At 67.6% G+C, this 55,419-nt stretch carries 59 protein-coding genes (2 of these 59 running past the window's edge); 42 read left to right on the forward strand and 17 right to left on the reverse strand.

Annotated elements, in window-relative coordinates; translation table 11 throughout:
• From ihfB to cysE, 22 genes are all read left to right on the forward strand, one after another.
• Positions 1-224: the 3' portion of an integration host factor subunit beta gene (gene ihfB, locus LZ686_RS09275; RefSeq protein WP_045999360.1), read on the forward strand. The gene continues 61 nt to the left of window position 1, outside the view; only the last 224 of its 285 coding nucleotides appear in the window; its start codon lies off the left edge, out of view; it ends in the stop codon at positions 222-224.
• A 50-nt stretch (positions 225-274) separates the two neighbouring features.
• On the forward strand, positions 275-658 hold the full coding sequence (locus LZ686_RS09280) for a LapA family protein (protein ID WP_127898331.1): 384 nt from the start codon (positions 275-277) through the stop codon (positions 656-658).
• Between the two features lie 3 nt (positions 659-661).
• On the forward strand, positions 662-1,297 hold the full coding sequence (locus LZ686_RS09285; RefSeq protein ID WP_349547588.1) for a phosphoribosylanthranilate isomerase: 636 nt from the start codon (positions 662-664) through the stop codon (positions 1,295-1,297).
• Positions 1,298-1,532: 235 nt separating this feature from the next.
• A complete protein-coding gene (locus LZ686_RS09290) occupies positions 1,533-1,940 on the forward strand; it encodes a hypothetical protein (protein ID WP_045999357.1) in 408 nt (135 codons plus the stop codon).
• A gap of 34 nt (positions 1,941-1,974) precedes the next feature.
• Complete coding sequence (locus LZ686_RS09295; protein WP_349547657.1) at positions 1,975-3,234, forward strand: DNA-packaging protein; 1,260 nt, start codon at positions 1,975-1,977, stop codon at positions 3,232-3,234.
• A gap of 80 nt (positions 3,235-3,314) precedes the next feature.
• Positions 3,315-4,499 (forward strand): phage portal protein, encoded by a 1,185-nt coding sequence (locus tag LZ686_RS09300; RefSeq protein WP_127898334.1) that lies wholly within the window; start codon positions 3,315-3,317, stop codon positions 4,497-4,499.
• A 3-nt stretch (positions 4,500-4,502) separates the two neighbouring features.
• Positions 4,503-4,733: a GTA head formation protein, RCAP_rcc01685 family gene (locus tag LZ686_RS09305; protein ID WP_045999356.1), complete on the forward strand. Its 231-nt coding sequence runs from the start codon at positions 4,503-4,505 to the stop codon at positions 4,731-4,733.
• Between the two features lie 3 nt (positions 4,734-4,736).
• Complete coding sequence (locus LZ686_RS09310) at positions 4,737-5,267, forward strand: HK97 family phage prohead protease (protein WP_240542390.1); 531 nt, start codon at positions 4,737-4,739, stop codon at positions 5,265-5,267.
• A gap of 108 nt (positions 5,268-5,375) precedes the next feature.
• Positions 5,376-6,539 (forward strand): phage major capsid protein, encoded by a 1,164-nt coding sequence (locus tag LZ686_RS09315; RefSeq protein ID WP_045999354.1) that lies wholly within the window; start codon positions 5,376-5,378, stop codon positions 6,537-6,539.
• A gap of 190 nt (positions 6,540-6,729) precedes the next feature.
• Positions 6,730-7,344, forward strand: a complete 615-nt coding sequence (locus LZ686_RS09320; RefSeq protein ID WP_045999353.1) for a head-tail connector protein — start codon at positions 6,730-6,732, stop codon at positions 7,342-7,344.
• A complete protein-coding gene (locus LZ686_RS09325; protein ID WP_127898337.1) occupies positions 7,344-7,682 on the forward strand; it encodes a head-tail adaptor protein in 339 nt (112 codons plus the stop codon). Before LZ686_RS09320 ends, LZ686_RS09325 begins: the two co-directional genes overlap by 1 nt.
• Positions 7,679-8,098: a DUF3168 domain-containing protein gene (locus tag LZ686_RS09330; protein ID WP_148911742.1), complete on the forward strand. Its 420-nt coding sequence runs from the start codon at positions 7,679-7,681 to the stop codon at positions 8,096-8,098. Before LZ686_RS09325 ends, LZ686_RS09330 begins: the two co-directional genes overlap by 4 nt.
• A 12-nt stretch (positions 8,099-8,110) precedes the next feature.
• Entirely contained in the window at positions 8,111-8,524 is a 414-nt protein-coding gene (locus LZ686_RS09335; protein WP_045999351.1) for a phage major tail protein, TP901-1 family, read from the forward strand.
• Positions 8,524-8,838, forward strand: a complete 315-nt coding sequence (locus LZ686_RS09340; protein WP_148911741.1) for a gene transfer agent family protein — start codon at positions 8,524-8,526, stop codon at positions 8,836-8,838. The genes LZ686_RS09335 and LZ686_RS09340 overlap by 1 nt, the downstream gene beginning before the upstream one ends.
• Entirely contained in the window at positions 8,835-9,089 is a 255-nt protein-coding gene (locus LZ686_RS09345; RefSeq protein ID WP_127898340.1) for a rcc01693 family protein, read from the forward strand. Before LZ686_RS09340 ends, LZ686_RS09345 begins: the two co-directional genes overlap by 4 nt.
• The gene (locus LZ686_RS09350) at positions 9,076-9,720 is read left to right on the forward strand and encodes an RcGTA-type gene transfer agent tail tape measure protein (protein ID WP_127898341.1); all 645 of its coding nucleotides are present in this window, start codon (positions 9,076-9,078) and stop codon (positions 9,718-9,720) included. The genes LZ686_RS09345 and LZ686_RS09350 overlap by 14 nt, the downstream gene beginning before the upstream one ends.
• Before the next feature lie 13 nt (positions 9,721-9,733).
• Positions 9,734-10,366, forward strand: coding sequence for a phage distal tail protein, Rcc01695 family (locus LZ686_RS09355; RefSeq protein WP_349547589.1), 633 nt, complete (start codon positions 9,734-9,736; stop codon positions 10,364-10,366).
• Positions 10,363-11,196 carry a phage/gene transfer agent baseplate hub protein gene (locus LZ686_RS09360; protein ID WP_349547590.1) on the forward strand — a complete coding sequence of 278 codons (834 nt, stop codon included), beginning with the start codon at positions 10,363-10,365 and terminating at the stop codon, positions 11,194-11,196. The genes LZ686_RS09355 and LZ686_RS09360 overlap by 4 nt, the downstream gene beginning before the upstream one ends.
• Entirely contained in the window at positions 11,189-11,614 is a 426-nt protein-coding gene (locus LZ686_RS09365) for an NlpC/P60 family protein (protein ID WP_349547591.1), read from the forward strand. Before LZ686_RS09360 ends, LZ686_RS09365 begins: the two co-directional genes overlap by 8 nt.
• Positions 11,615-11,638: 24 nt before the next feature.
• A complete protein-coding gene (locus LZ686_RS09370; RefSeq protein ID WP_349547592.1) occupies positions 11,639-15,520 on the forward strand; it encodes a baseplate multidomain protein megatron in 3,882 nt (1,293 codons plus the stop codon).
• Complete coding sequence (locus tag LZ686_RS09375; RefSeq protein WP_349547593.1) at positions 15,510-16,220, forward strand: DUF2793 domain-containing protein; 711 nt, start codon at positions 15,510-15,512, stop codon at positions 16,218-16,220. The genes LZ686_RS09370 and LZ686_RS09375 overlap by 11 nt, the downstream gene beginning before the upstream one ends.
• Before the next feature lie 77 nt (positions 16,221-16,297).
• Positions 16,298-17,125 (forward strand): serine O-acetyltransferase, encoded by an 828-nt coding sequence (gene cysE / locus LZ686_RS09380; protein WP_045999342.1) that lies wholly within the window; start codon positions 16,298-16,300, stop codon positions 17,123-17,125.
• Positions 17,126-17,127: 2 nt separating this feature from the next.
• On the opposite strand, the gene LZ686_RS09385 is transcribed toward cysE, so the two are convergent.
• The gene (locus LZ686_RS09385; protein ID WP_349547594.1) at positions 17,128-18,180 is read right to left on the reverse strand and encodes a quinone-dependent dihydroorotate dehydrogenase; all 1,053 of its coding nucleotides are present in this window, start codon (positions 18,178-18,180) and stop codon (positions 17,128-17,130) included.
• Entirely contained in the window at positions 18,177-18,512 is a 336-nt protein-coding gene (locus LZ686_RS09390; RefSeq protein WP_139597533.1) for a DUF952 domain-containing protein, read from the reverse strand. The genes LZ686_RS09385 and LZ686_RS09390 overlap by 4 nt, the downstream gene beginning before the upstream one ends.
• 141 nt (positions 18,513-18,653) lie before the next feature.
• On the opposite strand from LZ686_RS09390, the gene LZ686_RS09395 reads away from it, so the two are divergent.
• The 3 genes from LZ686_RS09395 (at position 18,654) to LZ686_RS09405 (ending at position 22,320) form a co-directional block, all read left to right on the forward strand.
• The gene (locus LZ686_RS09395) at positions 18,654-20,255 is read left to right on the forward strand and encodes a bifunctional metallophosphatase/5'-nucleotidase (protein WP_349547595.1); all 1,602 of its coding nucleotides are present in this window, start codon (positions 18,654-18,656) and stop codon (positions 20,253-20,255) included.
• Between the two features lie 89 nt (positions 20,256-20,344).
• On the forward strand, positions 20,345-20,938 hold the full coding sequence (locus LZ686_RS09400) for a nicotinate-nucleotide adenylyltransferase (RefSeq protein WP_349547596.1): 594 nt from the start codon (positions 20,345-20,347) through the stop codon (positions 20,936-20,938).
• The gene (locus tag LZ686_RS09405) at positions 20,935-22,320 is read left to right on the forward strand and encodes a D-alanyl-D-alanine carboxypeptidase (protein WP_349547597.1); all 1,386 of its coding nucleotides are present in this window, start codon (positions 20,935-20,937) and stop codon (positions 22,318-22,320) included. The genes LZ686_RS09400 and LZ686_RS09405 overlap by 4 nt, the downstream gene beginning before the upstream one ends.
• Here the strand turns inward: LZ686_RS09405 and LZ686_RS09410 are convergent.
• Positions 22,317-22,739, reverse strand: a complete 423-nt coding sequence (locus LZ686_RS09410; RefSeq protein WP_045999336.1) for a tellurite resistance TerB family protein — start codon at positions 22,737-22,739, stop codon at positions 22,317-22,319. The genes LZ686_RS09405 and LZ686_RS09410 overlap by 4 nt on opposite strands.
• 87 nt (positions 22,740-22,826) lie before the next feature.
• Here LZ686_RS09410 and LZ686_RS09415 point away from each other — a divergent pair, with 87 nt between their 5' ends.
• From LZ686_RS09415 to LZ686_RS09460, 10 genes are all read left to right on the forward strand, one after another.
• Positions 22,827-24,413, forward strand: a complete 1,587-nt coding sequence (locus LZ686_RS09415) for a lysine--tRNA ligase (RefSeq protein ID WP_349547598.1) — start codon at positions 22,827-22,829, stop codon at positions 24,411-24,413.
• A gap of 129 nt (positions 24,414-24,542) precedes the next feature.
• Positions 24,543-26,837: a glycosyl hydrolase family 28-related protein gene (locus LZ686_RS09420; protein WP_349547599.1), complete on the forward strand. Its 2,295-nt coding sequence runs from the start codon at positions 24,543-24,545 to the stop codon at positions 26,835-26,837.
• 70 nt (positions 26,838-26,907) lie between these two features.
• Positions 26,908-28,443, forward strand: a complete 1,536-nt coding sequence (locus LZ686_RS09425) for a SulP family inorganic anion transporter (RefSeq protein ID WP_349547600.1) — start codon at positions 26,908-26,910, stop codon at positions 28,441-28,443.
• Positions 28,444-28,622: 179 nt separating this feature from the next.
• The gene (gene acs, locus LZ686_RS09430; RefSeq protein ID WP_295166607.1) at positions 28,623-30,578 is read left to right on the forward strand and encodes an acetate--CoA ligase; all 1,956 of its coding nucleotides are present in this window, start codon (positions 28,623-28,625) and stop codon (positions 30,576-30,578) included.
• A 119-nt stretch (positions 30,579-30,697) separates the two neighbouring features.
• Positions 30,698-30,955 (forward strand): DUF4212 domain-containing protein, encoded by a 258-nt coding sequence (locus LZ686_RS09435; protein WP_148911726.1) that lies wholly within the window; start codon positions 30,698-30,700, stop codon positions 30,953-30,955.
• A 10-nt stretch (positions 30,956-30,965) separates the two neighbouring features.
• Complete coding sequence (locus tag LZ686_RS09440) at positions 30,966-32,873, forward strand: sodium:solute symporter family protein (RefSeq protein ID WP_045999331.1); 1,908 nt, start codon at positions 30,966-30,968, stop codon at positions 32,871-32,873.
• 60 nt (positions 32,874-32,933) lie between these two features.
• Positions 32,934-34,748, forward strand: coding sequence for a DUF294 nucleotidyltransferase-like domain-containing protein (locus tag LZ686_RS09445; RefSeq protein ID WP_349547601.1), 1,815 nt, complete (start codon positions 32,934-32,936; stop codon positions 34,746-34,748).
• Entirely contained in the window at positions 34,745-35,248 is a 504-nt protein-coding gene (locus LZ686_RS09450) for a hypothetical protein (RefSeq protein ID WP_127898357.1), read from the forward strand. The genes LZ686_RS09445 and LZ686_RS09450 overlap by 4 nt, the downstream gene beginning before the upstream one ends.
• A complete protein-coding gene (locus LZ686_RS09455; protein WP_349547602.1) occupies positions 35,241-35,603 on the forward strand; it encodes a response regulator transcription factor in 363 nt (120 codons plus the stop codon). Before LZ686_RS09450 ends, LZ686_RS09455 begins: the two co-directional genes overlap by 8 nt.
• Positions 35,603-37,477 (forward strand): 3'-5' exonuclease, encoded by a 1,875-nt coding sequence (locus LZ686_RS09460; protein WP_349547603.1) that lies wholly within the window; start codon positions 35,603-35,605, stop codon positions 37,475-37,477. The genes LZ686_RS09455 and LZ686_RS09460 overlap by 1 nt, the downstream gene beginning before the upstream one ends.
• On the opposite strand, the gene LZ686_RS09465 is transcribed toward LZ686_RS09460, so the two are convergent.
• The 5 genes from LZ686_RS09465 to trpA all read right to left on the reverse strand — a co-directional run bounded on the left by LZ686_RS09465 (position 37,474) and on the right by trpA (position 40,545).
• Positions 37,474-37,854 (reverse strand): AAA+ family ATPase, encoded by a 381-nt coding sequence (locus LZ686_RS09465; RefSeq protein WP_349547604.1) that lies wholly within the window; start codon positions 37,852-37,854, stop codon positions 37,474-37,476. The two genes, LZ686_RS09460 and LZ686_RS09465, sit on opposite strands and share 4 nt — an antisense overlap.
• A 39-nt stretch (positions 37,855-37,893) precedes the next feature.
• The gene (locus LZ686_RS09470) at positions 37,894-38,559 is read right to left on the reverse strand and encodes a molecular chaperone DjiA (RefSeq protein ID WP_045999326.1); all 666 of its coding nucleotides are present in this window, start codon (positions 38,557-38,559) and stop codon (positions 37,894-37,896) included.
• Positions 38,560-38,699: 140 nt separating this feature from the next.
• Complete coding sequence (locus tag LZ686_RS09475) at positions 38,700-39,194, reverse strand: GNAT family N-acetyltransferase (RefSeq protein WP_273743130.1); 495 nt, start codon at positions 39,192-39,194, stop codon at positions 38,700-38,702.
• Positions 39,191-39,751: a VOC family protein gene (locus LZ686_RS09480; RefSeq protein ID WP_349547605.1), complete on the reverse strand. Its 561-nt coding sequence runs from the start codon at positions 39,749-39,751 to the stop codon at positions 39,191-39,193. Before LZ686_RS09480 ends, LZ686_RS09475 begins: the two co-directional genes overlap by 4 nt.
• Positions 39,748-40,545: a tryptophan synthase subunit alpha gene (trpA, locus tag LZ686_RS09485; RefSeq protein WP_045983790.1), complete on the reverse strand. Its 798-nt coding sequence runs from the start codon at positions 40,543-40,545 to the stop codon at positions 39,748-39,750. The genes LZ686_RS09480 and trpA overlap by 4 nt, the downstream gene beginning before the upstream one ends.
• 154 nt (positions 40,546-40,699) lie before the next feature.
• On the opposite strand from trpA, the gene ychF reads away from it, so the two are divergent.
• On the forward strand, positions 40,700-41,797 hold the full coding sequence (gene ychF, locus LZ686_RS09490; protein WP_349547606.1) for a redox-regulated ATPase YchF: 1,098 nt from the start codon (positions 40,700-40,702) through the stop codon (positions 41,795-41,797).
• Positions 41,798-41,833: 36 nt separating this feature from the next.
• Here the strand turns inward: ychF and LZ686_RS09495 are convergent, their stop codons facing one another.
• The 4 genes from LZ686_RS09495 to LZ686_RS09510 form a co-directional block, all read right to left on the reverse strand.
• Entirely contained in the window at positions 41,834-42,844 is a 1,011-nt protein-coding gene (locus LZ686_RS09495; protein WP_349547607.1) for a cytochrome d ubiquinol oxidase subunit II, read from the reverse strand.
• A gap of 3 nt (positions 42,845-42,847) precedes the next feature.
• Positions 42,848-44,233 carry a cytochrome ubiquinol oxidase subunit I gene (locus LZ686_RS09500; protein ID WP_349547608.1) on the reverse strand — a complete coding sequence of 462 codons (1,386 nt, stop codon included), beginning with the start codon at positions 44,231-44,233 and terminating at the stop codon, positions 42,848-42,850.
• A 5-nt stretch (positions 44,234-44,238) separates the two neighbouring features.
• Positions 44,239-44,805, reverse strand: coding sequence for a GbsR/MarR family transcriptional regulator (locus LZ686_RS09505; RefSeq protein ID WP_045983786.1), 567 nt, complete (start codon positions 44,803-44,805; stop codon positions 44,239-44,241).
• 143 nt (positions 44,806-44,948) lie between these two features.
• Positions 44,949-46,631 (reverse strand): D-alanyl-D-alanine carboxypeptidase family protein, encoded by a 1,683-nt coding sequence (locus LZ686_RS09510; RefSeq protein WP_246071182.1) that lies wholly within the window; start codon positions 46,629-46,631, stop codon positions 44,949-44,951.
• Positions 46,632-46,902: 271 nt separating this feature from the next.
• Here LZ686_RS09510 and clpS point away from each other — a divergent pair, with 271 nt between their 5' ends.
• The 3 genes from clpS to LZ686_RS09525 are packed head-to-tail and all read left to right on the forward strand — an operon-like array spanning position 46,903 to position 49,041.
• Positions 46,903-47,220, forward strand: a complete 318-nt coding sequence (clpS, locus tag LZ686_RS09515; RefSeq protein WP_045980873.1) for an ATP-dependent Clp protease adapter ClpS — start codon at positions 46,903-46,905, stop codon at positions 47,218-47,220.
• A 4-nt stretch (positions 47,221-47,224) separates the two neighbouring features.
• A complete protein-coding gene (locus LZ686_RS09520; protein ID WP_349547609.1) occupies positions 47,225-48,238 on the forward strand; it encodes a class I SAM-dependent methyltransferase in 1,014 nt (337 codons plus the stop codon).
• Positions 48,235-49,041, forward strand: coding sequence for an SDR family NAD(P)-dependent oxidoreductase (locus tag LZ686_RS09525; RefSeq protein WP_252930523.1), 807 nt, complete (start codon positions 48,235-48,237; stop codon positions 49,039-49,041). Before LZ686_RS09520 ends, LZ686_RS09525 begins: the two co-directional genes overlap by 4 nt.
• Here the strand turns inward: LZ686_RS09525 and LZ686_RS09530 are convergent.
• Positions 49,038-49,454, reverse strand: coding sequence for a hypothetical protein (locus tag LZ686_RS09530; RefSeq protein ID WP_349547610.1), 417 nt, complete (start codon positions 49,452-49,454; stop codon positions 49,038-49,040). The genes LZ686_RS09525 and LZ686_RS09530 overlap by 4 nt on opposite strands.
• Positions 49,455-49,516: 62 nt before the next feature.
• On the opposite strand from LZ686_RS09530, the gene hemF reads away from it, so the two are divergent.
• Complete coding sequence (gene hemF, locus LZ686_RS09535) at positions 49,517-50,383, forward strand: oxygen-dependent coproporphyrinogen oxidase (protein WP_148911714.1); 867 nt, start codon at positions 49,517-49,519, stop codon at positions 50,381-50,383.
• 10 nt (positions 50,384-50,393) lie between these two features.
• Here hemF and LZ686_RS09540 read toward each other — a convergent pair whose 3' ends face one another.
• The 4 genes from LZ686_RS09540 to LZ686_RS09555 form a co-directional block, all read right to left on the reverse strand.
• On the reverse strand, positions 50,394-50,720 hold the full coding sequence (locus tag LZ686_RS09540; protein ID WP_502921993.1) for a YnfA family protein: 327 nt from the start codon (positions 50,718-50,720) through the stop codon (positions 50,394-50,396).
• A complete protein-coding gene (gene parE, locus LZ686_RS09545) occupies positions 50,717-52,678 on the reverse strand; it encodes a DNA topoisomerase IV subunit B (protein WP_127898368.1) in 1,962 nt (653 codons plus the stop codon). The genes LZ686_RS09540 and parE overlap by 4 nt, the downstream gene beginning before the upstream one ends.
• A 100-nt stretch (positions 52,679-52,778) precedes the next feature.
• Complete coding sequence (locus LZ686_RS09550) at positions 52,779-53,438, reverse strand: glutathione S-transferase family protein (RefSeq protein ID WP_349547611.1); 660 nt, start codon at positions 53,436-53,438, stop codon at positions 52,779-52,781.
• A gap of 63 nt (positions 53,439-53,501) precedes the next feature.
• On the reverse strand, positions 53,502-54,461 hold the full coding sequence (locus LZ686_RS09555; protein ID WP_349547612.1) for an alpha/beta fold hydrolase: 960 nt from the start codon (positions 54,459-54,461) through the stop codon (positions 53,502-53,504).
• 154 nt (positions 54,462-54,615) lie between these two features.
• Between LZ686_RS09555 and LZ686_RS09560 the strand changes: the two genes are divergently transcribed.
• Together LZ686_RS09560 and LZ686_RS09565 are read left to right on the forward strand one after the other, a co-directional pair.
• Entirely contained in the window at positions 54,616-55,281 is a 666-nt protein-coding gene (locus LZ686_RS09560) for a DUF1007 family protein (protein WP_349547613.1), read from the forward strand.
• On the forward strand, positions 55,278-55,419 hold the start of the coding sequence (locus LZ686_RS09565) for a nickel/cobalt transporter (protein ID WP_349547614.1). The gene runs 767 nt beyond the window's last position; 142 of the gene's 909 nt are visible here — the first part of the coding sequence; it begins with the start codon at positions 55,278-55,280; the stop codon falls past the right edge of the window. Before LZ686_RS09560 ends, LZ686_RS09565 begins: the two co-directional genes overlap by 4 nt.

Consider the following 55,419-nt stretch of genomic DNA (forward strand, 5'->3'; position numbering starts at 1 on the left):
ACGTCGAGAGGATCGTGAACACGATCTTCGAGGAGGTCATCGACGCGATGGCGCGGGGCGACCGGGTCGAGCTGCGCGGCTTTGGCGCCTTTTCTGTCAAGAAGCGCGATTCCCGGACGGGGCGCAATCCGCGCACAGGGGAATCGGTCGAGGTTGACGAAAAGCACGTTCCGTTCTTCAAGACCGGCAAGCTGCTGCGCGACCGCCTGAACGGCGACGCCTGAGGCCCCTGTTTACCGGGCATCCCGCCCGTCTGCGATATCGAGGAAATTCAATGCGCTTCATCCGTCTGATCTTTGTCGCAGCACTGGCGCTTGTGCTGGTGGCGGTCGCCTTGGCCAACCGTGACATGGTCACCCTGTCAGCGTTCCCGGCCAATTTCGGACAGTACTTGGGCGGCACGTGGTCGCTGACGGTGCCACTGTTCCTGGTGATCTTCGTGGCCTTTGCCTTGGGCATGCTGGCCGGTCTGGTCTGGGAGTGGCTGCGCGAGGCGCATTTCCGCCGCGAGGCGCGTCAGCGCAACGCTGAGGTCGTGCGTCTTGAGAGCGAGGTCGGGCATCTGCGCGACCGCCACGCCGCGCCGCGCGACGAGGTTCTGGCGATCTTGGACGAGCCTGCCCCCGCCAAAGGCGCGGCCCTGCCTGCGGTTCGCTGAGGCGTGGCCGAGGTCAAGATCTGCGGGCTGTCCGAGGAACGCCATGTCGCGGCGGCCGTCGATGCCGGTGCGCGCTTTCTGGGGTTCGTATTCTTTCCCAAGTCGCCGCGTGCAGTGACCCCGACCCAAGCCGCAGCGCTGACGGCGGAGGTTCCCGTTGGGGTCGCCCGCGTGGGTCTGTTCGTCGATCCATCGGACGATCTGCTGCGAGAGGTGCTGGACTACGCGGCGCTGGACGTTATCCAGCTGCACGGCCATGAGAGCGCCGCGCGGGTGGCCGAGGTCAAGGCGTTGACGGGGCTGCCGGTGATGAAGGCGGTCGGGCTGTCGGGTCCGGCGGACCTGCCACAGCTGATGGATTACGGCGTGGCGGCGGACATGCTGCTGGTGGATGCCAAGCCGCCGGCGGGGGCCGATCTGCCGGGCGGGAACGGGCTGGCCTTCGATTGGCGGCTGCTGGTCGGGCGGCATTGGTTGCGGCCCTGGATGCTGGCCGGGGGACTGACACCGGACAACGTCGCCGAGGCCGTGCGGCTGACGGGCGCGCCTGTCGTGGACGTCAGTTCGGGCGTGGAACGTGCACCGGGCGTCAAGGATGTTGCGCTGATCCGCGCCTTTGTAGAGGCCGCGCGGAGTTGATTCCGGGGCGTGTTGCGCGGCGTACGCCGGGGGTGTTGCATAGTGTATCACATTGTAATCGCAGGGTTTATGCGCCACATTCTGCACGTATTGGTTTATCCATTGACTTGGCGAACGCCCTAAGGTAGAACTTTTACATGCTGGAAGAGGTGGGCAAGCGGCCGGGGGAAACCCTTGGGCCGCTTTTTTCGTCTCTTGGCTCGTGCGGACAGGAACACGAGGCGGGGCAGAGTGCATGAACGATATGGAATGGGGCGGGGCCGGGAAAACCGACGGACCTTTCGTGACTGGAACCCAGCCTGAGAAGGCCGGGTTCGCGATGCCCGAGATCGCCGAGGGCGAGGACGAGATCGACGTTCTTCGCTGGCTGTTCTGGGATTACGTCAAGGACTTGCGGGGGCACCAGGCCGAGCTTGAAGCGCTCAAGTCCGGGGAGCTTGACCCGGCCAAGCTGAAAAAGGCCATGGAGACGGCGAAGACGGTCCGCGAGGCTGTCCAGCTGCTGATGGCGGAAAGGATCAAGGTTGACAAACTTCGCAAGGACATCGCGGGCGGCGTCGGAGGGGGCAGCCTTGACCTCGGCGCCGCACGAGACGAGATCGGGCGCCGCCTGGCTTGCCTCCGCCGGGCCGGAGGAGGTTGAGGAATTCCTGGGCGGGCTGTCGCAGAACGCGCTGATGAGCCTGCCCTGGCTGTTCGAGTTCTGGGCTTTGCCGCACCAGTTGCCCCCGGAGGGCGACTGGAAATCCTGGGTGATCATGGGCGGGCGCGGGGCGGGCAAGACCCGCGCCGGGTCGGAATGGGTGCGCAGCCTGGTCGAGGGGACCACGGCTGCTGCACCCGGGAAATGCCATCGCGTGGCCCTGGTCGGCGAGACCTTCGACCAAGTGCGCGAGGTGATGGTGTTCGGCGAGAGCGGCATCCTGGCCTGTTCGCCCCCCGACCGGCGTCCGGTCTGGGAGGCGGGGCGCAGGCGGCTGGTCTGGGCGAACGGCGCCACGGCCACGGTCTATTCCGCGCATGAGCCGGAGGCTTTGCGCGGGCCGCAATTTGATGCGGCCTGGGTCGATGAGCTGGCCAAGTGGAAGAAGGCCGAGGATGTCTGGGACATGCTGCAGTTCGCGCTGCGGCTTGGCGAGCATCCCCAGCAGGTCGTCACCACGACGCCGCGCAATGTGGGCGTGCTGAAGCGCATCCTGGGCAATGCCAGCACTGTGGTGACCCATGCGCCGACGGATGCAAACCGCGCCTATCTGGCGGAGAGTTTCCTGGCGGAGGTCGAGAGCCGCTATGGCGGGACGCGGTTGGGGCGCCAGGAGCTGGATGGCGTGTTGCTGGACGATGTCGAGGGGGCGCTGTGGACGACCGCGATGCTGGAAGGAGCGCGGGTGGCCGCGGCGCCCAAGCTGGACCGGATCGTCGTCGCGGTCGACCCGTCGGTCACCGGCGGGCGGGCCAGCGACGAATGCGGTATCGTGGTGGCGGGTGTCGTCATGCAGGGCGAGCCAAAGGATTGGCGCGCCTATGTGCTGGAGGATGCCAGCGTCCGGGGCGGGCCCACGGATTGGGCCCGCGCCGCGATTGCCGCGATGGACCGCCACGGTGCCGAGAAGCTGGTGGCCGAGGTGAACCAGGGCGGCGATCTGGTCGAGAGCGTTGTGCGTCAGATCGACCCGCTGGTCCCGTTCAAGGCCCTGCGGGCGTCGCGGGGCAAGGGGTTGCGGGCAGAGCCCGTCGCCGCGCTGTACGAGCAGGGGCGCGTCATGCATCTGAAGGGCGCCCTGGGCACGCTGGAGGATCAGATGTGCCAGATGACGGTGCGCGGGTTCGAGGGGCGGGGCAGTCCCGACCGGCTGGATGCCCTGGTCTGGGCGGTCCATGAGCTGATGATCGAGCCCGCCGCAGGCTGGCGCAGGCCGCAGATGCGGCGATTGTAACCGGGTCCGAGAGGTCGGACCGACGAAGGGCCGTCCCGCAGGGGGCGGCCCTTTCGCATGGCTGAGGCATGGAGGCGAGCATGGCGTTTCGATTGTTTTCGCGGGAGGAGAAATCATCCCCCCCGCCAGAGAGGAAGGCCAGTGCGACGGGCCGGGTCGTGGCATTCGCCAGCGGGTCCGGGCGCCCTGTCTGGTCGGCCAGGGATACGGGCACGCTGACGCGCGGCGGGTTCATGGGGAACCCGGTGGGCTTTCGCAGCGTGCGCCTGATCGCCGAGGCCGCGGCGGCCGTGCCGATGATCTGCGCGGATCGCGACCACCGCTATGAGGTGCATCCGGTTCTGGATCTGCTGCGCAGGCCCAATCCGGGCCAGGGTCGGGCCGAGCTGTTCGAGGCGCTGTTCGGGCAGATCCTGCTGTCGGGCAACGGCTATCTGGAGGCTGTGGGCGCGGACGCCACGGGCATCCCGGAGGAGCTGCACGTACTGCGGTCCGACCGCATGAGCGTGGTGCCCGGTGCGGATGGCTGGCCCGTCGCCTATGAATATGCGGTGGGCGGGCGCAAGCACCGGTTCGACATGACCGGCAGCCCCGATCCGATCTGCCACGTCAAGGCGTTCCACCCGCAGGACGACCATTACGGTCTGTCGCCGATGCAGGCGGCCGCCGTCGCGCTGGACGTGCACAACAGCGCCAGTGCCTGGTCCAAGGCGCTGCTGGACAATGCGGCGCGGCCCAGTGGGGCGATCATCTACAAGGGAGTCGACGGGCAGGGGGTGCTGAGCCCCGAGCAGTATGACCGCCTGGTGGGCGAGATCGAGATGAACCATCAGGGCGCGCGCAATGCGGGCCGTCCGATGCTGCTGGAAGGCGGGCTGGACTGGCGTCCGATGGGTTTCAGCCCGTCCGACATGGAGTTCCACGAGACCAAGCTGTCGGCGGCGCGCGAGATCGCGTTGGCTTTTGGCGTGCCGCCCATGCTGCTGGGAATTCCGGGGGACGCGACCTATGCGAATTATGCCGAGGCGCACCGGGCGTTCTTCCGCCTGACGGTGCTGCCGCTGGCGACGCGGGTGTCGGCGGCGGTCGCCTGGTGGCTGTCCGAGCATCTGGGCGCCGAGATCGAGCTGCGGCCCGATCTGGACCAGATCCCGGCCCTGGCCGAGGAGCGCAACCAGCAATGGGCCCGCATCAGCGGTGCGAGCTTTCTGACGGATGCGGAAAAGCGCGCCCTGCTGGGCCTGCCGCCCCTGGACGGGGCGTGAGCCATGGAAGGGTCGCGTTTCGTCAAGGACGGGCTGTGGCACGACACGCGTCTTGAGGCGCAGGAACGGATCATGGCGCTGCAGTTCGGCCAGGTCGAGAAGCGCCTGGAGCGGATCGAGGCGATGATCGAAGGGCTGGAGCGGCGGCTGTGGATGACGGTCTACGGCGTGGTCGCCGTGATCCTGACGCAGGCCGTCCAGGGTATTCTAGATTATGCGCCGAAAGGAGGCTGAGGGATGGTTCCGGGTCTGGAGATGAAGTTCGCGGGCGGTCCGCCCGTGCTGACCGACGGTCAGGTGATCGAAGGTTATGCCAGCCTGTTCGGTTTGACCGATCAGGGCGGCGATGCGGTGCTGCCCGGCGCGTTTGCCGCGTCGCTGGCTCGGATCGCGGCGCGGGGCGACAAGGTGCGAATGCTGTGGCAGCACGACCCGACCCGCCCCATCGGGGTCTGGGACGAGGTCCGGGAGGACGGCAAGGGCCTGTGGGTCAAGGGCCGCCTGCTGCCCGACGTGGCGCAGGCCCGCGAGGCGGCGGCGCTGATCCAGGCGGGTGCTATCGACGGGCTGTCCATTGGCTATCGCACCCTGCGGGCCGAACGCGACAAGGCCGGGCGGCGGGTGCTGGCCGAGGTCGAGCTGTGGGAGGTGTCGCTGGTGACCTTCCCAATGCTGGCCGAGGCCAAGGTGGACCGCAAGGACAGCGACGAGATGCGCGACGTCGCGGCGCTGTTCGTGCAGGCGGCACAGGCCCTGCGCGGCGCATGAGATTTCGGACCGGGTGCATCCCGGTCCGTCAACCAGGTTCGGACCGGTCCCGTGCGGGAGGTCCGACGACAGGGGCGCGGCCCCGATCACCGTGACGAGGAGAAGACCATGACCGAGGTGAAGGCCGCGGGCGGCGGCGACATGCCCGCCGACCTGAAGGGGGCCATGATGGGGTTCGTCAGCGAACTCAAAGGCTTTCGTGAAGATATTCAATCCAAGCTCAACGCACAGGAACAGCGTATGACCATGATCGACCGTAAGACCGCCCTGCGGGGCCGCGCGCCCCTGTCCGCCACCGCAGAGGTCGAGGTGCCCCACCAGAAGGCGTTCAACGCCTATCTGCGCAGCGGCGACGATGACGGCCTGCGCGGTCTGGCCATTGAGGAGAAGGCACTGTCGGTGGCCAGCGACGGCGGGTTTCTGGCCGCACCCAAGGTTGCCGAGACCGTGCAGAACACGCTGCATTCCACCTCGTCGCTGCGCCGTCTGGCCAACGTGGTGACCATCGAGGGCAGCGTCTATGAGGCGCTGGTCGAGCGTGGCGACATGGGCGCCGGTTGGGCCACCGAGGCCGCCACGGTCGAGACCGCGAACTCGGCCCTGGACCGCATTGCCATCCCGGTGCACGAACTGTCCGCAATGCCGCGTGCCAGCCAGCGCCTGCTGGACGATGCGGCCTTTGATGTCGAGGGCTGGCTGGCCGAGCGCATCGCCGAGAAGTTCGCCCGGTCCGAGGCCAACGCCTTTCTGCGCGGCGACGGAGTCGACAAGCCGCGCGGCCTGCTGAGCTATCCCACCGCGCCTGCGGCGACCGCGACCACGGCCCAGATCGGCTTCGTCGCCACCACCGCGGCTGGCGATTTCCCGGCCGCTGCGCCGATGGATTGCCTGATCGACCTGATCTACTCTCTGGGCGCGGAGTATCGCTCGAACGCCTCGTTCCTGATGAACTCGAAGACGGCGGCGCGGGTGCGCAAGATGAAGGATGCCGACGGCCGCTTCCTTTGGACCGATGCGCTGAGCGTGGGCCAGGTACCCCAGCTGCTGGGCTATCCGGTGATGATCAGCGAGGACATGCCCGACATGACGACGAGCTCGTTCTCGATCGCGTTCGGTGATTTCCGCGCGGCCTACACGATCGTCGAGCGTCCCGACCTGCGCGTGCTGCGCGACCCGTTCAGCGCCAAGCCGCACGTGCTGTTCTATGCCACCAAGCGTGTCGGCGGCGGGATCACCGATTTCCGCGCCGTCAGGCTGCTGCGCTTCATCTGATCCCCCGGGGGATCGGATGAGGGAGGGGCGCGCCTGGTGCCGGGCATTCCGGTTTAGCAACTGTCCGCGCGCGCTGATGGCCGGCGTGCGGCGCGCCCCGCTTCCCTTTTGCCTGCAAGACAGCCGGGGCCCCGTTCGGGGGCCCCGCCTTTGGTGGAACATGCGGACGGCACGACGGGAGGTTCGCAACATGATGCTGATAGAGGAAACGGCGCCCGCGGCGGAGGCGCTGCCGGTGGCCGCCCTGCGCGCGCATTTGCGTCTGGCCCAAGGTTTCGAAGGGCCCGACGACGCCGCCGAGACGGCGGCACTGGCGGGCTTTCTGCGTGCAGCGATCGCCACGATCGAGGGGCGCACCGGCAAGGTGCTGCTGAAGCGGCGGTTCCGCATGCAGCTGGACGATTGGCGCGACCGGCTTGGCCAGTCGCTGCCGCTGGCGCCCGTGCATTCGGTCGAGCGCATCGAGATCGACGACGGGAACGGCACGCTGACCCAACTGCCCCCCGAGGGGTGGCGGCTGGTCCCGGACGGACAGCGCCCCGTGATCCTGCCCACCGGGGTCGTGCTGCCGTCGATTCCACGGCGGGGGACGGTGACGATCACGTTCCTGGCGGGCTTCGGGGATGCCTGGTCCCAGGTTCCGGCGGATCTGGCGCAGGCGGTCATCCTGTTGGCCGCGCGGTATTACGACGATCGCAGCCAGGATGGTTTGCGTCATGCACTGCCCTTTGGTGTCAGCGCGCTGATCGAGCGCTGGCGCGCGGTCCGCACGCTGGCCGGGCGCGGCAGCCGGGAGTGGCGCTGATGGCCGCCCCGAACCTGTCGACGCGGCTGGCGCTGGAGACATCCGACCGGATCGCGGACGGCTTGGGCGGCTATGAGACGCGGTGGCGTCAACTGGGCTGGCTGTGGGCGCAGATGGAGGCGCGGTCGGGTCGCGAACAAGGGACCGGCGCGGGAATGATCAGCGTGGTCCAATGGCGCATCACGCTGCGCGCCGCGCCTGTGGGTGATGCGCGACGCCCGCGGCCCGGGCAGCGGCTGCGCCAGGGGACACGGTTGTTTCAGATCGAGGCGGTCGCGGAAAGCGATCCGTCCGGTCGGTATCTGGACTGCTTTGCGCGCGAGGAGGATCTGACATGAGCTATGGGGCAGGGGTCGCCTTGCAGGCGGCCGTCTATCAGAAGCTGCGCACGAACGAGGCGCTGGCGGATCTGGTGGGCGATGCGATCTTCGACGCGATGCCGGTGACGGCGCCGAGCGGGATCTATGTCTCGCTCGGTCCCGAGGAGGTGCGTGACGCCAGCGATTCCACGGCACGCGGATCGCGGCATGATTTCGTGATCTCGGTCATGGCGGGCAGCGACAGTGGGGCGGGCTTCGGCGCGGTCAAGGCCGCAGCGGTCGCTGTGGCCGATGCGCTGGAGGCGGGCGGACTGGTGTTGTCGCGCGGCCAGCTGGCGGGTTTGTGGTTCCTGCGCGCAACCGCGCGGCGGGTGAAAAGCGGTGCGGCTCGTCAGGTCGACCTGACCTTTCGCGCGCGCATCGATCTGAACTGAGGAGATGGGACAATGGCAGTGCAAAGCGGACGTGATCTGCTGATCAAGATGGACATGTCGGGCAACGGCACGTTCGAGACCGTGGCGGGCCTGCGTGCGACGCGCCTGTCCTTCAACGCCGACACCGTCGACGTGACCAGCATGGACAGCGCCGGTGGCTGGCGCGAGCTGTTGGGCGGTGCCGGCGTGCGCAGCGCGTCGATCGCCGGATCCGGCGTGTTCCGCGACGCGGCCACCGACGGGCGCGCCCGCCAGGCGTTCTTTGACAGCGAAATCCCGTTGTTCCAGGTCATCATCCCTGATTTCGGCACCGTGGAGGGCCGGTTCCAGATCACCGGCCTGGAGTACGCGGGCAGCCACGACGGAGAGGCGACCTATGAGATGTCGCTGGCTTCGGCAGGGGCGCTGACCTTCGTGGCGCTGTGATGGCCAACCCCATGCGCGGCGAGGTGTCGCTGATGCTGGATGGCCGGCCGCATGTCGCGCGCCTGACCCTGGGCGCCCTGGCCGAACTGGAGGCGCAGCTTGAGGCGGACGGGTTGACCGGGCTGGTCGCCCGTCTTGACGCCGGGCGTTTCTCCAGCCGCGAGATCCTGGCCGTGCTGGTGGCCGGGCTGCGCGGCGGCGGCTGGACGGGGCAGGCGGGTGATCTGACGGCGGTGCAGATCGACGGTGGTCCGCTGGAGGCCGCCCGCATCGCCGCCCGTCTGCTGGCCCTGGCCTTTCGGGCGCCTGCATGACCGGGCGCGCCGGGGGGCTGGACTGGGCGGGCCTGATGCGGGCGGGCCTGCAGGGGCTGCGTCTGCATCCCGATCAGTTCTGGGCACTGACCCCTGCCGAGTTGGGTCTGATGCTGGGAATGGGTCCGACGGCGCCCCGCATGACCCGTGACCGGCTGGCCGATCTGGCAGCCCGATATCCCGACGCGCCCGCACCGGCGGGCGTGGTCTTGGCTGAAACGACGGGGGATCATCAAGATGACCACACGTGACGGGACCGGCACCGCGCTGGACCAACTGGACGACGACCTGGGCCGCAATTCCCGCATGACGCAGGAGTTCCAGGCGGAACTGGGCAGATTGCGCCAGTCGATGATGTTCACCACGCGCGAGGTCGGTACCCTGTCCTCGGGGCTTGAGCGTGGCTTGGGCCGCGCCATCGACGGCCTGGTCCTGGACGGCGGCAAGCTGTCGGACGCGTTGAAATCCATCGGACAGTCGCTGGCAGATACCGTCTATGGCATCGCCATGAAGCCCGTCGAGAACGCTTTGGCAGGGTCGATCGCGGGCGGCATCGGCGGGATGCTGGGCGGGGTGATGCCCTTTGCCAAGGGCGGGGCATTCGCCAACGGCCGCACCATGGCCGGAGATGTCGTCTCCGGACCCACGGCATTTCCGATGCGCGGCGGTCAGGGGCTGATGGGCGAGGCCGGGCCCGAGGCGATCATGCCGCTGCGGCGCGGTCCCGACGGCAAGCTGGGCGTCGCCGCAGCCGGGGGAGGGGGATCGGTGAACGTGACGTTCAACATCCAGACCCCCGACGTGGCGGGGTTCCAGCGCAGCCAGTCGCAGATCGCGGCGCAGATGTCGCGCGTGCTGGCCCGCGGCGAGCGAAACAGCTGAGAGGAGGCAAAAGATGGCGTTTCACGACGTAAGATTTCCGACGAACCTGTCCTTTGGCGCCATCGGCGGTCCCGAGCGGCGCACCGAGATCGTGGCGCTGGCCAGCGGGTTCGAGGAGCGCAACACACCCTGGACGCATGCGCTTCGCCGCTTTGACGCGGGCATGGGCCTAAGATCGTTGGACGACCTGTCGGAGGTCATCGCCTTTTTCGAGGCGCGTGCGGGGCAGCTGCACGGGTTTCGGTGGAAGGATTGGTCCGACTACAAGAGTTGTCTGCCGTCAGCGGCCCCGGCATTCGGCGATCAGGTGATCGCGGTCGGGGACGGGCAAACGCGGGTCTTTCCGTTGTCGAAGGCCTATCGATCCGGGGCGACGGTCTATCGTCGGCCCGTGACCAAGCCGGTCCAGGGTTCCGTGCGCGCCGGGATCGGGGGGGCAGAGGTGTTCGTCGGCATCAACTATGCCGTGGACCATGTTGCCGGACGCATCATCTTTGACGAGGCCCCGGAGGCAGGCGCGGACATCTCTGCCGGGTTCGAATTCGACGTTCCGGTGCGCTTCGACACGGACCGGATCGTGGTATCCGTCGCGTCGTTCCAAGCCGGGCAGGTCCCCGACATTCCGGTCGTGGAGGTTCGGGTATGACGACGACGACAGTTGCACGGGCTTGGTCCGTGCGCCGAGCGGATGGTCTAACGCTTGGCTTTACCGATCATGACCAGCGGCTGGTCTTTGGCGGGGTGACCTTCCGCCCTGACCGCGGCCTGACCGCGCGGGCGCTGGTTCAGGGAACCGGACTGTCGGTCGACAACTCCGAGGCGGTCGGGGCGCTGAACGATGATGCGATCACCGAGCGCGACCTGATGGCCGGTCGGTGGGACCAGGCGGAACTGCGTATGTGGGAGGTCGACTGGGGCGATGTCGCCCGTCGCAAACTGGTGTTTCGCGGGTCTTTGGGCGAGGTCTCGCGTGCGAACGGGGCCTTCCGCGCCGAGCTTCGCGGCCTGTCAGACGCGCTGAACGCGCCGCAGGGGCGCGTCTATCATCCCCGGTGCAGCGCGCGCCTTGGCGATGGGGCGTGCAGGGTCGATCTGAGCGCGGAAAGTCTGAGCGTGCTGCGCCAGGTCCAGGGGATGGACGAGGGACGCGTCTTCACGTTCACCGCATTTCCGGCCTTTGACGCGGCCTGGTTCGATCATGGTCGGCTGGAGGTTCTGTCCGGAGCGGCGCAAGGTCTCCATGGTGCGGTCAAGAACGACACTGCACGCCCCGGTGGCCAGAGGATTATCGAGCTGTGGTCCAGTCTGGGCATCCTGCCCGCCACCGGCGACCAGATCCGGCTGACGGCAGGATGCGACAAGGCTGCGGACACGTGCCGGCTGAAGTTTCGCAATCAATTGAACTTTCGCGGGTTTCCGCATCTGCCGTCCGAGGATTGGCTGATGGCGCCTCAGGCAGGACGCCGGAATGGATAGCCCGGTCGTCGATGCCGCCCGGCTGTGGCTGGGCACGCCTTATGTGCATCAGGCCAGCGTCCGCGGCAGTGGCTCCGATTGCCTCGGGCTGATCCGCGGCGTCTGGCGCGACCTGTATGGGGCGGAGCCCGAGGCGCCCCCGGCCTATACCGCCGATTGGGCCGAATGCGGCAGCACCGAAGTGCTGCTGTCCGCGGCCATGCGGCACCTGGGTCCGGTCGATGATGCGCACTGGCAGCCAGGGCAGGTGCTGTTGTTTCGGATGCGGCAGGGCGCCATCGCCAAGCACTTGGGCATCCTGTCGGCCGCGGGCGATGCCCCGCGGTTTCTGCATGCCTATACCGGCCACGGTGTCATCGACAGTCCGCTGACCCCTCCGTGGCAATCCAGGATCGTGGCGCGGTTCCGCTTTCCCTGACCAATTCGAACGAAGGAGGCCCTTATGGCCACGATTGTCCTGTCTGCCGTGGGTGCGTCGCTTGGCGGAGGTTTCGGGGGGGCGGTCCTTGGGCTGTCGGGTGCCGTTCTGGGCCGTGCGGCAGGAGCCGTCCTGGGTCGTGCCATCGATCAGCGCCTGCTGGGCGGTGGGGCGAAGGCCGTCGAGACGGGCCGGATCGACCGCCTTCGCATCCAGACAGCCGGAGAGGGTATGGCCATCCCCCGGATCTGGGGACAGATGCGCCTGCCTGGGCATGTCATCTGGGCATCCGACCTTGAAGAGGTCACGCGGTCCGAAAGTGCGGGTGGTGGCAAGGGCGCACCCAGTACCCAGGTGACCCAGATCAGCTATCGCCTGTCTGTCGCATTGGCGTTGGCCGAAGGTCCGATCCTGTCGGTGGGCCGGGTCTGGGCCGATGGCGAGGAGATTGCACAGGCGGATCTGAACATGCGGATCTATCGTGGTGGCGAGGCGCAGATGCCGGACCCTGTGATCGCCGCCATCGAAGGCGACGCGGCCCCTGCCTATCGCGGGACAGCCTATGTCGTTTTGGAGAACCTGAGCCTTGAGCGGTGGGGCAACCGCATGCCGCAGCTGAGCTTTGAGGTGACATGCCCGGCACGTGACGGCAGCGGCCTGTCGCGCGACGTCCGGGCCGTCGCCCTGATCCCCGGCACGGGGGAGTATTCGCTGGCCACGACGCCTGTGACCGAAAGCGGTGACCTGGGCGAAAGCCGCAGCTTCAATACGAACACGCCGATGGGCGGGACCGACTTTCGCGCATCGCTGGATGTCCTGGGGCGCGAACTGCCGAATGTGGGTTCGGTGTCGTTGATCGTGTCCTGGTTCGGCAGCGATCTGCGCATCGGTCAGTGCCGCGTGCAGCCCAAGGTCGAATACCGTCAGGTCGACGGGGCGGAGATGCCGTGGCGCGCGGGTGGCATCGGCCGTGCGGACGCGGCCGAGGTCGCGCGCAAGGATGGACGTCCGATCTATGGCGGCACGCCGTCGGACCGCTCGGTGATCGAGGGGCTCAGGGCACTGTCGGCGTCGGGGCGCAAGGCGATCTTCTATCCGTTCATCCTGATGGAGCAACTGGGCGGCAACGGATTGACCGACCCTTACGGCGCGACCGAACAGCCTGCCATGCCCTGGCGGGGCCGCATCACGACCAGCGTCGCCCCCGGCCGGGCTGGCACCACCGACGGCACATCGGCCGCCGTCGATCAGGTGGCCGCGTTCTTCGGATCGGCTGCTCCGACCGATTTTGCGCGCATCGGTGAGACCGTCACCTATTCTGGCTCGGCCGAATGGTCGTACCGGCGGTTCATTCTGCACTATGCTCATGTCTGCGCGGCGGCGGGCGGTATCGATGCCTTTCTGATCGGGTCCGAGATGGTCGCGATGACCCAGATTCGCGGTCCGGGAAACACCTATCCCGCCGTGGCGGCCCTGCGCCGCCTGGCTGCAGATGTCCGCGGCATTCTTGGGCCGAACGTCAAGATCGGCTATGCCAGTGACTGGTCGGAATATTTTGGCCATCACCCCGGAAATGGAGAGCTGTTCTTTCATCTGGACCCGCTGTGGGCAGACCCGAACATCGATTTCATCGGCATCGACAACTATATGCCGCTGTCCGACTGGCGCGATGGCGACGACCATCTGGATGCGTCCTGGGGTCGGATCGACAATATCGACTATCTGCGCGCCAATGTCGCGGGAGGAGAGGGGTACGATTGGTTCTATGCCAGCGACGCCGACCGTCTGACACAGAACCGTACGCCCATCACGGACGGTGCTTATGACGAGGCGTGGGTCTGGCGTTACAAGGACCTGACGGGCTGGTGGCAGAACCTGCACTACAACCGCCCCGGTGGTGTGCGGCAGAGAGAAGCGACCGCATGGGTGCCCGGGTCGAAGCCGATCTGGTTCACCGAGTTCGGCTGCGCCGCCCTGGACAAGGCGACGAACCAGCCGAACAAGTTCCTGGACGCGATGTCGTCCGAGAGCATGCTGCCGCATTTCTCCGACGGTACGCGGAACGATGCGATCCAAGCTGCCTATGTCGAGGCGACGATGGCGCATTGGCGCGACCCCGCCAACAACCCGGTCAATGCCGATGGCATGCGGATGCTGGACGTGGACCGCGCGCATGCCTGGTGTTGGGACGCGCGGCCCTATCCGGCCTTTCCGGGGCGTGGTGATCTGTGGTCGGATGGTCCTGCATGGGATCGCGGACACTGGCTGAACGGGCGTGCGGGCGCCGTCACGCTGCGTGCGGTGGTCACGGACATCTGCAAGGGTGCGGGTGTAAGCGCCGTCGATGTGTCAGGAATATCCGGCGTCGTGCGGGGCTATGCCCTGCAGGGTTCCGAATCCGGGCGGGCAGCATTGCAGCCCCTGATGCTGGCACATGGGTTTGACGCGGTAGAGCGCGACGGCGTGCTGAAGTTCGTCTCGCGTGACGGACTGGCACGCGCGCAGATCGGACCCGATGACCTGGCCATCACCGGCGACGTGACCGGGTTCGAAACCGTCCGTCAGATGGAATCCGCGAACATCGGCCAACTGCGCCTCAGCCATGTCGCGGCAGGGGGCGACTATGCGGTCGCGACGGCCGAGGCCAGCCTGACGGATATCGACCGTCGCGCCGTGTCCGAAAGCGAACTGGCCATGGTGCTGACCCGCCCGGAAGGGCGCGCCATCACCGACCGCTGGATCGCCGAGGCCGAGGTGGCGCGCGATACCGCACGGTTCGCGCTGCCGCCGTCACGCGCGGATCTTGGCCCTGGCGACGTTGTCGTGACGCATATGCCGGGGCAGGAGAGCCGCCGCTGGCGGATCGATCGGGTCGAGCGGGCGGGCGCCATCACGGTCGATGCCGTCAGGGTCGATCCCGGCCTCTACACGCCGCGTCTGGCGCATCAGGATCAGGGCGGTATCGGCCGCTATCTGCCGCCGATGCCCGTGTTCCCGGTGTTCATGGACCTGCCCCTGCTGCGGGGCGACGAGGTTCCGCATGCCCCGTGGCTGGCGGTCGCGGCCCATCCCTGGCCGGGATCGGTCGCGGTCTATGGCTCCGCCGAGGCCGAGGGCGGGTTCGACCTGAACCTGATGCTGCAACGCCGCGCCCTGATCGGTCGGACGCTGACGCCATTGGGGCGTGCAAGCCCGGGTCTGATCGACCGGGGCGAACCGCTGCGTCTGCGGATGCTTCGCGATCCGTTGCGGTCCGTGAATGAACGCGCGTTGCTGTCGGGTGCGAACGCGATGGCGATCGGGGACGGCAGCCTGACCCGATGGGAGATCATCCAGTTCGCGAACGCAGAGCTGGTGGCCCCGGACACCTGGCAGATCAGCCGCCGCCTGCGTGGGCAGGCCGGCACGGATGCGATTATGCCGGATGTCTGGCCCGCTGGCAGTCTGGTCGTGCTGCTGGATGGCGGCCCGCGCCAGGTCGACCTGCCACCCTCCACTCGCGGCCAGGAGCGGTTCTGGCGGGTGGGTCCGGCCCTGCGGGCGCCGGACGATGCCAGCTACCGCAGCCGTACGACGGTCGCGCCGGGGATCGGGCTGCGGCCCTATGCGCCCTGCCACCTGCGCAAGCAGGGCAACGACATCACCTGGATCAGGCGTAGCCGGATCGAGGGTGATGGCTGGGACGGCGCCGACGTTCCGCTTGGCGAGGAATCGGAACGCTACCTGCTGCGCCTGATCCAGGCGGGGCAAATCGTCGCCGAGACGCAGACCCAGACCCCGTCATGGACCGTCCCCACGGCGGTCCGCGACCAGTTGCAGCCCGGACAGGTCACGATCGAGGTGGCTCAATTGTCGCAGACCTTCGGGCGCGGCCCCTTTGCAAGGAGAGACTTCAATGCCCAGTGAAACCGCGCGCCTTCAGATGGCCCTGTTGCAGCCCGCGCAGGCCCAGAAGCACGTCACCGTCAACGAGGCGCTGATGCGGCTGGACGGCATGGTAAACCTTGTATTGCAGAGCATGTCGACGCAGACGCCCCCGGCAACGGTTCTGGATGGCCAGTGCTGGGGCGTTCCCGCGGCGCCCACGGGGGCATGGGTGGGGCAGACGGGGCGCATCGCCGTCGGATCGAACGGCGGGTGGGTCTTTCTGCCGCCGTCCCGCGGCATGCGCGCGTTCGTCGCCGACAGGGGGGTGGAGGCCATTCATGACGGCACTGCCTGGATCGTCGGCGCGATGAGCATGGGAAGCCGCGGGTCGGGCCTGGTCACCGGGATGGCCGAGGGCGAGGTCATCCTGGGCACGGGCAGCAGCACGGTGACCGGGGTCTTCATCCCGGCGGGTGCGCTGGTGATCGGAGCTGTCGGGCGGGTTACGGCCACTCTGACCGGTTCGCTGACCGGCTGGCGTCTTGGTACGGCGGGGGCGTTGAACCGCTTCGGTCAGGGCCTTGGCAAGCAGCAGGATTCATGGGCAAGGGGGATGCTTGGTTCGCCCATGGCCTATTACCAGGCCGATCCGCTGATCGTCACGGCCGAGGGCGGCACGTTCACGGGCGGGCGCATCTCTCTGGCGGTGCATTGGCTGGAAATGCGGCTACCGAACTGATCGACCGGGCCCGCCCGTCTTTTCCCGGACCGCATTCTGTCCTATGTAGGAGGTTAGACAGACCGGGCGGGCCCAAGATGAACATGCTGCATACCGAAAAGACACCGCTGTCCCTGGACCGTGATGCGATCTGGGCGCAGCTGCGCGACGAGGGGCGGGCGGCAGCCGCCGCCGAGCCGCTGTTGGGTGCGCTGATCCATGCGGGGCTTTTGCATCACAAGAGCCTTGAGGCAGCACTGGCCTATCGGCTGTCGCTGAAGCTGGCATCGGGCGAGATGAGCGAACAGATTCTGCGCGAGATCGCCGATCATGCCTATGCCAATGCCCCCGAACTGGGGGACGCCGCGCGGGCCGACCTGATGGCGGTCTATGACCGCGATCCGGCGACACATCGGCTGATCCAGCCGCTGCTGTTCTTCAAGGGGTTCCAGGCGCTGCAGGCCTATCGGATGGCGCATTGGCTGTGGCAGCAGGATCGCAAGGATCTGTCGTACTTCGTCCAGATGCGGTGCTCGGAATGCTTTGGGGTGGACATCCATCCCGCAGCGCGCATCGGCACGGGCATCATGATGGATCACGCCCATTCCATCGTCATCGGTGAGACGGCGACCGTCGGCAACGACGTGTCGATGCTGCATTCCGTGACGCTTGGAGGGACCGGCAAGGAGGATGGCGACCGTCATCCCAAGATCGGCGACGGCGTGCTGATCGGCGCGGGCGCCAAGGTTCTGGGTAACATCCGCGTCGGGCACCATTCGCGGATTGCGGCCGGGTCGGTCGTGCTGCACGAGGTTCCGTCCTGTAAGACCGTCGCGGGCGTCCCCGCCCGCGTCATTGGCGACGCAGGTTGCCCCGAACCATCGCACAGCATGAACCAGCTGCTGGGCGCCGACGACTACGGCTAGGGTCAGTCGGCCCTGGCGCTGCCTCTCAACTCGTCGAGGGTGATGCGCTGGCGGGTCAGCCGGTCGTCCAGCGCCTCTGCCAGGCGGGGCGCAATCGACAGTCCCTGATAGATCATGGCCGAATAGATCTGCACCGCCGTGGCGCCGGCTCGCAGCTTCTCCCACACATCGTCCACGCTGGTAATACCGCCGACGCCGACAAGCGGCAAAGCGCCTTTCGTTTCCCGATACAGCAGGGAAAGGACGCGGGTGGACCGGGCGAACAAGGGGCGACCTGAAAGCCCACCTGCCTGTCCGGCATGCGGTCCGGTGATGCCGTCACGCGACAGCGTCGTGTTCGTGGCGATGATGCCGTCCAGCTTGGCATTCATGGCGACCGACGCGACCTGCGCGATTTCAGTGTCGGTCAGATCCGGGGCGATCTTGACGAAAACCGGCACGCGCTTCGCCAGGCGGTCCCGCGTTGTCAGAACCCGGTCCAGCAAGGCAGACAGTGCCTCTGCCCCCTGCAGGTCGCGCAGGCGTTCCGTGTTCGGCGACGAGACGTTTACGGTCACGAAATCCGCTGATTGTCCCGCGACGCGCAGGACTTGGGCAAAGTCCTCGGCCCGGTCCGTGCTGTCCTTGTTGGCGCCTAGGTTCAATCCGACCGGCACGCCCGCGGGACGCGCCGCCAGGCGCCGGCCGATCACGTCCGCACCTTCGTTGTTGAAGCCGAACCGGTTGATGATGGCTTGTTGTTCCGTCAGTCGGAACAGGCGCGGTTTGGGATTGCCCGGTTGCGGGCGCGGTGTGGCGGCCCCGACCTCCAGAAAGCCGAAGCCGGACCGCATCAGGGGGGCGATGACGCGCGCGTTCTTGTCGTATCCCGCGGCAAGGCCAATCGGGTTGGGCAGCGTCATTCCCGCCAGAGACACCTGCAACCTGTCGGATGTCACCGCTCGACCGTGCAGCGGCACCACACCGCGTGCCAGCGCCGCGATCGACAGGTCGTGCGCCCGTTCGGGGTCAATGCGGTGCAGCGCGGCAAGTCCCAGCTTTTCGACCACGCTCATGGCGCGATCCCCGTGTCGTGACCCGCGTCGGTCAGGCCAATGGGTCGCGACCATTGCACATCCGCCAGCGTCAATGCCCGGTACAGATGCGGGAACAGCGCCCCGCCGCGCGACGGCTCCCACCGCAGATCGGGCGCCAGGGCGTCCGGATCGCATGACAGCAGGATCAGCCCGTCCTCATTCGCAAAATGCTTGGACAATGTCACCGACAGCTGCTGGGCCGTCGAGAAGTGGATATAGCCGTCGGCCAGATCGACGGGCGCCCCGAGGGTGCGGCCGTCCTGCTGCATCTGGGCCCATTCGGCCGCGCGAAATACTTTGAAGATCTGCATGGCGGCATTTGCCTCCGCCCGGGGCTGCGGGTCAAGACGTCATCGGCCTCCATGCTGCCCAGGGACCTGAAGGTTTGACCCGCCCCGTCGGCTGCGCCAAGCTGCCGGGGCCAACCAACAGGGCCACATAGGGAATCAGGGATGACACGACGCCTTCTTGCCGCCGCATCCGCCATCGCGCTGTTCGCAGGAACCGCGCAGGCCGAAACCGTTCTGCACATTCTTCACACGAATGACGTCCACAGCCGGATCGAGCCGATCAGCGACCGCGACAGCACTTGCGATGCGGAACAGACCGCCGCGGGCGAATGCTTTGGCGGGATGGCCCGCATCGCCACCAAGATCAAGGAACTGCGCGACCGGATCACGGCCGAGGGCGGGAACGTCATCGTGCTGGATGCGGGCGATCAGTACCAGGGGTCGCTGTTCTACACGACCTACAAGGGCACCGAGGTGGTCGAATTCATGAACGCCATCGGATATGACGCGATGGCGGTCGGCAACCATGAGTTCGACGATGGCCCCGAGGGTCTGGCGGTACTGACCGATGGCGTCGACTTTCCGGTCCTGTCCAGCAACATCGACGTTTCCCAGTCGAACGTGCTGGCCGACAAGGTCGCCAAGCATACCATCCTGGAGGTCAGCGACCACAAGATCGGCATTGTCTCGGCCCTGGCCATGGACACACCTGAAACGGCGTCGCCCGGGCCCAATGTCATCTTTCAGGATGACGCCGACAGCCTTGCCGCGGCAGCGGCGGAACTGGCCGATCAGGGCGTCGACAAGGTCATCGCCCTGACCCATGTGGGCTATCTGCGCGATCTGGAGCTGGCGGCCGAGGTGCCGGGGATCGACGCGATCATCGGCGGTCATTCGCACACGCTCGTGGGCGACATGGAGGGCGCGACGGCGGCCTATCCGACGATGGTCGACGGGGCTGACGGCGCGCAGGTGCCGGTGGCGCAGGTCTATGCCTATGGCAAGTATCTTGGCCATCTCACGCTGACCTTCGATGATGCGGGCGTTTTGACGTCGGTCGAGGGCGAGCCCATTCTGCTGGACGCCTCGGTTCCCGAGGACGAGGCGATCGCTGCGCGCGTGGCCGAGATGGCCGAACCCATTGCCGCGCTGCGCGAGGAGGTGGTGGCCAGCACCTCGGCGCCGATCAACGGCGACCGGGACGTCTGTCGTGCGCAGGAATGCGAGATGGGCAACCTGGTGGCCGACGCCATGCTGGACCGCGTAGCGGATCAGGGCGTGACCATTGCCATCCAGAACGGTGGTGGACTGCGCGCGTCTATCGACGAAGGCGAGGTGACGATGGGCGAGGTCTATACCGTCCTGCCGTTCCAGAACGTCCTGTCGACCTTTCAGCTGACCGGTGCCGATGTCGTCGCCGCACTGGAGAACGGCGCCAGCCAGTACGAGGAGGCCGCAGGCCGTTTCGCGCAGGTGGCAGGACTGAAATATACCGTCGATCCTGCTGCTGAATCGGGCGCGCGCATCAGCGAGGTGATGGTGCAACAGGATGGCGAATGGGTGCCCATCGATCCTGCGGCGACCTATGGCGTTGCCACCAACAACTACATGCGCGGGGGCGGCGACGGGTACGAGGTCTTCGCGACGGGCGGCCAGAACGCCTATGATTTCGGACCCGACCTGGCCGAAGTCGTGGCGGATTATCTGGGCGCGCGTCAGGAGGGCTATGCCCCCTATGTCGATGGCCGCATCACCGTGAAATGACGCCAAGGGGTGCCGGGCCGTGGGTCCGGCACCCGCTTTTTGCGGTCCGCGCGCTTGGCGCGGGCGCCGCCTTGCGCTAATCGGGCCGGATGCGACAGGGCTTTCCCCTCGCGCGGCCAGGCCAGCGCATCGGCATTCTGGGCGGGTCCTTCGATCCGGCCCATCGGGGGCACCTGCTGATCAGCCAGGTCGCCCTGCGCAGGCTGGGACTTGACCGGGTCTGGTGGCTGGTCTCTCCCGGAAACCCGCTCAAGGCGCACGGCCCCGCGCCGTTGGCGACGCGCATGGCCGCCGCCCGTGCCACCGCCCGCGATCCCCGCATCCTTGTCACCGACATCGAGGCCAGGTTTGGCCTGCGCAAGACGGCGGATACCCTGCACGCGCTTGCGCGGCTTTATCCAGGGGTGCGGTTCGTCTGGCTGATGGGGTCCGACAACATGGTGCAGTTTCACCATTGGGACCGCTGGCGCGCGATCGCCGGCCAGGTGCCGATCGCCGTGATGGCCCGGCCCGGATCGCGGCTGGCGGCGCGTCATGCCGTTGCGGCCACCATCCTGCGCCGCGCGCGCCTGCCGGAAGCGCGGGCTGCTTTGCTGGCGCAGGCAAGGCCGCCGGCCTGGGTGCTTTTGAACCTGCCGATGTCGGGCCTGTCCTCCACCGAACTGCGGAAAGGGCTGCGATGACGCTGAACCGACGCCGGATGCTGACCATGATGGCGGCCGCGACCCTGGCCCCCGGTGCCCTATCCGCGCAGGGGCTGGACCTGCGCCCCCGGCCGCGACCGCTTCCGGAACCCGGCGATCTTGTCACGCGGTCCGGCCTGCCCGGGCGTGTGGCCTTTGCGCTGACCGACGGGACCGAACCGCTGGCCCTGCGCCAGGCGGGGGCGCTGCTGGCGCCGGCCAGCACGATGAAGGCGATCACCGCGCTTTATGCGCTGGACCGGCTTGGCCCGGCCCATCGGTTCCGCACGCGGGTGATCAGGGCAGGGGACACACTGATCCTGGCGGGCGGCGGCGACCCGGTGCTGACCACCGATGACCTGGCGCGTCTGGCCGACGATCTTGTCGGGCTGAAGACCCCAAGCCCTGCGCGCTTTGCTGTCTGGGGCGGCGCCTTGCCCGGCATCGCCGAAATCGCCCCCGAACAGGACGATCATCTGCCTTACAACCCCGCCATCTCGGGGCTGATGCTGAACTTCAACCGTGTCCATCTGGGCTGGACCCGCGTGGGCGTCGACCATCAGATCAGTGTCGAGGCGCGGGCGGCCGACAATTCCCCCCGCGCCTATACCGTCACCGCGATGCCGGGCGACCAGTCCGACCTGTTCTCCTATCGCCATGATCTGGAACGCGAATATTGGACGGTGTCGCGCGCCGCGATGGGCCGAACGGGCAGCCGGTGGCTGCCGGTGCGCCTGCCCGAACTTTATGCGGCGGACGTGTTCCAGACGCTGTGCCGCGCCCGCGGTCTGGTCCTGCCCGCGCCCGACGTCATCGACCGCCTGCCAGCGGGCCAGGACATCGCGCATCATGACAGCCCCCCGGTCGAGGCGCTGGTCCGCGACATGCTGGAATATTCCACCAACCTGACGGCCGAGGCGCTTGGGCTGCATGCCAGCGGTGCGCCCGATCTGGTGCAATCGGGACAGGCGATGCGCGGCTGGCTGGACGGGTTGGGGCAGGGGATGCGGCTGGCCGATCATTCGGGCCTGTCGGATGTCAGCCGGATCAGCCCCTATGCGATGACGCGCGTGCTGGCGGGGCCGGGACGCGATCTGCTGTTGTCGCGCCTGATGCGGCGCAATCCGCTGGCCGACGACGACCACCCGGTCAACGCGCCGGTCGCGGCCAAGACCGGGACGCTGAACTTCGTGTCGAACCTGGCCGGATATGTCACCGGGCCGTCGGGAACCGAAGGCGTGTTCACCATCTTCTGCGCCGATGCCGAACGTCGCCGGGCCACCATCGGAGAGGAGCTGCCCGCAGGGGTCAGCACCTGGACACGGCAGGCCAAGGCGCTGCAGGCCGATCTGCTGAACAGTTTCGCGGGTCGTCTGGCCTAGACGGTCATGTGGCGCACGCGGGCCGACAGCTCGATCGCCGCGGCGTGCAGGCGGCTGATGTTCAACTGGTCGCGGATCTCGGCCAGCATCATGACCTCGCCCTCGTACAGGCGTCCGTCGGCCGCGCCCACATCGCAGGCAAGCGCATAGGCCGTCTCATAGAGCTTCTCGGGCAGCGCGTCGCGGATCAGGCCGAACAGCGCGTCCACGCCATCCTCTTCGTCGAACAGCGTCATCACGGTCTGGCTGATCGGCCGGATGCGGTCGTCGTCATAGGCCGCAAAGACCGGCGCATGGTCGACCATCCGCTGGATCGCCACCAGTTCGGATGTGCGGATGGTGCTGTCCGAGCAGGACACCGCCACCATCACCGCGACAAGCGCATCGCAGGGGGACAGGGAAGGCAGGTCGATGGTCATGGCACACTCCGCTTCGTTCGGGTGCAAATTATTGACGATCTGCGGCGCTTTCAATAAGCGTTCCGGACCTCAACAGGAGATCCGACCATGACCACCCTGCGCGACGCCGCGATGCAATCGAAGGCCTGGCCGTTCGAAGAAGCGCGCCGGGTGCTGAAACGGTACGAGAAGCAGCCCCCCGAAAAGGGCTATGTCCTGTTCGAGACGGGCTATGGTCCCTCGGGCCTGCCCCATATCGGCACCTTCGGAGAGGTCGCGCGCACGACGATGATCCGCCGCGCCTTTCAGGAGATCAGCGACATCCCGACGCGGCTGATCTGTTTCTCGGACGATCTGGACGGCATGCGCAAGGTCCCCGAGAACGTCCCCGACCAGGAGATGCTGAAGGAACACCTGCAGCTTCCCCTGACCTCGGTCCCCGATCCGTTCGGCGAATACGACAGCTTTGGCGGTCACAACAACGCCATGCTGCGCCGCTTTCTGGACACGTTCGGGTTCGACTACGAATTCGTCAGCGCGACCGAGTTCTACAAGTCCGGCCAGTTCGATGCGGTGCTGCTGCGCGCCGCCGAACGCTATGACGACATCATGGCGGTGATGCTGGCATCCCTGCGCGAAGAGCGTCAGCAGACCTATTCCTGCTTCCTGCCGATCAGCCCCAAGACGGGCCGCGTGCTGTATGTGCCGATCAAGCACGTCGACGCCAAGGCAGGGACCATCACGTTTGACGAGGACGGCGAGGAGATCACCCTGCCGGTCACCGGCGGCAATGTGAAGCTGCAGTGGAAGCCAGATTTCGGTGCACGTTGGGCCGCGCTGGACGTCGACTTCGAGATGTATGGCAAGGATCACAGCACCAACACGCCGATCTATGACCGCATCTGCGAGATCCTGGGCGGCAAAAAGCCCGAGCATTTCACCTATGAGCTGTTCCTGGACCAGGACGGCCAGAAGATCAGCAAATCCAAGGGCAACGGCCTGTCGATCGACGACTGGCTGACCTATGCGTCCACGGAAAGTCTGTCCTATTTCATGTATCTCAAGCCCAAGACGGCCAAGCGGATGCATCTGGACGTGATCCCCAAGGCGGTGGACGAATACCACCAGCAGCTGCGTGCCTTTCCCGACCAGACCCCCGAACAGCAGCTGGCGAACCCTGTCTGGCACATCCACGGCGGCAACGTACCGGCGTCCGACATGGCGATCCCGTTCCAGATGCTGCTGAACCTGGCATCCGTCGCGGGCGCCGCCGACAAGGAGGGCCTGTGGGGGTTCATCCGCCGCTATGCCCCCGAGGCCAGCCCCGAGACGCATCCCGGTCTGGATCAGGCTGCGGGCTTTGCGCTGCGCTATTTCACCGATTTCGTGGCCCCCTCGCGCCAGTTCCGCGAACCCACCGAAGTCGAGCGTGCCGCGATGCAGGACCTGGCCGATCGCCTGGCCGCATGGGACCAGCCCGCCGACCCCGAGACGCTGCAGTCGATGGTCTTCGCCGTCGGCAAGGAACACGGGTTCGAGCCGCTGCGCGACTGGTTCGCGGCCCTGTACCAGGTGCTGCTGGGCGCGGACCAGGGGCCCCGGTTCGGCGGCTTCATCGCGCTTTACGGTGTGGATGAGACCCGTGACCTGATCCGGGACGCGCTTGACGGCAAGCTGGTCATGAACCACGGCTGACGTTGCGGACGGGGCCGTTGCGGCGCACGCTGCGTTCAGGCCCCGTTAACCTTTCATCAACTATTTCTGTCCGCATCACGGCGGGTCTTCCCGGACCCGCCCGCCATGCCGATACGGAAGGGATAGCCGATGAACATAGCGATCACCAACGGGCTTTTGCTGACCCCACCCGCCTTCAGGGCGGGCCTGGGCGTCTGGTCGCGCAGCGACGGCACATCGGGCAGTCCTACTTGGGCCGATGCGGGCAATGCCGGCATCGTTCCCGCCGACCAGGATTTCGGTCCCTGCTTCGAGGTCGTCAAGCAGCAGACCACGACCAGCCTGCGCTTCATGGGAGAGACGCCGATGATCCCCGGCGTCTATCTGCGCGTGTCGGCGCGGGTCAAGATCGTCGCCGGCCCGCTGGCCAGCGTTCGCATCGCGGGCTGGGCGGGCGACGGGTCGCGCAACGCGGTCGCGGGCCTGGTCACCGCGGGGACGACTGTCGCGCTGCGCAACTACGGCGAGGTGGTCGAGGTCAGCGCCATCGTCGGCGTCGGCAACCGGCCGGGCGTCGATCTGCCGTGGGGCACGCGCGCGGTCTATGGGCATTTCGGTCTGGACCTGGTGGGCGCCAATGGCGGGGCGTTCCGGGTTGAATCGATCCGTATCGACGATATCACCGCGGCGTTCGTGCCGTCGTTGCTGGACTGGGTGGACGTACGCGATTTCGGCGCGGTCGGCGATGGCGTCACGAACGACCGGGCCGCGTTCCTGGCGGCGGACCAGGCGGCGGCGGGCGGATCGATCGTGGTGCCCGCAGGGACGTTCTTCATTTCGGGCGACCTGTCGATCAACAGCCGCATCCGTTTCAAGGGCCGCCTCATCACCCCGCCCTCGACACGCGTGTCGCTGCTGCGCAGCTTTGATTTTCCGACCTATGCGGATGCCTTCGGCGACGAGACGCTTGGCATGAAGAAGGCGCTTCAGGCGCTGCTGGGCTATACCGACCACATCTCTCTGGACCTTGGCGGGCGCCGCGTGGACCTGGACGAACCGCTGATGCTGGCCGAACTGGCCCCCACGCTGGAGGGCTTCGCGAACCGCCGGGTGATCCAGAACGGCTCGATCCAGGCAAAGCCCGGCCCCGCATGGCAGACCGGCCGCGCGACCAGCCCCGGCACGTACAACCCGGCCCAGCCCTATCTGCTGAGCAACGTCGCCAATGTCGCGGCCATCGAGGTCGGCAGCCGCATCATCGGCAGCGGCGTCGGCCGCGAGGTCTATGTGAACGCCAAGAACGTCGCCCAAGGCACGCTGACCCTGTCGCAGCCGCTTTATGGCGGCGCGGGAACGCGGCAGTACAGTTTTGAACGCTATCGCTATCTGTTCGACTTTTCGGGCGTGCGCGAACTGAGCCGCCTGAACTTCTCCAAGGTCGATTTCGGCTGCGACCGCATCTCCAGTGGCGTGATGCTGCCCCAGCAGGGAGAGATGATCCAGTTCGCCGATTGCTACTTCACCCGTCCGATGGACCGGGCGATCACCTCGATCGGGCGCGGCTGCCAGGACCTGCTGGTCGACAACTGCCAGTTCATCTCGAACGACCTCGACCTGCCGGCGCAACAGCGCACCACGGTCGCGATCAACGTGAACGCCAACGACATCAAGATCCGCAACAACCGCTTCGTGCGGTTCGCGCATTTCATGGTGGCGAACGGCGGTGGCCACATCATCAGCGGCAACCACTGGTTCCAGGGCGACGGGTCGGGGCAGGGGCTGCGCTATGCGGGCCTGGTGCTGACCCAGCCCAACGTGCAGACGACGGTGTCGGGCAACTATATCGACAACGCCTCGATCGAATGGACCAACGAACACAGCGCCATCCCGAACTTCACCGGGTCCGAGTTCAGCTTTGGCCGCCTGACCCTGACGGGCAACACCTTCCTGTGTTCGAACACCGTTGCGTGGTTCACCTGGATCACCGTCAAGCCCTATGGCTCGGGGCATTTCATCCAGGGGCTGAACGTCGTGGGGAACGTCTTCAAGGCGCTTTACGGCAACGTGGAGCGGATCGACCGGGTCGACACCTCGATCGCCGACCTGAACTACAACAGCATGCGCAACCTGCAGTTCGAGGCCAACACCTTCAACGGCATCAACACCTATGTGTCGAACCCGCTGATGATCCAGCTGACCCAGAACACCGCCACGGCGACCTGGACCACGCCGGTTTTGACCGGCCTGCCATTCCAGGGCTGGGCGCGGTCCGTCCAGTCCGTCGTGACCGAGGTCGCGCTGCAGTCGACCAGCGGCGCCCGTGTCGATGCGACCCCGACGGTCGTGCCGGATTCGGGCACGTCAAAGCGCCAGATCCGGCTGACCTGGTCACAGCCCCTGCGCGGCCGGGTCTGCATCTATGCGCGGATGGATCGCCCGCAATAGCACGATCATGCTGTTGACAGGCGCCTTGGGCCGGGGGCAACCTCGGCCCAAGGCCATGTGCGGAGGATCCATGGGCTATCGCCCCGCCTTTCTGGATCTTTCATTCGATCTCAAGGACCTGCAGGCAGGACTTACGGTCGCCATCGTGGCGATGCCGCTGTCTCTGGCCATCGCCATCGCCAGTGGCGTCGGTCCCGACCGCGGGCTGGTCACGGCCATCGTGGGCGGGTTCCTGGTCAGCGCCATGGGCGGGTCACGCCACCAGATCGGCGGCCCGGCGGGCGCGTTCATCGTGCTGGTCGCGGGCTGCGTCGCGGCGATCGGCATCGACGGCCTGGTCCTGGCCACGATGCTGTCCGGTGCCATGCTGGCGGTGCTGGGCCTGCTGCGTCTTGGCGGCACGATCCGGCTGGTGCCCTATCCGGTGATCCTGGGGTTCACTGCCGGGATTGCGGTGATCATCGCCGCAAGCCAGCTGCGCGACCTGTTGGGCCTGACGCTGTCCGTGCCCGAACCTGCCGCGCTGCTGCCCAAGCTGTCCGCCCTATGGCAGGCCCGTGCCACGGCTGATCCGCAGGTCATCGGCGTCGCACTGACCGCGGTCGCGGCGATCGTGTTCGCACAGCGCTTGGCGCCCCGCCTGCCCGCGCTGCTGCTGGGGATCGTCGCCGCCACCCTTGCCGCACAGGTGCTGGACGCGCCATCGGTCTTTGATCGCTTCGGCGCGCTGCCGGCCGGTCTGCCGATGCCGATGCTGCCCGCGCTGGACTGGGCGTCCATTCAGGCGGCGGTGCCCTTCGCGGTGGGCTTCACCTTGCTGGGGGCGATCGAGTCGCTTCTGTCGGCGATGGTCGCCGACCAGATGGCCGGCACCCGCATGCGTCCCGATGACGAGCTGATCGGGCAGGGGCTTGCCAATATCGGGGCGGGTCTGTTCGGCGGCTTTTGCGTCACCGGCACCATCGCGCGGACGGCGACCAACGTGAAGGCCGGCAGCCGCGGCCCGGCATCGGGGATGATCCACGCCGCGCTGCTGCTGGGCTTCCTGATCGTCGCCGCGCCGCTGGTCGGGGCCATTCCCCTGGCCGGCCTGGCGGGGCTTCTAATGGTCGTCGCCTGGAAGATGATCGAATGGCACGCGATGATCAGCCTGACCCGCATCGACCGGGCCGAGGCGGGGGTGATGGCCGCGACCTTCCTGGGCGTTGTCTTGCATGATCTGACGACCGGCATCCTGATCGGCATGGCGCTGACCGGGATGCTGTTCATCGCGCGGATGTCGCGCGAGGGGACCGCCCATGCCCCCGCAACCGACCCCGATGGACCGGCGGAGCGGATGGTGATCCATCTGTCCGGGCCGGTCTTCTTCGGCTCGGTCGCGCGGATCGAGGGGGCGCTGGCCCGGATCGACGCGCATCCCCGCCTGCTGCTTCTGGACATGTCACAGGTCACGCTGATCGACCGAAGCGGCGCCCAGATGATCCGCGACCTGTCCGACCGGCTGGCGCGCCGCGGAACCCGGGTCGTGGCGGTCCATGCGCGGCCGGTGCTGCGGGCGGGACTGCACGGCAGCGTCATGGTTGCCGAGGACTCTGCCCGTTTGTGAAGCATTGACAGGATCGGTAGTACTCAAGTCAATTCATTTACAAAATTTCCGTTTATAAAAAACAAGTTAACTTGTTCCCTCATCTGTGATTAACATGGTGGCGACGCAGCGTTGCGCCCACACCCTGACAGGGGTCGTCGCGGCCGGGCTGCAGCATGGCGACGACGAGGGGGAAAGTCATGACCGCTGAAAACATTCGCAAACACGCCATTCCGGCCGGCCTGGAGGACGCTCATGCCGGCCCCGAGGACTATGCGCGGCTGTATGACGAATCGATCCGCGATCCGCAGGGCTTCTGGTCCCGCGAGGGGCAGCGGCTGGACTGGATGACGCCCTATACCAAGGTCAAGAACACCGACTTCACCCTGGGGCAGGTCAGCATCAAGTGGTTCGAGGACGGGGTTCTGAATGCCTCGGTCAACTGCATCGATCGCCACCTGCCGACCCGCGCCAACCAGACCGCGATCATCTTCGAACCCGACGATCCGCAGACGCCCGCCCAGCACATCACCTATGCCCAGCTGTCCGAAAAGGTGAACCGGTTCGCCAACGTCCTGCTGAGCCAGGGCGTGATGCGCGGCGACCGGGTGGTGATCTATCTGCCGATGATCCCCGAGGCCGCCTATGCGATGCTGGCCTGTGCGCGCATCGGGGCGATCCATTCGATCGTCTTCGCGGGCTTTTCGCCCGATGCGCTGGCCAACCGCATCAATGACAGCGGCGCCAAGGTTCTCGTCACCGCCGACACCGCGCCGCGTGGCGGACGGCGCACGAACCTGAAATCGAACGCCGACGCGGCACTGCTGCATTGTTCGGACAAGGTGCGCTGCCTTGTGGTCAAGCATACCGGCGACCAGACCACCTGGGTCGAGGGACGCGACATCGACGTCAAGGCGCAGATGGAGCAGGTCGCCCCCGACTGTCCGCCCCGCCCCATGGGCGCCGAGGATCCGCTGTTCATCCTGTACACGTCGGGATCGACCGGCAAGCCGAAGGGCGTCGTGCACACGACCGGCGGCTATCTGGTCTATGCCGCGATGACGCATCAGTATACGTTCGACTACAAGGATGGCGACGTCTTCTGGTGCACGGCGGATGTGGGCTGGGTCACCGGCCACAGCTATATCGTCTATGGCCCGCTGGCCAACGGCGCCACGACCGTGATGTTCGAGGGCGTTCCGACCTGGCCCGATGCCGGACGCTTCTGGCAGGTCTGCGCCAAGCACAAGGTCACCCAGTTCTATACCGCACCGACGGCCATCCGCGCGCTGATGGCCAAGGGGCCCGAGCCGGTCGAGGCGCATGACCTGTCGTCGCTGCGCATCCTGGGCACCGTCGGAGAGCCAATCAACCCGGAGGCTTGGAACTGGTACAACGAGCATGTCGGCAAGGGCCGCTGCCCCATCGTCGACACCTGGTGGCAGACCGAGACCGGCGGCCACCTGATCACGCCGCTGCCCGGTGCGATCGAGACAAAGCCCGGATCGGCCACGGTGCCGTTCTTCGGCGTGGTCCCGGTGATCCTGGACGCGGCCTCGGCCGAGGTGCAGCAGGGCGACCCGGCCGAGGGCGTGCTGTGCATCGGCGACAGCTGGCCCGGCCAGATGCGGACCCTGTGGGGCGATCACGCCCGCTTCGAGGAGGCGTATTTCCAGCAGTATCCCGGCTATTACTTCACCGGCGATGGCTGCCGGCGGGACGAGGACGGCTATTACTGGATCACCGGCCGCGTCGATGACGTCATCAACGTCAGCGGCCACCGCATGGGCACGGCCGAGGTCGAATCCGCCCTGGTCGCCCATGAGAAGGTCGCCGAGGCCGCGGTCGTGGGCTATCCTCACCCCATGAAGGGGCAGGGCATCTATGCCTATGTCACGCTGATGAACGGCGTGGACCCCTCGGAGGAGCTGCGTGCCGACCTGGAGAAATGGGTCCGCACCGAGATCGGCCCGATCGCCAAGCCGGACCTGATCCAGTGGGCGCCGGGCCTGCCCAAGACGCGATCCGGCAAGATCATGCGCCGCATCCTGCGCAAGATCGCGGAAAACGACCACGGCACCCTGGGCGACACCTCGACCCTGGCCGAACCCGAGGTCGTGGACGATCTGATCGCCAACCGCATGAACCGCGGCTGACGACCGGCCGGGGGCCTTGGCGCCCCCGCAAACCTGCCCGCGCCCATCGCCGGGGACGGGCTTGGAAGAACACTAGGGCGGAGTGACAGACATGTCTGAACAGGGAGGGACCTAGGGACATGAGTGACAGACAATCCTCGAATGCCTATTGGCAGGCCAATCTACGCATCATCTACGTTTGCCTCGCGATCTGGGCGCTGGTGTCCTACGGCTTCGGCATCATCCTGCGGCCGCTGCTGTCGGGCATTTCGGTGGGCGGAACGGATCTGGGATTCTGGTTCGCGCAGCAGGGGTCGATCCTGTGCTTCATCGCGCTGATCTTCTTCTACACTTGGCGCATGAACCGCCTGGACGCCGAACACGGCGTGGACGAGTGAGGACCCAGCCATGAGCCAATTCACCCTGAACCTGCTGGTCATCTGCGCCTCGTTCGCGCTGTATATCGGCATCGCCATCTATTGCCGGGCGAAATCCACGGCCGAATTCTATGCCGCCAACCGCGGCGTCGGACCGGTCATGAACGGCATGGCGACGGCCGCCGACTGGATGTCGGCCGCGTCCTTCATCTCGATGGCGGGCCTGATCGCCTTCACGGGCTATGACAACTCGACCTACCTGATGGGCTGGACGGGCGGTTACGTGCTGCTGGCCCTGCTGCTGGCGCCCTATCTCCGCAAGTTCGGCAAGTTCACCGTGCCGGAATTCATCGGCGACCGCTTCTATTCGCGCACCGCGCGGATCATCGGCGTGATCTGTCTGCTGATCGTCTCGATCACCTACGTGATCGGCCAGATGACCGGCGTGGGCGTCACCTTCTCGCGCTATCTCGAGGTGTCGAACGCGACCGGCCTGTGGATCGGCGCGGCGCTGGTGTTCTGCTATGCCGTTCTTGGCGGCATGAAGGGCATCACCTACACGCAGGTCGCGCAGTATGTCGTCCTGATCATCGCCTACACGATCCCGGCGGTGTTCATCTCGCTGCAGCTGACGGGCAATTTCCTGCCGCCCCTGGGCCTGTTCGGCACGCATGAGGGATCGGGCGTGGCGTTCCTGGCGCAGCTGGACGGTCTGGTGACCGACCTGGGCTTCCGCGCCTATACCGAGCACCACAACTCGACCCTGGACATGGTCCTGTTCACGATGGCGCTGATGATCGGCACCGCGGGTCTGCCGCACGTGATCATCCGCTTCTTCACCGTGCCCAAGGTGTCCGATGCCCGCAAGTCGGCAGGCTGGGCGCTGGTCTTCATCGCGCTTCTCTATACCGTCGCTCCGGCGGTGGGTTCGATGGCGCGCTTCAACCTGACCGCGACCATGTGGCCGGGCGCCGCGCAGGGCGAGACCTTCAGCCAGCCCGCCGTGTCGCTGGCCGACATCGAGACCAGCGAGGACTTGGCCTGGATGCGCAACTGGCAGACCACCGGCCTGCTGAACTGGGAGGACAAGAACGGCGACGGCCTGATCCAGTACTACAACGACGGAGCCGCCGCACAGGCGACCGCGCTGGCCGCGGCCCGCACCAGCGGCGACCAGGCGGCGATCGACGCGGCCCAGGCCGCCTATGACGCCCGCCTGGCCGAGACCCATGCCGCCCTGCCGGGCGCCCCCGCGGTCGAGCAGAACTGGGTCGGGAACGAGCTGACCACCGTGAACAACGACATCATGGTGCTGGCCAACCCCGAAATCGCCAACCTGCCGGGCTGGGTCATCGCCATCGTCGCCGCAGGCGGCCTGGCCGCCGCCCTGTCGACCGCGGCGGGTCTGCTGCTGGCGATCTCGGGCGCCGTGTCCCACGACCTGATCAAGGGCACGCTGCGTCCGAACATCAGCGAAAAGGGCGAACTGATGGCCGCGCGCGTCTCGATGGCGCTGTCGATCCTGGTCGCGACCCTGCTGGGCCTGAACCCGCCGGGCTTTGCGGCCCAGACCGTGGCACTGGCCTTCGGCCTTGCCGCCAGCTCGATCTTTCCGGTGCTGATGATGGGGATCTTCTCCAAGCGTGTCGGCAAGGAAGGCGCGATCGCCGGCATGATCGCGGGCATGCTGTCCACGATCCTCTACATCTTCGCCTACAAGGGCTGGTTCTTCATCGCGGGCACCAACATGTTCCCCGATACGCCCGACGCTTGGCTGTTCGGCATCTCGCCGGCATCCTTCGGCACCGTGGGCGCGGTGATCAACTTTGCGGTCGCCTTCGGCGTCTCGGCCGTCAGCAAGCGTCCCCCCGCCCATGTGCAGGAACTGGTCGAATCGATCCGTGTCCCGCGCGGTGCGGGCGGTGCCGTCGCGCACTGATCATCCTGCCGCGTCCCCGACCGGGGGCGCGGCACCCTCCTTCCCACAAGGTCACCCCGGATGCCCGACAGCATTGTCGATTTCATCGCCACCGTGCATCCCTATGACAGCCTGAAGCGGGACGAGCTGGCGCGCGTCGCCACCTCCTTCAACCGCAGGATATTCGCCCCCGGCGACCTGATCTATCAGTTCGGAGACCGCCTGCCGGGCCTGTACCTGATCGAAAGCGGCCAGGTCGCGGTCACCGACCGCAACGGCGACAGCGTATCCCAGCTGGGGCCACGCAATTCCTTCGGCGAACGCGGCCTGCTGCGCGACGGGGTGGCGGTCACGTCGGCGCGGGTCATGGACCGGCCGGCGGTGATCCTGATGTTGCCCCGCGCAGAGGTTACGCGCCTGATCGCCGACCATCGCGCGGTCGCCCGGTTCTTCGACCGCGGAAGGGGGCCCTCCGACCGCGGGGGCGACCTGGCCCGGCTCAAGGTGGGGGAACTGCTGTCGGGCAAACCGGTCAGCTGCACCCCCGACACCCCGATCATCGAGGCCGCCCGCCAGATGCGCGACGCCCGCGTCAGCAGCCTGGGCATCACACAGGGCGGCCGCCTGATCGGGCTGGTCACCATCCGCGACATGTCGAACCGCGTGGTCGCCGAAGGGCGTGACATGCGTCAGCCGGTCAGTGCCGTGATGACGCCCGACCCGGTGACCTTGGCCCCCACGGCCCTGGGCTATGACGTGCTGAACATCATGCTGGAACGGCGCATCGGGCATCTGCCGGTGGTCGATGACGGCCGTTTCGTCGGCATGATCAGCCAGACCGACCTGACGCGGGTCCAGGCTATTTCCGCCGCGGGGCTGATCCGGCAGGTCGCCAAGGCGCGCGACACCGCACAGATGGCCGCCATCACGGCCCGCATCCCCGAACTGCTGACGCAGCTGGTTCAGGCCCGCCAGCGGCACGAGATCATCACTCGCATGATCACCGACATCGCCGATGCGGTCACGCGCCGCCTGCTGGATCTGACGGCCGCCGACCTCGGGCCTGCGCCCGCCGCCTGGTGCTGGGCCGCCTGCGGCAGCCAAGGCCGCCAGGAACAGACCGGCACCAGCGATCAGGACAACTGCCTGATCCTGGCGCCCGGCGCCGATCCGAAGGACCCGTGGTTCACCACCTTGGCGCGGCGGGTCAGCGATGGGCTGCATGCCTGCGGCTATGTGCATTGCCCGGGCGACATGATGGCGACCAACCCGCGCTGGTGTCAGCCGCTGGACATCTGGCAGGGCTATTTCCGCGACTGGATCTCCCATCCCAGCCCCGAGGCGCAGATGCTGGCCTCGGTCATGTTCGACCTACGCGCCATCGGCGGCGACGGCGCGTTGCTGGGCGACCTGCAGGACGGGACCTTGGACGCGGCCTCGAAGAATTCGATTTTCATCGCGCATATGGTTGGTAATTCACTGAAACATCGGCCTCCGCTTGGCCTGATCGGCGGCTTTGCCACGATCCGGACCGGAGAGCATCGCCACCATATTGACATGAAGCACAACGGCGTGGTCCCGGTGACCGATTTGGCGCGGGTCTATGCCCTGCAGGGGCGCATCGGCGCGGTCAACACACGTGCCCGGCTGGAGGAGGCCGAGGCGCGGGGCGTGATCTCGGCCACGGGCGGGCGCGACCTGATCGCCGCCTATGACATGATCCAGACCGTGCGGCTTGAGAATCAGGCGCATCTGGTCAGGGCGGGGCGCAGGCCCGACAATTACCTCTCACCGGCGGATCTGTCGGATTTCGAACGCAGCCACCTGCGCGACGCCTTCGTCGTCGTGCGCGGAATGCAGTCGGCGGTGGGACATGGCAAGGGGATGCTGGGATGACAGGGATCGGAAGCGATCTGATCGGGGTGATCGCCGCGGCGGTCGGGGCGGCGGCGGTGCTGTATGCCGGGATGCATCTGGCGCGCAAGCTGGGCCTGTCGCCCGCCGCTTGGCTGCTGCCGGCGGGCATCGGGCTGTCGATGGTCGCCTATTCGGTGTGGAACGACTATGCGTGGTTCGACCGCGCGCAGGCCAGCCTGCCTGCCGGTTCGCAGGTGCTGGTCGTGGGGCATGACAGCCAGCCATGGGCGCCCTGGACCTATCTGTTCCCGGTCGAGACGCGGTTTGCCGCGCTGGACCCCGCGCAGATCACGCAGGGCGCGGACGGCACGCGCCGTGCGCCGATCATGCTGGTGGAACGCCGCGGCCAGACCGTGATCGTGCCGCAGGACTTCGACTGCGCGGGCGCGCGGATCCGTCCGGGACGTGCCGACTGGATGCCCGCGGGCGATGATGCGGCCTTCGCCACCGTCTGCCCGGATGGAGGGACCAATGGCTGACATCCTGGTCATCGAGGATGAGGACAACATCGCCACCGCGCTGGATTTCCTGCTGACCCGCGATGGCCATCGCCATGACCGCATCGCCACGGGCCGCGGCGCCGTGGACCGCATCCGCCAGACGCGGCCGGATCTGGTCCTGCTGGACGTGATGCTGCCCGAGGTATCGGGGTATCAGATCGTCCAGGACGTGCGCGCCGATCCCGACCTGGTGGGGGTGCGGGTGCTGATGATGACCGCGCGCGGTTCCGTGGTCGAACGGCGCAAGGGGCTGGCGCTTGGCGCCGACGGCTTTATCGCAAAGCCCTTCGAACTGGCCGAGTTGCGGGCCGAGATGGCCCGCCTGCTGTCCTGATGCGCCGGCGCATCCTGATGCTGTTCTTGGCCGCGCTGGTCGCGGCGCTGGTCCTGGCGGGGTTGGCGCTGTGGCGGGTGGTGCAGGGCGGGCAGGATGCGGTGATCCAGGCCGCGATGATCGCGGGCATTGGCCTGCTGGGGCTGATGACCGCGCTGTGGTTCCTGTTCGACCGGCACCTGGCCCGGCCGCTGGAATCGCTGGCCGGGGCGTTGCGGACCGGGCGCGTTCCCGACCTGGCGCAGGCCCGTCACCTTGCCGATCTGGGCCCGGCCGCCCGCGACGCGGCCTTGGCGCGCGAACGGTCCGACCAGGCGCTCGCGCAGGCGCTGCAGGATCACGCCGCCGAAACCCTGCGCGAAAAGGCCAGCCTGGAGGCGATCCTGGCCGATTTCGGCGCGGGCGCGGTCATGGCCGACGCACGGGGGCGGGTGGTGTTCTATAACGCCAGCGCGGCGCGGCTGCTGCCGGGACTGGCGTTGGACCGGGCGCTGGACACGCTTTTGACATCGGGCGCGTTGCGGGCGGCACAGATGCGGCTGGCCGCGGGTGCCGCCGCGACGGACCTGGTCTGCCTGACGGTCGGTGGTGTCCGCCTGTCGGGTCGGTTGCGCGCGATCGACGACGGGCTGCTGCTGATCCTGCGCGATGGCGCGGTCCAGCGCCCCGCACCCCGCGACATGCTGGAGGCGCTGCGCCGCCATGCGTCGACCTTGGTTCCGATGCTGGACGCGCTGGACGGGCCGATCCCGCCCGCGTTGGCTCAGGCGATCCGCGCCGAAGGACAGGGCTTGGCCAACGCCACACGCAGCCTGTCCAGGATCATGGCCAGCGATGCGCCCGGCACGGTGGCTGCGCTGACGGAACTGGCCGCGGGGCTGGAGGCGGCGGATCTGCCGCCGCTGGCGTTCCGTGCAGAGGCGGCCAGCCTGAACGCGCTGCTGCTGCTGCTGGATGCCCGGCTGCGCGCCTTGGGGCACACCCCGGTGCTGTCGGTCCGGCCGGACCCTGACGACCAGATGCGGCTGGTGCTGGATTGGCGCGGGTCGCCGTTGCCTATCGACCTGCTGGAGGGTTGGCTGACCGCCGCCCCCGATCCCGGCCAGCCCGATGTGACGGGGGCCGAGATATTGGCCTGCCACGGCACCGGCATCTGGCCGGAAACGGACGGCGCAAGGGCGCGGCTGGTCATGCCGCTGGCCTTGGCGCAGGGCGTCGCGGACGGGTCGGGGGTGACCTATGATTTCGCCTTGGCGACGCGGGGGGCGGCGTCGTCGCGGCTGGCGGACCTGACCTGCGTGGTCTTCGACACCGAAACCACGGGACTGACCGATCGCGACCGGATCGTCCAGATCGCCGGTCTGCGCCTGGCGCGCGGCCGCCTGACCGGGGAACGGTTCGAGACGCTGGTGAACCCCGGCTGTCCCATTCCCCCGGCCTCGACCGCGATCCATCACATCACCGACGCAATGGTGGCCGATGCCCCGGATCTGACCGCGGCGCTGACGGCATTCCGGCATTTCTGCGACGACAGCGTGCTGATCGCGCATAACGCGCCCTTCGACATGGGCTTTCTGCGGCGCGCCGAGGCGCAGACCGGCACGCGGTTCGACAACCGGGTGCTGGACACGGTGCTGCTGTCGGCGATGGTCTGGGGTCAGTCAGAGGTCCATACACTGGATGCGCTGACCGAGCGTCTTGGCATCGCCATCCCGCCCGAGGCCCGGCACACCGCGATGGGCGACACCATCGCCACCGCGCAGGCCTATCTAACGCTGATCTCCGCACTGGAGGCCAAGGGCATCACCCGGTTCGAGGAGGTCGTGGCCAAGGCCCGCGACCACCGCGCGCTGATCGCCGATGCGAACCGCTAAAGCGCGATCTGCGGCTGGTCCGGGGTGGGGTCTTCGTCCGGGCGCAGCGTGTCGCCCAAGGGGGGCGGCGCGGGCGCGTCCTCACGGCGTCGGATCAGGATGTCGCCGTTGGGCAGGCGTTCCGGCGCCTGATAGTTGCGGATGTCGTCGACCTGCGCCGCAAGATCCTGCAGCACGGGGCCCATCTGGCGCAGAGCGCCGGCCAGGTCCTGAGCCAGGGGCGACATGGCGCCGGGCTCCTCCTCGCCCCACAACTGCCCCATGATCGCGCCCAGGCCACGTTCCAGGAACCCCGGTTCCTCCGGCGCCTCCTGCGCAAAGGCGGGGGCGGACATCAGGGCAAGGCACAAGGCGGCGGGGGTCAGGATGCGTGTCATGGGCCATGAGATGGGCAGTGCCGGCCCGCCGCGCAAGGTTCAGGCGGCCCCGGCCTGCAGATTGCCGCGATAGAGGTTGCGATAGCTGTCCCAGGCCTCGTTGAGGCGACGGGTGCGGGCCTCGGCCAGGCGGATGGCTTCGGGGGGCAGGCCGCGGCCGATGGCGTGGTCGGGGTGGTTCTCGCGCAGCAGCTGGCGCCAGCGGCGCTTGACCTCGGGCAGGGGGGTGTCGGGGGCCACGCCCAGAACCTCGCAGGGCGGGCAGCCGGCGCCTTTGTCATGCCGCCGCCGGATCGCGGCGATCTGCGCGGGCGCCAGCCCGAAGATGCGACCGACCTCGTCCAGAAACGCGATCTCGGCGGGCTGCAGCGCACCGTCGGCCACGGCGATGACGAACAGCCCCTCCATCACGTCCAGAAGGACCGGATCGCCGGGCTGGAACATCGACGCCATCTTGCGCGCCCAGGCATCGAACCCGGCCACGTCCTTGCGGGCCAGATCGAAGACGCGGGCGGCGTTCTTCTCCTCGGAGCGGGGGATGATGAACACCCGGCGAAAGGCCGCGACCTCGGAGCGTTCGACGGTGCCGTCGACCTTGGCCAGCTTCGCCCCAAGCGCGATCACCGCAATGGTGAAGGCGACCGACCGTTCCGGCGGCGTCGCCGGACGATTCGTCCACAGGAACACGGTGATGCGGTCGGCCATCCGCTGCCAGAAGCTGCGGGGCCTTGGCAGGTCAGGGCAGGGGCCCGTGCAAGTCTCGGGGGTGGTGCAGCAATCCATGCCCCAAGGTTAGCGCTGAAACCGGCCAAGCGATAGGGGCGCATTGCCGCCGTGGCGGCATGCTAGGCCGAAAGATCGCGCCCCATCAGCACAAGGTCGTGAAACTGCCCGAATTTCCATCCCGCCGCCGGGATGCGGCCCCATTCGGCATAGCCCATGGCCCGGTGAAAGGCGATCGAGCCGTCGTTCGACCCGGTGATCCCGCCGATCAGGATGCGGTGGCCGCGCTGGCGGGCGTGGTCCTGGACGGCGGTCAGCATGGCCCGGCCGACCCCGCGTCCCCGCGCATCCGGAGCCGCGTGGATCGTGTGTTCCATGCTGCGCGCATAGCCCGCACCGCCGCGAAACTGGGAATAGGTGGAAAAGCCCAGAAGCCGGTCGCCATCGGCCGCCACGATAAAGGCCTGTCCGGCTGCCTGCCGCTCTGCGATCAGGGCCGCGATCTGGTCATGGCTGCGTTCATCGGGCCAGAAGGTGATGGCGGTGTCGCGGACGATGGGGTTCCAGATGGCCGCGATGGCGGGCACATCGGCGGCGGTCGCGTCGCGCAGGATCACAGCGTCACCTCCCCGTCCGGGGTTGCCAGCGTCGCGGTCAGGGGCGTCCCCGCCCCGGTCAGCATCAGCCGACGGTCGTCCAGATCAAGCCGGTCCAGCGGCAGGGTCAGCCGCTTCAGGCGCACCCCGCGATCGGGCAGGCGGTCGGACGGGTGCGGCCCGTCACCCCAGTCGATCAGCATGGGCTGCGCCCCGTCACGCGGCATCTGGCCGGCCAGCGGCAGGGTGATCTGCCAGGACAGGTCGCCGCGCCGGGCCTGCACGACGCGCGTGCCGGCGGGTGCGCGCAGCGGCGTCGCGCGCATCACCCAGCCCGCCACCCGCGGCGGGCCGTCGAACCCGTCCAGTCCAAACCAGCAGGGCCGCACATCGGCCTCCGGATCGGGCGCGATCAGTTCAAGGTATTCCCCCGGCCCAAGCGACATCAGGCGGTTGTGCGTGCCCATGCCCGGATGGCGCCCGCCCGGTTCCAGCGTCAGGCCGCGACCGGCCAGCCACGCCGCCCCTTCGTCCAGGGTGCGGGCGGCGATGGCCACGTGATCGAAGGCCAAGCTCACCCGCGATGGGCGCCCGCGGCCAGGTCGCGGACGAAGGCCAGGATTTCCGGGACGGGGCGCCCCTCGCCGATCTGCTTGACGATGGCGCTGCCGACGACGCAGCCGTCGGCGACGGACGCGATCGCCTCGGCGGCCTCGGGGGTCGAGATGCCAAAGCCCACGACCACCGGCAGGCCGGCGGCGGCGCGGATGCGCGCGACCTCGGGGGCGACGTCGGCGGCATTGGCTGCGGCCGCGCCGGTGATCCCCGTGACGCTGACGTAATAGACAAAGCCCGTGATGTTCCTGACCACCGCAGGCAGGCGGCGGTCGTCGGTCGTCGGCGTCGCCAGGCGGATGAAGTTCAGCCCCGCGGCCGTGGCTGGCACGCAGAGTTCGGAATCCTCCTCGGGGGGCAGGTCGACGACGATCAGGCCGTCGATCCCCGCCTCGACCGCATCGGTCAGGAACTGGGTCACGCCGCCCTTTCGGGCATAGATCGGATTGTAATAGCCCATCAGCACGATGGGCGTCGTGGTGTCGTCGCGCCGGAATTCGCGCACGATGTCCAGCGTGCGGCTGACGCTGCCGCCCTGGGCCAGGGCGCGCTGACCTGCCGCCTGGATCGTGCTGCCATCGGCCATCGGGTCGGTGAAGGGCATGCCCAGTTCGATGATGTCCACCCCCGCGTCGGGCAGGCCGCGCATGATCTGCAACGCGGTCGCATCGTCGGGGTCGGATGCCATCATGTAGGCCACGAAGGCCTTCTTGCCCTGGGCCTTGAGCGCTGCAAACCTGTCGTCGATTCTGGTCATGTCCGTCCCTGCATTCTTTGGCACAATCCCTAGCGCGCATGGGGGGTGGGTGCAATCTCCGGGCGCGGGTCGGGCGCGGGCCGGGCCAAGGCTGGACTTGGCCGCGCGGGGCGCGTAACAGGCGCGGGATATTCAGACGGGAAAGGGTGCTGTCATGGGCTTTCGCATGGGGATCGTGGGCTTGCCGAACGTGGGCAAGTCGACGCTGTTCAACGCATTGACGAAAACCGCCGCCGCACAGGCCGCGAACTTCCCGTTCTGCACCATCGAGCCCAACGTGGGCGAGGTCGCGGTCCCCGACCCGCGGCTGGACACCCTGGCCGCCATCGCAGGCAGCAAGCAGATCATCCCGACGCGCATCACCTTCGTGGACATCGCGGGCCTGGTGAAGGGCGCCAGCAAGGGCGAAGGCCTGGGCAACCAGTTCTTGGCCAACATCCGCGAGACGGACGCCATCGCCCATGTGCTGCGCTGCTTCGAGGATGGCGACATCACCCATGTCGAGGGCCGCGTCGACCCGCTGGCCGATGCCGACGTGATCGAGACCGAGCTGATGATCGCCGACATGGAATCGATCGAGCGTCGCTTGGCCAACCTGTCGCGCAAGCTGAAGGGCGGGGACAAGGACGCGCTGGATCAGGACCGCCTGCTGCGCCAGGCGCTGGCCGTGCTGAACGAGGGCCGCCCGGCGCGCACCGTCGCGGTGGCCGATGACGACCGCCGGGTCTGGGACATGCTGCAGCTGCTGACCGCCAAGCCGGTGCTGTTCGTCTGCAACGTGGCCGAGGACGAGGCCGCCAACGGCAACGCCCTGTCCGAGAAGGTCCGCGAGATGGCCGAGGCGCAGGGCGCGGGCCATGTCGTGATCTCGGCCCGGATCGAGGAGGAGATCAGCCAGCTGGACGCCGAGGAGGCGCAGATGTTCCTGGGCGAGATGGGCCTGGAGGAGCCGGGCCTGGACCGGCTGATCCGCGCCGGATACAGCCTGCTGGGTCTGCAGACCTATTTCACCGTGGGCCCAAAGGAGGCCCGCGCCTGGACCATCACCAAGGGCACCCTGGCCCCGCAGGCGGCGGGCGTGATCCATGGCGATTTCGAGAAGGGCTTCATCCGGTCGGAAACCATCGCCTATGACGACTATGTCGCCGGCAAGGGCGAGGCCGGAGCGCGCGAGGCGGGCAAGCTGCGCGTCGAGGGCAAGACCTATGAGGTCAAGGACGGCGACGTCCTGCACTTCTTGTTCAGCAACTGATGAGGAAAGGCGGGCCAGGCGGCCCGCCTTGTTCGTTCAGGAATAGGTCAGTTCGGTCGCCTTGCCGCGGAAGACCGTGTAGGCCAGCACCGAATAGGCGATGATGACCGGCAGGACGACCAGCGCGCCCACCAGGATGATGATCAGCGCCTCGGGTGCGGCGGCGGCCTGATAGATCGTCATCTGTTCGGGGACGACATAGGGGTAGAAGCTGTATGCCAGCCCCCCGAACGCCAGGACGAACAGCGCCGTGGTCAGGGCGAAGGGCGTCCAGGCCATGCGGTCGTTCTCCATCGGCAGCACGTGCAGCACCCGCCACAGGGTCGCGATCAGCACCACCGACAGGATCGGCAGGGGGGCCAGGATCGCGAATTCGGGCCAGCTGAACCATTTGTCCCAGATGCGGGCACTGACCAGGGGCGATGCGGCCGAGATCGCGGCGATGCCCGCCACCAGCCCCCAGATGCCGCGCCGTGCCCACAGGATCGCCTTGGCCTGCAGAACGCCCTCGGCCTTGCCGATCAGCCAGGTCGCACCGATGACGCTGAACCCCACCGTCAGGAACACCGCCGTCAGCAGCGCAAACGCGATGTTGGTCCAGCTGAGCTGCAGCCCGGTGACATAGAGGCCCAGCATGAACCCCTGCGCCAGGGTCGAGGCCAGGCTGCCTGCGAAAAACGCCCGGTTCCACGCGGCGCGGTGACGGGTCGGGGCCTTGGCGCGGAACTCGAACGCGACGCCGCGCAGGATCAGGCCGATCAGCATGACCGTCACCGGCAGGTAAAGCGCGGTCAGGATCACCCCGTGCGCCACCGGGAAGGCCACCAGCAGCAGGCCGATGGCCAGGACCAGCCAGGTCTCGTTTGCGTCCCAGAAGGGACCGATCGAGGCGACCATGCGGTCGCGCTCGGACGGGGTGGCGAAGGGGAACAGCAGGCCCACCCCCAGGTCGAAGCCGTCCAGGACGACATAGACCAAGACGGACAGGCCCATCAGCACCGCAAAGACGAAGGGCAGCCAGATGAACGGATCACCGAAGAGATGCATGATCTACTCCGCAGGTTGCAGGGCGCGCACGCCCGCGTCGGGGGTGGGCAGGTCGGGGGTCAGCGGGTCGTGGCGCGCGGCGCGGCGCGCCAGATAGGTCAGCGTGCCCAGATAGGCCGCCATCAGGACCGCATAGACCAGAAGGTAGGCGACCAGGCTGGAGGCGACCATGCCGCCGGTGATGGGGCCGACCGCCTCCTTGGTGGTCAGGACGCCCGTGACCAGCCAGGGCTGACGCCCGATCTCGGTCACGTACCAGCCCGCCAGCGTGGCGATCCAGCCCGAGAAGCCCATCGCGGCAAAGGCATAGATCCAGGGGCGCGGCAGGCCTTTCACCCCGCGGCCGCGGCGCATGAACCACAAGGCCGACCAGGACAGGGCCAGCATCGCCATGCCCATGCCCACCATGATCCGGAAGCTGAAGAAGACAGGGGCCACGGGCGGGTGTTCGGGGGTGCCGTCGGCGGCCACGAAATCGTTCAGGCCCGGCACCTCGCCCTCCAGGCTGTGCGTCAGGATCAGGGATGCGACGTTGGGGATGGCGATCTCCATCCGGTTCTCGCGCGCCTCCTGATCGGGCAGGGCGAAGAGGACCAGCGGCACGTTGCCCTGCGTCTCCCAGTTGCCCTCCATCGCGGCGACCTTGGCGGGCTGGTGTTCCAGCGTGTTCAGGCCGTGCATGTCGCCGGCATAGATCTGCAGCGGGATCAGCACCGCGCCAAGCGTCGCGCCGAAGCGCAGCGTGGCACGCACCTCGTCCCCCCGGTCGCCCCAGATCCAGCGCAGCGCCGAGATGCCCGCGATGAGGAAAGCCACCGTCAGCCCCGAGGCCAGCAGCATGTGCGTCAGGCGGTAGGGCAGCGACGGGTTGAAGATGATCGCCATCCAGTCGGTCGCGTGGACCACGCCGTCGATCACCTCATAGCCCGCGGGCGTGTGCATCCAGCTGTTCAGGACCAGGATCCAGAAGGCCGACAGCGTGGTACCGAACGCCACCAGGAAGGTCGCGGTCGTGTGCAGCCACCCCGGCACGCGGCGAAAGCCGAAGAGCATGATGCCCAGGAAGGCGGCCTCGAGGAAGAAGGCGGTCAGCACCTCATAGGCCAGAAGCGGACCCGCGATGTTGCCGACGCTTTCCATGAAACCGGGCCAGTTGGTGCCGAACTGGAACGACATGGTGATGCCCGACACCACGCCAAGCGCGAAGGACAGGGCAAACACCTTCACCCAGAAGCGATAGGCGTCCATCCATTTTTCGTCGCCCGTGCGGTTGAAGCGCAGCTTGAAGAACAGCAGCACCCAGCCAAGCGCGATCGTGATGGTCGGGAACAGGATGTGGAACGAGATGTTCGCGGCAAATTGAATCCGCGACAGAATCAGCGGGTCCATGGGTTTCAGCCTTTCGATTGAGGTTTGCTGCGGCGGATCGGGATCAGCTTGCCCGCGCCGTCGACAAGGCGGCCAAGACGGGCGCCCATGTTCATCAGCGCGACCAGGCGCTCGGTCTCGAACCGGGCCAGGTCATCGTGGAACCGCGTCATCTGTTCGATCAGCTGGCGCAGTTCGGCGATGCGGGCGTGGGCTGCGCGGTCAGACGGGTCGGGTTCGGCCATCGACAGTTCGCGCAGCTTGGTCAGCGTGGGATCGATCTCGCGCTTGCGCCGTTCGTTGATCAGCGTGCGCACGATCTCCCACAGGTCGTCGGGCGTGGTGAAGAATTCGCGCCGGTCGTCCTGCTGATGGCGCAGGCGCACCAGGTTCCAGCTTTGCAGCTCCTTGAGCGCCATCGACACGTTCGAGCGGGAGAAGCCCAGGGCGGCGACGATGTCGTCCGCACACAGCGGCTCGTCCGCCAGGAACAGCAGGGCATAGACCTGACCGACGGTGCGGTTGATGCCCCACCGCGATCCCATTTCACCGAAATGCAGGATGAACTCCTGCCGCAAGGCCGACACTGACATTCGCTTGTTCCTGTCATTTCAGAAATTAATGAAAATAACATAGAGCAAGCGGCGCGCCGGCATAGCGGGCAGGTTGTCGCATCCGCATATGAAAAAGCCCCCGCCTTTTCGGGCGGGGGCGACAAGTCAGTCTGACCGGGTCGTCAGTTGGCGATGACCTGGCAGGGCTGCGACCGGCTTTGCATCCGCTCGCAGGCCAGTTCGGCATGGCCCTTGGAGAGGTTTCCGAACTGCGGCTCGAACCCGCGATTGGTGTTGGCGACGTGCCGGCGCGCCGCGCCGAACAGGTTGCCGTCCTGCAGGGCCAGACGCAGCAGCAACCGGTCAGCCTCGGCCTGAGAGGTGTAGCGGCCCAGGCTGACGCCCCAGTTGCGGCCGCTGTCGGTGGGACGGCGCACGACCTCCAGTGCCTCGGGCGCGCTCAGGTCGCCTTCGCCCATCGCGGCCAGGATCACGGTTTCGGACCGCGGCTTGGGCGCCCTGGAACTGTCCAGCGACAGGGTGCCGGGGGCCGCCTGCATCTGCGGTTCAGGGGCGGGCGCGGCTGCAGGCTCGGGCTGGGCAACGGCGGCGATGCTGGCCGTGCGCCGGGGCGAGGGTGCAGGGCGCGCCGATCCGGCCAGCACGGGGGCCGCAAGGCTGGCCTGCTGCGCCGGCGCGTCGTCCGATGCGACGGCGGTGGCAAGCGCCTGCTGGATCGCGTCGGCCGCGGGGGCCGCGGATCCGGGGCGGGCGCGCGGACGCTGGCTGCTGGCCAAGGCGACGCCCGGCGGTGCGGCGGGCGCCGCGGTCGCGCCGGCAAGGCGCAACGCCTCGGTCAGGTCGACCTTGGGCGCTGCGGCGACAAGGGTCGACGCGGCGGCGGCAGGGCGGGTCGCGGGGGGCGGCGATGCCTGCAGCACCAGGCGCTGCGGTTCTGCCTGGGTCGCGGCGGGGCTGGCGGCGACCTGCGCGCGGCGCGTCGTGGCCTGCACCAGCAGGCGCGGAGGCTGCGGACGGACCTCGCGCACGCGGTCGGGGATGCGGGTGAAGCTGCTGTCCAGCAGCTCGGTCATCACCTGGTTGCGATGCGCCGTGGACGTCCCGCCGAAGACGGTGGCGATCAGGCGACGGTTGCCGCGCTGCGCCGAAGCCGTCAGGTTGAAGCCCGCAGCCCGCGTATACCCCGTCTTGATCCCGTCGGCACCGGCATAGGCATCCAGGAAGCGGCGGTTCGTCGACGCGACCTGCGCGATGCCCGCATCGGCCGACCGGCGCGAGAACAGGTTGTAGTACTGGGGGAAGTCGTAGAACAGGTGGCGTCCCAGAACGCTCATGTCATGGGCGGTCGAATAATGCCCCTCGGTCGTCAGGCCATGGGCGTTGCGGAACTGGCTGTTGTTCATGCCAAGCGCCCGCGCCATCTGGGTCATCTGCTGGGTGAAGGCCTGTTCGGAGCCTGCCAGCCCCTCGCCGATGGTGGTCGCGGCATCGTTGGCCGACTTGATCGCGGCGGCGCGCAGAAGATAGCGCAGCTCGATCTGCTGACCCGCGCGCAGGCCCAGCTTGGAGGGGGGCTCGTTCGCGGCCTTGGAGGACACGGTGAATTTCGAATCCAGCCGCACCTGACCGCGTTCGATGGCCGAGAACGCCATGTAGAGCGTCATCATCTTGGTCAGCGAGGCAGGATGCAGTCGCGTATCCGAATTCTGGCGATAGATGGGTTGCCCGGTCCGGGCGTCCATCACATAGGCCGCGAAAGGTGCCGCGGCAGCCGGAAGCCCCAACAGGGCAACGGCCAGGACGGCATGACAAAGCAGCCGGAAGGCATGGGTAAATCGGGTCACTGTCGCTGTCTCTCTGCCTCAAGCGGGCGCGTCGTTTGTCGCACGTCCGTCGTTAATCAACCTATAATAGCACGGCTCTTTTCACCTTGAAACCGGGCAATCACGCTAATTTTGTCTGCACTGTAGGCGACGCCGTCCAGACCCGGATCGCGGCGCATCCGCGCGGGGGGCTTTCATCCGGGCGCGATTGCGCTATATTTCCGGGGATGGCGACAGCGCCCACCCCCTCGCCTCAGCATTCAGGAACGACCGCAGCCCGATGACGCACTGGATGACCGCACCCGACAATCCCGACGACCAATCCGATCTGGCGGTCAAGCCACGCGCGAAATCGCAGCGGCCGCCGATGTACAAGGTCCTGTTGCTGAACGACGACTTCACGCCGATGGAGTTCGTCGTTCACGTGCTGGAGCGGCTGTTCCACATGACCCACGCCCAGGCGATCGAGATCATGTTGACCGTGCACCGTCGCGGTCTGGCCGTCGTCGGCGTCTTTTCACACGAGGTGGCCGAGACGAAGGTCGCCCAGGTGATGGAGCTGGCCCGCCGCCAGCAGCATCCCCTGCAATGCACCATGGAAAAAGAGTAATCGCGTGACCCAATCACGACTGGACCTGGCCTTTCCGGACGGCCATCCCGGGGGCCGAGTGCTGTTCATCGGCGCCACTGCCGCCGATGACCTGTTCCCCCTCGACCCCGCACAGCTGACCATCGTCCAGGGAAACTTTCCCGATCATGACGGACTGACCGCCCGCGGATTCGATGTCCGGACGGAGCCGGAGGGCCGTTTCGACGCGGCCGTCGTCCGCCTGCCGCGCGCCAAGGCTGCCGCACGCGCGCGCCTTGCGCTGGCCGCGGCGCATCTGGCGCCTGGCGCGGCCCTTTGGGTCGATGGGCAGAAGACCGACGGCGTCGATTCCCTGCTGAAGGAACTGCGCGGCCATGCCGAGGTGCGCGATGTCATCAGCAAGGCCCATGGCAAGATCTTTCAGGTGACGCTGCCCGACGCGGGACTGCCCGCCGACTGGACCGCGACCGAGCGTCAGGTCGAGCCGGGCTTCGTGACCCTTCCGGGCGTCTTCTCGGCCGACGGGATCGACCCGGGGTCGCGGATGCTGGCCGATAACCTGCCGCCCAAGATGCCCACTCGCGTGGTCGACCTGGGCGCGGGATGGGGCTGGCTGTCCGCGCAGGCCCTGGCCCGACCGGGCATTGCCGAGTTGCACCTGGTCGAGGCCGACCACGCCGCCCTGACCTCGGCCAAGCGCAATGTCACCGATCCGCGGGCACAGTTCCACTGGGCGGACGCGCGCAATTTCACCCTGCGGGAGCCGGTCAACGGCGTCATCATGAACCCCCCGTTCCACGAGGGGCGACAGGCCGACCCCCGGCTTGGGGCCGACTTCATCGCCACCGCGGCGCGCATCCTGACGGGCGCGGGTCGGCTGTGGATGGTCGCCAACCGGCATCTGCCCTACGAATCGGTCCTGGCGCAGCATTTCGGCCAGGTCCATGAGATCGCGGGCGACACGCGCTTCAAGGTGATCGAGGCGACCGCGGCGGGCAAGGGTACCGCCACGGTCCGGGCCCGGGGGGCACGGCGGTGACGCTGTCGATCCAGGGCAAGACGGCCATCGTCACCGGGGCCGGACGCGGCGTGGGCCTGGCCATCGCGCGGCACCTGGCCGAACGCGGCGCATCGGTCATGTTCGCGGACGGCGACGAACAGGCGCTGCAGTCGGCAGTGTCGGATTATGCCGACGACGAAAGCCAGGTGCGCCATTTCGTCGGGAACATGTCGGAAAAGCTGGCGATGGCGAACCTGCTGTCGGCCACGCTGGATGCGTTCGACCGCGTCGACATCCTGGTGAACGCCCATCGTTTCGTTCGGGGCAGCGATCCGCTGGACACCGACATGGACGCGCTGGAGGAGATGCTGCGCCAGAACATGCTGGCCAGCCTGCGTCTGTCGCAGATGGTCGCAAAGCGCATGATCCGTCAGGCCGACGGCGAAGGGTCAAGCGCCCAGACCGGGGCGATCGTCAATATCTCGACCCTGGCGGCGCGGCGGCCGATTCCGTCTATGCTGGGCTATTCCATCGCCTGTGCGGCGCAGGAACAGGCCACGCGCGGGCTGGCGCTGGCCTTGGCGCCGCACCGCATCCGCGTGAACGGTGTCAGCTTCAGCAGTGTCATGTCGCATGAACTGCAATGCGCGCTGAAGGACAATCCCGACCAGCGGGCGCAGATCATCGCTGGCACACCCCTGGGCCGCATCGCCCCGGCCGAAGAACTGGCCGAGACGGTGCATTACCTGGTCAGCGACGGCGCGCGCTTTGTCACCGGCCAGATCGTCACCGTCGACGGCGGACGCAGCCTGGCCGACCCGGTGACGTCACAGGTGCTTTAGGCTTCCTCGGGATAGGCGGCGCGGCAGGCGGCCACGGCGGCATTCGCGCCGCGCGTCAGGGCCGCCTGACGCTCTACCAGGCCGTCGCGCTTGCGCGTCTCGGCCGCGGGGTCGATGGGCACGCGGAACCGTTCGACATCGACATAATCGCGCCAGCAGCCATAGGTGCTGATCTGCGCCTTGCCCTCGTGGTCGCGGATCACGCGTTCGCATTGCGCGAACCGCGTCCGCACGACCTGGCGTTCTTCCCAGGCATAGCCCCGCGACAGATTGCCCTCGACCTCGGCCAGAAGGCTGCTGACGGTGCGGTATTCGCTGGTGTTCCGGCTGATGCAGCGTTCCTGCGGCGTGCCGCAGGCGGCAAGGGCCAGAACCGGTGCAAGGCAAAGGGCAAGGGCGGTGTTGCGGCGCATGGCGGCTCTCTTTATGGACGCAGGCGATGCTAGTCGCGATGCCTGGGGCTGGCAAATCACGAATGAGGCCCGCCATGGATGAACAACGCCACCGCGCCGCGCTTTGGTTCCGCGAGCTGCGCGACCGCATCACCGCCGCCTTCGAGGCGCTGGAGGACCGCGCCCCGGGCGACGCCCCCGCGGGCCGGTTTGAGGTGACGCCCACGGAGCGCGCCGACAACGGCGGCGGTGGCATCATGTCGGTGATGCGCGGCGGCCGCGCCTTTGAGAAGGTCGGCGTGAACTGGTCCGAGGTGCATGGCACCCTGGCCCCCCGCGCCCAGGCCGCGATGGCCGCCCGCGGCGTGCCGGGCATGGAGGATGATCCGCGGTTCTGGGCATCGGGCATCAGCCTGGTCGCGCATATGCGGAACCCGCACGCGCCGGCCGTGCACATGAACACGCGCATGTTCTGGACCCCGGGGGCATGGTGGTTCGGCGGCGGGTCAGACCTGAACCCCTGCATCGAATACGCCGATGACACCGCGCATTTCCACAACACGCTGCGCGATGCCTGCCTGCCGCACGGGGCGGACTACTATGACCGCTTCAAGGCCTGGGCGGATGAGTATTTCTTCATCCCCCATCGCGGGCGGGCGCGGGGCGTCGGCGGCATCTTCTATGACGATCTGAACACCGGGGACTGGGAGGCGGATTTCGCCTTCACCCGCGACGTGGGCGCGGCGTTCCTGCCGGCGTTCCTGCCGCTGGCAGAGGCGCGGATGACGCAGGCGTTCGACGATGCCGACCGCGACACGCAGCTGATCCACCGGGGTCTCTATGCGGAATACAACCTGGTCTATGACCGCGGCACGAAATTCGGGCTGGAGACCGGCCACAACGCCGACGCCGTCCTGATGAGCCTGCCGCCCTTGGCCAAGTGGGTCTAGGCCCCACCGCCTACGGGCGGGCGCCTGCCAGGATCACCGCGGCCCCGACGATGCACAGCCCGGCCCCCAGCAGGTCCAGCCTGCCGGGGGTCTGACCCTCGACCAGCCACAGCCATGCCAGCGACGTGGCGATATAGATGCCGCCATAGGCCGCATAGGCGCGCCCCGCGAAATCGACCTGAACTCGCGTCAGCGCCCAAGCGAACAGCGCCAGCGCGACCGCGCCTGGCACCAGCCACAGCGCCGACTGGTCCAACCGAAGCCAGGCCCAGAAGGCGAAACGGCCCGCGATCTCGGCCATGGCGGCCGTGACATACAGGCCGATCGTGGGGATCACACGTCCAGTTCCTCGACGAAGCGGGCGTTTTCCTGAATGTATTCGAACCGCAGCTCGGGCTTCTTGCCCATCAGGCGTTCGACCAGATCGCCGGTCTCGCCGCCTTCGTCGTCGTCGATGCTGACGCGGATCAGCTTGCGGGTGGCAGGGTTCATGGTCGTGTCCTTGAGATCCTTGGCGTCCATCTCTCCCAGACCCTTGAAGCGCTGGACGTCGATCTTGCCACGGCCGCCCAGGCCCTTGGCCATCATCCGATCCTTTTCGGCGTCGTCGGCCACGTACAGGCGGTGGGCCCCCTGCGTCAGACGGTACAGCGGCGGGCAGGCCAGATACAGGTGCCCCTTGTCGATCATCGGCCGCATCTGCGTGAAGAAGAACGTCATCAGCAGCGACGCGATATGCGCGCCGTCGACATCGGCGTCGGTCATGATGATGACCTTGTCGTAGCGCAGGTCGTCGACGTTGAAACGCGTGCCCATGTTGACGCCAAGCGCCTGGCACAGGTCGTTGATCTCTTGGTTGGCACCCATCTTGGACGATGCCGCGCCCAGCACGTTCAGGATCTTGCCGCGCAGGGGCAGCAGGGCCTGCTTGGTGCGGTCGCGGGCCATCTTGGCGGATCCGCCGGCGCTGTCGCCCTCGACGATGAACAGTTCCGTCCCGTCGCGGTTGGTGGCGCTGCAATCGACCAGCTTGCCGGGCAGGCGCAGCTTTTTCGTGGCGGTCTTGCGCGCGGTCTCCTTTTCCTGGCGGCGACGCAGGCGCTCCTCGGCGCGCAGCACCAGGAAATCCAGGATCGCGCCGGCAGATTTGGTGTCGGACGCCAACCAGGTGTCGAAATGGTCGCGCACCGCGCCCTCGACCAGGCGCGCAGCCTCGGTCGTGGCCAGGCGGTCCTTGGTCTGGCCCACGAATTCCGGTTCACGGATGAAGCAGCTGACCAGCGCGCAACCGCCGATGATCAGATCCTCACGCGTGATCTGGGCGGCCTTCTTGTTGCTGACGCGTTCTCCATAGCTGCGGATGCCCTTCAGGATCGCGGCCCAAAATCCCATCTCGTGGGTGCCGCCCTCGGGGGTGGGGACGGTGTTGCAATAGGACTGGATGAAGCCGTCGCGCGCGGGCGTCCAGTTGATCGCCCAGTCCACCTTGCCCGGCACGCCGAACTTGGCGTTGAAGTCGATGCTGCCGGAAAACGGGCGGTCGGCATAGGTGCTGGTCCCGGTCAGGGTCTCGGTCAGGTAATCGGCCAGGCCGCCGGGGAAATGGAACGTGGCCTCGCGCGGGGTCTCTCCGTCGTCGATCTCTGTCTTCCAGCGGATCTCGACGCCGCTGAACAGGTAGGCCTTGGATTTCACCATCTTCATCAGCCGCGCGGGCTTGAAGCGGTGATGGCCGAAGATCTCCTCGTCGGCATGGAAGGTCACGGTGGTGCCGCGCCGGTTCGGAGCCGCCCCGATCTTGGCGACCGGCCCCTGCGGGATGCCGCGGGAAAAGCGCTGCTCGAACAGCTCCTTGTTGCGCGCGACCTGCACGACCATCAGGTCGGACAGCGCGTTCACGACCGACGCACCCACGCCGTGCAGACCACCCGAGGTCTGATAGGTATCGCCCGAGAACTTGCCCCCCGCATGCAGCGTGCACAGGATCACCTCCAGCGCGGACTTCCCGGGGAACTTGGGGTGCGGATCGATGGGAATGCCGCGGCCGTTGTCGCGCACGATGACGCTGAAATCGGCCAGCAGCTCGACCTCGATGCGCGTGGCGTGGCCTGCCACGGCCTCGTCCATCGAGTTGTCCAGGATTTCTGCGACCAGGTGATGCAGCGCGCGTTCGTCGGTGCCGCCGATATACATGCCGGGACGCTTGCGCACCGGCTCCAGCCCCTCCAGCACCTCGATCGAGGATGCGGAATAGGCGTCGCTGGCGGCGTTGCCGGAGAGAAGGTCGTCGGCCATGGGGTCGCTCACTGATTTGGATCGCGGCGCTTATCTCATGGCGCGGGGGCGGGCGGCAAGGGGTTGTGTCCCCTGCGCGGCCCGCCCCAAAGGATTGCGCCTATTCCGGCTCCGCCATGCGGGCGGTCCACATTGCCTGGAACGCCGGGCGGTCCTGGCAGGCCGACAGCCAGGCGCGGATCGCGGGAAACGCCTCCATCAGCGCGCCGTGCCCCTGGGCATAGCGGACGATCTCGGCCAGGTTCAGGTCGGCCACGGTGAACCGCCCGCCCACCAGATAGGCGTGCGTTGCCAGATGGTCCTCCAGCACCTTCAGCGGCCGGACCAGCCGTTCGGCCGCGTCCGCCACGATCCCCACGTCATCGGCCGATTGCAGCGTGCCGCGGTTGTGCAGCATCAGGATGGTCAGTGCGTCGGGCTCGATCGCGGTGGCGCCATAGATCGACCACTGGGTCATCAGCGCGTCTTCGGCGTAATCCTGCGGGCCTGCAGGGCCGCCATGCTTGCGCGCCAGATGCAGCGTGATCGCCAGCGATTCGGACAGGACCAGCCCTTCGTCCTCGATCACCGGGATGGCGCCTGCGGGGGACAGCGCCAGGAAATCGGGGCTGCGGGTGTTGGGCGGTGCATCGGGCGCGTCGGCATTGCCGATGCGATAGGCCTGGATGACGGGCACCTGCCGGAAGGGCAGGTCCAGTTCGTGACAAAGCCACACGACACGCGATGCACGCGAGCGGGTGACGCCGTGGATGGTCAGCATGATGGCCCCCGGTTTGGTTTGGCGGCCACCTTGGGACGCGGGCGCGGGCGCTGCAAGCCCCAGTCAGCGGAGGCCCGCGCGGACGCTGGCGCGGTCGACGGCGTCGATGATCGCCTGCGGATCGCCATGCTGGGGCATGTGGCCCTGATCGGGCAGGATCGTCAGCGCGGCGTTGGGCAGCGCCTCTGCCAGGGGCAGGGCGTGGATCTCGGCGGGCACGATGCTGTCTTGACCGCCATGGATCACCTCGACCGGCATCGTCAGGCGCGGATACTGCGGCGCCATCACGCGAAGATATGCGCGCAACCCGTTGATCTGCGATGCATTCGCGCGATAGTTGCCGCGCCGCGCGGCCAGCCCCACGCCGATATAGTCGGCATATCCCGGGGGTACGGGCTGGGGCGCGAAGATGCCCGCCATGATCCGGGTGCCCAGGGACACCGGCGCCAGGGCGGTCAGCAGCGGTGGCCCGACACGGTCGCCCAGGGGCGTCTCCAGGAATGCGTACCATCCGGTCAGCGTGCCGGGCCAGGGCATCGTCGCCCCGGACACGATCACCAGCGCCGCCGTGTCGCCCGGTGCGCGCAGGCCCCAGGCCATCGCAACCGCGCCACCATAGCTGTGGCCCAGCACCACGGGTCGGCGCACGCCCAACTGGTCGGCGGCGGCGCGCAGAAGTTCGGCCTGGGCGATGGGGTTGTCGGTCTGCGCGCCGATCGCGTCCGTCCAGCCCAGCCCCGGCCTGTCGAAGGCCAGTACGCGGTACCGGGTCGCCAGGCGGTCGGCCAGGGCGAAGGTAAAATCGCGGCTGTTCCCGCTGGCCCCGTGCAGCAGGATCAGGTCGGGACCGCTGCCGCGGATGTCGACATGCACGGTGCGGCCCTGCACCTGGATCAGTTGCCCGGTGGGGGGGAATTCGGCCTCGAACGCGGTTTCGCGCGCGGTGGCGCGGGCATCGACGATCCGCCCGCAACCGGTCAGCGCCAAGGCCAGCCCCGCCATCGTGAATGCCCGTCGTTTCATGCCGTCCCCTGTTCCTCTGTATTCAGACACGTCCGAACCCGCCCCGGGGTTGCGGCGCCCGCGTGGTTTTCCGCCGGGCTGGCAAAGCGGTGATTTGCAAGCCGCGCCGCACGCGGGTAACTGGAACCGCCGTCCTTGCCAAGGTGTCCTGCCGATGTCGCCGCGCGTGTCCTGCCTGTCCGCCCTGCTGATCGTCGCGCCGCTTGGCGCGTCGGCCCATCCGCATGTGTTCATCGACGCGGGCCTGTCCTTGCGTCACGACGCGGCGGGGGCGCTGACCCATGTGGGGGTCGAATGGGCCTATGACGAATTCTATTCCCTGCTGATCATCGAGGATCTGGGCCTGGACCCCGATGGCGACGGCGTCCTGACCACCGACGAACAGGCGGCCCTGCAGGGCTTCGACGCGGATTGGGAGGCGGGCTTTGACGGGCGGCTGTTTCTGGACGCGGACGGCCGCAGGCTGGCGCTGGACGGCCCGCAGGAATTCGCCGCGCGCTATGAGGACGGGCGGGTGATCTCGGCCCATGTGCGTCCGCTGGCCGAGCCGCTGGACGGGGACCGGCCGCTGACGATCCAGGTCTATGACCCCGAATACTATGTCCAGTTCAGCATTCCCGAACCCCCGGCCATCGCGCGGGACGATTGCGCTGTCGATCTGCGCATGGGCGATCCCTATGCCGCCGCCGACGCCTATGCCCGCTCGGTGGGCGAGGCTCTGGGCGACGGCCAAAGCGCCGAGGAGGCGGACCTGATCACCGTGGACATCGGCGCCACCGGCGCGGATTCGGTACAGGTCCGCTGCGGCCCGGGATCATGAGGCGCGCCGTCGCCCTGACGGGGCTGGTCGTCGCCCTGACGCTGGTGGCGCTGTGGCTGGGCGGCGGTCTGGCCGGGATCGAGCGGTGGGCCACCGACCAGCAGCGGGCCGTCCAGAACGCGATGGCCGGGGCCTTGC

Source organism: Paracoccus sp. NFXS7, from assembly GCF_040148865.1.
Taxonomy (GTDB): domain Bacteria; phylum Pseudomonadota; class Alphaproteobacteria; order Rhodobacterales; family Rhodobacteraceae; genus Paracoccus; species Paracoccus marcusii.

What these genes read in the sequence shown, in the direction of transcription:
- LZ686_RS09280 (WP_127898331.1), top strand. Translation starts at nt 275, where the DNA reads ATGCGCTTCATCCGTCTGATCTTTGTCGCAGCACTGGCGCTTGTGCTG.
- LZ686_RS09290 (WP_045999357.1), top strand. Translation starts at nt 1,533, where the DNA reads ATGAACGATATGGAATGGGGCGGGGCCGGGAAAACCGACGGACCTTTC.
- LZ686_RS09295 (WP_349547657.1), top strand. Translation starts at nt 1,975, where the DNA reads ATGAGCCTGCCCTGGCTGTTCGAGTTCTGGGCTTTGCCGCACCAGTTG.
- LZ686_RS09300 (WP_127898334.1), top strand. Translation starts at nt 3,315, where the DNA reads ATGGCGTTTCGATTGTTTTCGCGGGAGGAGAAATCATCCCCCCCGCCA.
- LZ686_RS09305 (WP_045999356.1), top strand. Translation starts at nt 4,503, where the DNA reads ATGGAAGGGTCGCGTTTCGTCAAGGACGGGCTGTGGCACGACACGCGT.
- LZ686_RS09310 (WP_240542390.1), top strand. Translation starts at nt 4,737, where the DNA reads ATGGTTCCGGGTCTGGAGATGAAGTTCGCGGGCGGTCCGCCCGTGCTG.
- LZ686_RS09315 (WP_045999354.1), top strand. Translation starts at nt 5,376, where the DNA reads ATGACCGAGGTGAAGGCCGCGGGCGGCGGCGACATGCCCGCCGACCTG.
- LZ686_RS09320 (WP_045999353.1), top strand. Translation starts at nt 6,730, where the DNA reads ATGATGCTGATAGAGGAAACGGCGCCCGCGGCGGAGGCGCTGCCGGTG.
- LZ686_RS09325 (WP_127898337.1), top strand. Translation starts at nt 7,344, where the DNA reads ATGGCCGCCCCGAACCTGTCGACGCGGCTGGCGCTGGAGACATCCGAC.
- LZ686_RS09330 (WP_148911742.1), top strand. Translation starts at nt 7,679, where the DNA reads ATGAGCTATGGGGCAGGGGTCGCCTTGCAGGCGGCCGTCTATCAGAAG.
- LZ686_RS09335 (WP_045999351.1), top strand. Translation starts at nt 8,111, where the DNA reads ATGGCAGTGCAAAGCGGACGTGATCTGCTGATCAAGATGGACATGTCG.
- LZ686_RS09340 (WP_148911741.1), top strand. Translation starts at nt 8,524, where the DNA reads ATGGCCAACCCCATGCGCGGCGAGGTGTCGCTGATGCTGGATGGCCGG.
- LZ686_RS09345 (WP_127898340.1), top strand. Translation starts at nt 8,835, where the DNA reads ATGACCGGGCGCGCCGGGGGGCTGGACTGGGCGGGCCTGATGCGGGCG.
- LZ686_RS09350 (WP_127898341.1), top strand. Translation starts at nt 9,076, where the DNA reads ATGACCACACGTGACGGGACCGGCACCGCGCTGGACCAACTGGACGAC.
- LZ686_RS09355 (WP_349547589.1), top strand. Translation starts at nt 9,734, where the DNA reads ATGGCGTTTCACGACGTAAGATTTCCGACGAACCTGTCCTTTGGCGCC.
- LZ686_RS09360 (WP_349547590.1), top strand. Translation starts at nt 10,363, where the DNA reads ATGACGACGACGACAGTTGCACGGGCTTGGTCCGTGCGCCGAGCGGAT.
- LZ686_RS09365 (WP_349547591.1), top strand. Translation starts at nt 11,189, where the DNA reads ATGGATAGCCCGGTCGTCGATGCCGCCCGGCTGTGGCTGGGCACGCCT.
- LZ686_RS09370 (WP_349547592.1), top strand. Translation starts at nt 11,639, where the DNA reads ATGGCCACGATTGTCCTGTCTGCCGTGGGTGCGTCGCTTGGCGGAGGT.
- LZ686_RS09375 (WP_349547593.1), top strand. Translation starts at nt 15,510, where the DNA reads ATGCCCAGTGAAACCGCGCGCCTTCAGATGGCCCTGTTGCAGCCCGCG.
- cysE (WP_045999342.1), top strand. Translation starts at nt 16,298, where the DNA reads ATGAACATGCTGCATACCGAAAAGACACCGCTGTCCCTGGACCGTGAT.
- LZ686_RS09385 (WP_349547594.1), bottom strand. Translation starts at nt 18,180, where the DNA reads ATGAGCGTGGTCGAAAAGCTGGGACTTGCCGCGCTGCACCGCATTGAC.
- LZ686_RS09390 (WP_139597533.1), bottom strand. Translation starts at nt 18,512, where the DNA reads ATGCAGATCTTCAAAGTATTTCGCGCGGCCGAATGGGCCCAGATGCAG.
- LZ686_RS09395 (WP_349547595.1), top strand. Translation starts at nt 18,654, where the DNA reads ATGACACGACGCCTTCTTGCCGCCGCATCCGCCATCGCGCTGTTCGCA.
- LZ686_RS09400 (WP_349547596.1), top strand. Translation starts at nt 20,345, where the DNA reads ATGCGACAGGGCTTTCCCCTCGCGCGGCCAGGCCAGCGCATCGGCATT.
- LZ686_RS09405 (WP_349547597.1), top strand. Translation starts at nt 20,935, where the DNA reads ATGACGCTGAACCGACGCCGGATGCTGACCATGATGGCGGCCGCGACC.
- LZ686_RS09410 (WP_045999336.1), bottom strand. Translation starts at nt 22,739, where the DNA reads ATGACCATCGACCTGCCTTCCCTGTCCCCCTGCGATGCGCTTGTCGCG.
- LZ686_RS09415 (WP_349547598.1), top strand. Translation starts at nt 22,827, where the DNA reads ATGACCACCCTGCGCGACGCCGCGATGCAATCGAAGGCCTGGCCGTTC.
- LZ686_RS09420 (WP_349547599.1), top strand. Translation starts at nt 24,543, where the DNA reads ATGAACATAGCGATCACCAACGGGCTTTTGCTGACCCCACCCGCCTTC.
- LZ686_RS09425 (WP_349547600.1), top strand. Translation starts at nt 26,908, where the DNA reads ATGGGCTATCGCCCCGCCTTTCTGGATCTTTCATTCGATCTCAAGGAC.
- acs (WP_295166607.1), top strand. Translation starts at nt 28,623, where the DNA reads ATGACCGCTGAAAACATTCGCAAACACGCCATTCCGGCCGGCCTGGAG.
- LZ686_RS09435 (WP_148911726.1), top strand. Translation starts at nt 30,698, where the DNA reads ATGAGTGACAGACAATCCTCGAATGCCTATTGGCAGGCCAATCTACGC.
- LZ686_RS09440 (WP_045999331.1), top strand. Translation starts at nt 30,966, where the DNA reads ATGAGCCAATTCACCCTGAACCTGCTGGTCATCTGCGCCTCGTTCGCG.
- LZ686_RS09445 (WP_349547601.1), top strand. Translation starts at nt 32,934, where the DNA reads ATGCCCGACAGCATTGTCGATTTCATCGCCACCGTGCATCCCTATGAC.
- LZ686_RS09450 (WP_127898357.1), top strand. Translation starts at nt 34,745, where the DNA reads ATGACAGGGATCGGAAGCGATCTGATCGGGGTGATCGCCGCGGCGGTC.
- LZ686_RS09455 (WP_349547602.1), top strand. Translation starts at nt 35,241, where the DNA reads ATGGCTGACATCCTGGTCATCGAGGATGAGGACAACATCGCCACCGCG.
- LZ686_RS09460 (WP_349547603.1), top strand. Translation starts at nt 35,603, where the DNA reads ATGCGCCGGCGCATCCTGATGCTGTTCTTGGCCGCGCTGGTCGCGGCG.
- LZ686_RS09465 (WP_349547604.1), bottom strand. Translation starts at nt 37,854, where the DNA reads ATGACACGCATCCTGACCCCCGCCGCCTTGTGCCTTGCCCTGATGTCC.
- LZ686_RS09470 (WP_045999326.1), bottom strand. Translation starts at nt 38,559, where the DNA reads ATGGCCGACCGCATCACCGTGTTCCTGTGGACGAATCGTCCGGCGACG.
- trpA (WP_045983790.1), bottom strand. Translation starts at nt 40,545, where the DNA reads ATGACCAGAATCGACGACAGGTTTGCAGCGCTCAAGGCCCAGGGCAAG.
- ychF (WP_349547606.1), top strand. Translation starts at nt 40,700, where the DNA reads ATGGGCTTTCGCATGGGGATCGTGGGCTTGCCGAACGTGGGCAAGTCG.
- LZ686_RS09495 (WP_349547607.1), bottom strand. Translation starts at nt 42,844, where the DNA reads ATGCATCTCTTCGGTGATCCGTTCATCTGGCTGCCCTTCGTCTTTGCG.
- LZ686_RS09500 (WP_349547608.1), bottom strand. Translation starts at nt 44,233, where the DNA reads ATGGACCCGCTGATTCTGTCGCGGATTCAATTTGCCGCGAACATCTCG.
- LZ686_RS09505 (WP_045983786.1), bottom strand. Translation starts at nt 44,805, where the DNA reads ATGTCAGTGTCGGCCTTGCGGCAGGAGTTCATCCTGCATTTCGGTGAA.
- clpS (WP_045980873.1), top strand. Translation starts at nt 46,903, where the DNA reads ATGACCGCACCCGACAATCCCGACGACCAATCCGATCTGGCGGTCAAG.
- LZ686_RS09530 (WP_349547610.1), bottom strand. Translation starts at nt 49,454, where the DNA reads ATGCGCCGCAACACCGCCCTTGCCCTTTGCCTTGCACCGGTTCTGGCC.
- hemF (WP_148911714.1), top strand. Translation starts at nt 49,517, where the DNA reads ATGAGGCCCGCCATGGATGAACAACGCCACCGCGCCGCGCTTTGGTTC.
- parE (WP_127898368.1), bottom strand. Translation starts at nt 52,678, where the DNA reads ATGGCCGACGACCTTCTCTCCGGCAACGCCGCCAGCGACGCCTATTCC.
- LZ686_RS09550 (WP_349547611.1), bottom strand. Translation starts at nt 53,438, where the DNA reads ATGCTGACCATCCACGGCGTCACCCGCTCGCGTGCATCGCGTGTCGTG.
- LZ686_RS09555 (WP_349547612.1), bottom strand. Translation starts at nt 54,461, where the DNA reads ATGAAACGACGGGCATTCACGATGGCGGGGCTGGCCTTGGCGCTGACC.
- LZ686_RS09560 (WP_349547613.1), top strand. Translation starts at nt 54,616, where the DNA reads ATGTCGCCGCGCGTGTCCTGCCTGTCCGCCCTGCTGATCGTCGCGCCG.